Annotated in this window: 48 protein-coding genes and 1 pseudogene (1 of these 49 running past the window's edge); 10 read left to right on the top strand and 39 right to left on the bottom strand. The window is 70.5% G+C overall.

Annotated features, from left to right (window positions below):
• The 3 genes in view from ACFVYL_RS28425 to ACFVYL_RS28415 are tightly spaced (at most 7 nt apart) and all read right to left on the bottom strand, a layout consistent with a single transcriptional unit that may run on beyond the window.
• Positions 1-298, bottom strand: partial view of a 3-oxoacyl-ACP reductase gene (locus tag ACFVYL_RS28425; RefSeq protein ID WP_389720833.1) — the 5' end (the start) only. Its footprint begins 491 nt before the window's first position; the window shows 298 of its 789 coding nt (coding positions 1-298); its start codon is at positions 296-298; its stop codon lies off the left edge, out of view.
• Between the two features lie 3 nt (positions 299-301).
• Positions 302-1,684 (bottom strand): aldehyde dehydrogenase family protein, encoded by a 1,383-nt coding sequence (locus ACFVYL_RS28420; RefSeq protein ID WP_389720830.1) that lies wholly within the window; start codon positions 1,682-1,684, stop codon positions 302-304.
• A 7-nt stretch (positions 1,685-1,691) separates the two neighbouring features.
• The gene (locus ACFVYL_RS28415; RefSeq protein WP_389720828.1) at positions 1,692-3,062 is read right to left on the bottom strand and encodes a glutamine synthetase family protein; all 1,371 of its coding nucleotides are present in this window, start codon (positions 3,060-3,062) and stop codon (positions 1,692-1,694) included.
• Positions 3,063-3,137: 75 nt separating this feature from the next.
• On the opposite strand from ACFVYL_RS28415, the gene ACFVYL_RS28410 reads away from it, so the two are divergent.
• From ACFVYL_RS28410 to ACFVYL_RS28400, 3 genes are all read left to right on the top strand, one after another.
• Positions 3,138-3,896 (top strand): FadR/GntR family transcriptional regulator, encoded by a 759-nt coding sequence (locus ACFVYL_RS28410; protein WP_389720826.1) that lies wholly within the window; start codon positions 3,138-3,140, stop codon positions 3,894-3,896.
• A gap of 198 nt (positions 3,897-4,094) precedes the next feature.
• Entirely contained in the window at positions 4,095-5,540 is a 1,446-nt protein-coding gene (eat, locus tag ACFVYL_RS28405; protein ID WP_389720824.1) for an ethanolamine permease, read from the top strand.
• Positions 5,541-5,545: 5 nt separating this feature from the next.
• On the top strand, positions 5,546-6,262 hold the full coding sequence (locus tag ACFVYL_RS28400; RefSeq protein WP_389720822.1) for a gamma-glutamyl-gamma-aminobutyrate hydrolase family protein: 717 nt from the start codon (positions 5,546-5,548) through the stop codon (positions 6,260-6,262).
• On the opposite strand, the gene ACFVYL_RS28395 is transcribed toward ACFVYL_RS28400, so the two are convergent.
• The 3 genes from ACFVYL_RS28395 to ACFVYL_RS28385 form a co-directional block, all read right to left on the bottom strand.
• Positions 6,219-7,199, bottom strand: a complete 981-nt coding sequence (locus ACFVYL_RS28395) for a phosphotransferase family protein (RefSeq protein ID WP_389720819.1) — start codon at positions 7,197-7,199, stop codon at positions 6,219-6,221. The genes ACFVYL_RS28400 and ACFVYL_RS28395 overlap by 44 nt on opposite strands.
• A gap of 84 nt (positions 7,200-7,283) precedes the next feature.
• Entirely contained in the window at positions 7,284-7,760 is a 477-nt protein-coding gene (locus tag ACFVYL_RS28390; protein WP_389720817.1) for a DNA-binding protein, read from the bottom strand.
• Between the two features lie 76 nt (positions 7,761-7,836).
• Entirely contained in the window at positions 7,837-8,820 is a 984-nt protein-coding gene (locus tag ACFVYL_RS28385; RefSeq protein ID WP_389720815.1) for a LysR family transcriptional regulator, read from the bottom strand.
• Positions 8,821-8,891: 71 nt separating this feature from the next.
• Here ACFVYL_RS28385 and ACFVYL_RS28380 point away from each other — a divergent pair, with 71 nt between their 5' ends.
• Positions 8,892-10,067: a TDT family transporter gene (locus tag ACFVYL_RS28380; protein WP_389720812.1), complete on the top strand. Its 1,176-nt coding sequence runs from the start codon at positions 8,892-8,894 to the stop codon at positions 10,065-10,067.
• 31 nt (positions 10,068-10,098) lie between these two features.
• A complete protein-coding gene (locus tag ACFVYL_RS28375) occupies positions 10,099-10,497 on the top strand; it encodes a GNAT family N-acetyltransferase (RefSeq protein ID WP_389720810.1) in 399 nt (132 codons plus the stop codon).
• Between the two features lie 58 nt (positions 10,498-10,555).
• On the opposite strand, the gene ACFVYL_RS28370 is transcribed toward ACFVYL_RS28375, so the two are convergent.
• The 5 genes from ACFVYL_RS28370 to ACFVYL_RS28350 all read right to left on the bottom strand — a co-directional run bounded on the left by ACFVYL_RS28370 (position 10,556) and on the right by ACFVYL_RS28350 (position 16,870).
• Positions 10,556-11,302, bottom strand: coding sequence for a helical backbone metal receptor (locus ACFVYL_RS28370; RefSeq protein ID WP_389720808.1), 747 nt, complete (start codon positions 11,300-11,302; stop codon positions 10,556-10,558).
• Between the two features lies 1 nt (position 11,303).
• Entirely contained in the window at positions 11,304-11,879 is a 576-nt protein-coding gene (locus ACFVYL_RS28365) for a helix-turn-helix domain-containing protein (RefSeq protein WP_389720806.1), read from the bottom strand.
• A gap of 105 nt (positions 11,880-11,984) precedes the next feature.
• A complete protein-coding gene (locus ACFVYL_RS28360) occupies positions 11,985-12,974 on the bottom strand; it encodes a hypothetical protein (RefSeq protein WP_389720803.1) in 990 nt (329 codons plus the stop codon).
• Between the two features lie 172 nt (positions 12,975-13,146).
• On the bottom strand, positions 13,147-15,756 hold the full coding sequence (locus tag ACFVYL_RS28355) for an ABC transporter permease/substrate binding protein (protein ID WP_389720800.1): 2,610 nt from the start codon (positions 15,754-15,756) through the stop codon (positions 13,147-13,149).
• Positions 15,749-16,870, bottom strand: coding sequence for a glycine betaine/L-proline ABC transporter ATP-binding protein (locus ACFVYL_RS28350; protein WP_389720798.1), 1,122 nt, complete (start codon positions 16,868-16,870; stop codon positions 15,749-15,751). Before ACFVYL_RS28350 ends, ACFVYL_RS28355 begins: the two co-directional genes overlap by 8 nt.
• 318 nt (positions 16,871-17,188) lie before the next feature.
• Between ACFVYL_RS28350 and ACFVYL_RS28345 the strand changes: the two genes are divergently transcribed.
• The gene (locus ACFVYL_RS28345; RefSeq protein ID WP_389720796.1) at positions 17,189-18,094 is read left to right on the top strand and encodes a 5'-3' exonuclease H3TH domain-containing protein; all 906 of its coding nucleotides are present in this window, start codon (positions 17,189-17,191) and stop codon (positions 18,092-18,094) included.
• Positions 18,095-18,146: 52 nt separating this feature from the next.
• Positions 18,147-18,983 carry a siderophore-interacting protein gene (locus tag ACFVYL_RS28340; RefSeq protein WP_389720794.1) on the top strand — a complete coding sequence of 279 codons (837 nt, stop codon included), beginning with the start codon at positions 18,147-18,149 and terminating at the stop codon, positions 18,981-18,983.
• Positions 18,984-19,026: 43 nt separating this feature from the next.
• Here the strand turns inward: ACFVYL_RS28340 and ACFVYL_RS28335 are convergent, their stop codons facing one another.
• The 4 genes from ACFVYL_RS28335 to ACFVYL_RS28320 form a co-directional block, all read right to left on the bottom strand.
• Complete coding sequence (locus ACFVYL_RS28335; RefSeq protein ID WP_389720792.1) at positions 19,027-19,500, bottom strand: hypothetical protein; 474 nt, start codon at positions 19,498-19,500, stop codon at positions 19,027-19,029.
• Positions 19,501-19,556: 56 nt separating this feature from the next.
• Complete coding sequence (locus ACFVYL_RS28330) at positions 19,557-26,168, bottom strand: RHS repeat-associated core domain-containing protein (protein WP_389720790.1); 6,612 nt, start codon at positions 26,166-26,168, stop codon at positions 19,557-19,559.
• 264 nt (positions 26,169-26,432) lie between these two features.
• Positions 26,433-30,044: a LamG-like jellyroll fold domain-containing protein gene (locus ACFVYL_RS28325; RefSeq protein WP_389720788.1), complete on the bottom strand. Its 3,612-nt coding sequence runs from the start codon at positions 30,042-30,044 to the stop codon at positions 26,433-26,435.
• A gap of 298 nt (positions 30,045-30,342) precedes the next feature.
• A complete protein-coding gene (locus ACFVYL_RS28320) occupies positions 30,343-30,954 on the bottom strand; it encodes a GNAT family N-acetyltransferase (protein WP_389720785.1) in 612 nt (203 codons plus the stop codon).
• A gap of 176 nt (positions 30,955-31,130) precedes the next feature.
• Here ACFVYL_RS28320 and ACFVYL_RS28315 point away from each other — a divergent pair, with 176 nt between their 5' ends.
• Entirely contained in the window at positions 31,131-32,075 is a 945-nt protein-coding gene (locus tag ACFVYL_RS28315) for an RluA family pseudouridine synthase (protein ID WP_389720783.1), read from the top strand.
• 3 nt (positions 32,076-32,078) lie between these two features.
• Here the strand turns inward: ACFVYL_RS28315 and ACFVYL_RS28310 are convergent, their stop codons facing one another.
• The 17 genes from ACFVYL_RS28310 to ACFVYL_RS28230 form a co-directional block, all read right to left on the bottom strand.
• Complete coding sequence (locus ACFVYL_RS28310; protein ID WP_389720780.1) at positions 32,079-33,560, bottom strand: cytochrome P450; 1,482 nt, start codon at positions 33,558-33,560, stop codon at positions 32,079-32,081.
• A 61-nt stretch (positions 33,561-33,621) separates the two neighbouring features.
• Positions 33,622-34,236: an ATP/GTP-binding protein gene (locus ACFVYL_RS28305; protein ID WP_389720779.1), complete on the bottom strand. Its 615-nt coding sequence runs from the start codon at positions 34,234-34,236 to the stop codon at positions 33,622-33,624.
• The gene (locus ACFVYL_RS28300) at positions 34,217-34,630 is read right to left on the bottom strand and encodes a DUF742 domain-containing protein (protein ID WP_389720777.1); all 414 of its coding nucleotides are present in this window, start codon (positions 34,628-34,630) and stop codon (positions 34,217-34,219) included. Before ACFVYL_RS28300 ends, ACFVYL_RS28305 begins: the two co-directional genes overlap by 20 nt.
• On the bottom strand, positions 34,627-35,034 hold the full coding sequence (locus tag ACFVYL_RS28295) for a roadblock/LC7 domain-containing protein (RefSeq protein ID WP_055556816.1): 408 nt from the start codon (positions 35,032-35,034) through the stop codon (positions 34,627-34,629). Before ACFVYL_RS28295 ends, ACFVYL_RS28300 begins: the two co-directional genes overlap by 4 nt.
• Positions 35,031-36,740 carry an ATP-binding protein gene (locus tag ACFVYL_RS28290; RefSeq protein ID WP_389720775.1) on the bottom strand — a complete coding sequence of 570 codons (1,710 nt, stop codon included), beginning with the start codon at positions 36,738-36,740 and terminating at the stop codon, positions 35,031-35,033. The genes ACFVYL_RS28295 and ACFVYL_RS28290 overlap by 4 nt, the downstream gene beginning before the upstream one ends.
• 363 nt (positions 36,741-37,103) lie before the next feature.
• Positions 37,104-39,914: a DEAD/DEAH box helicase gene (locus tag ACFVYL_RS28285; RefSeq protein ID WP_389720772.1), complete on the bottom strand. Its 2,811-nt coding sequence runs from the start codon at positions 39,912-39,914 to the stop codon at positions 37,104-37,106.
• A gap of 119 nt (positions 39,915-40,033) precedes the next feature.
• Positions 40,034-40,924 (bottom strand): diacylglycerol kinase, encoded by an 891-nt coding sequence (locus ACFVYL_RS28280; protein ID WP_389720770.1) that lies wholly within the window; start codon positions 40,922-40,924, stop codon positions 40,034-40,036.
• 17 nt (positions 40,925-40,941) lie between these two features.
• Entirely contained in the window at positions 40,942-41,835 is an 894-nt protein-coding gene (gene tatC, locus ACFVYL_RS28275; RefSeq protein WP_389720968.1) for a twin-arginine translocase subunit TatC, read from the bottom strand.
• A gap of 92 nt (positions 41,836-41,927) precedes the next feature.
• Positions 41,928-42,212, bottom strand: a complete 285-nt coding sequence (gene tatA, locus ACFVYL_RS28270; RefSeq protein ID WP_389720768.1) for a Sec-independent protein translocase subunit TatA — start codon at positions 42,210-42,212, stop codon at positions 41,928-41,930.
• Positions 42,213-42,423: 211 nt separating this feature from the next.
• Positions 42,424-42,621, bottom strand: coding sequence for a hypothetical protein (locus ACFVYL_RS28265; RefSeq protein WP_389720766.1), 198 nt, complete (start codon positions 42,619-42,621; stop codon positions 42,424-42,426).
• 9 nt (positions 42,622-42,630) lie between these two features.
• On the bottom strand, positions 42,631-42,891 hold the full coding sequence (locus ACFVYL_RS28260; protein ID WP_389720966.1) for a hypothetical protein: 261 nt from the start codon (positions 42,889-42,891) through the stop codon (positions 42,631-42,633).
• 11 nt (positions 42,892-42,902) lie between these two features.
• Positions 42,903-43,880 (bottom strand): helix-turn-helix transcriptional regulator, encoded by a 978-nt coding sequence (locus ACFVYL_RS28255; RefSeq protein WP_389720764.1) that lies wholly within the window; start codon positions 43,878-43,880, stop codon positions 42,903-42,905.
• A gap of 17 nt (positions 43,881-43,897) precedes the next feature.
• Positions 43,898-44,899, bottom strand: a complete 1,002-nt coding sequence (locus ACFVYL_RS28250; protein WP_389720761.1) for a helix-turn-helix transcriptional regulator — start codon at positions 44,897-44,899, stop codon at positions 43,898-43,900.
• A gap of 159 nt (positions 44,900-45,058) precedes the next feature.
• Positions 45,059-45,433: an FKBP-type peptidyl-prolyl cis-trans isomerase gene (locus ACFVYL_RS28245; protein WP_389720758.1), complete on the bottom strand. Its 375-nt coding sequence runs from the start codon at positions 45,431-45,433 to the stop codon at positions 45,059-45,061.
• 59 nt (positions 45,434-45,492) lie between these two features.
• Entirely contained in the window at positions 45,493-46,488 is a 996-nt protein-coding gene (locus tag ACFVYL_RS28240; protein ID WP_389720755.1) for an FKBP-type peptidyl-prolyl cis-trans isomerase, read from the bottom strand.
• Between the two features lie 148 nt (positions 46,489-46,636).
• Positions 46,637-47,998 (bottom strand): Pup--protein ligase, encoded by a 1,362-nt coding sequence (gene pafA / locus ACFVYL_RS28235; RefSeq protein ID WP_389720753.1) that lies wholly within the window; start codon positions 47,996-47,998, stop codon positions 46,637-46,639.
• 9 nt (positions 47,999-48,007) lie between these two features.
• Positions 48,008-49,267: an MFS transporter gene (locus ACFVYL_RS28230; RefSeq protein WP_389720751.1), complete on the bottom strand. Its 1,260-nt coding sequence runs from the start codon at positions 49,265-49,267 to the stop codon at positions 48,008-48,010.
• Positions 49,268-49,393: 126 nt separating this feature from the next.
• Here ACFVYL_RS28230 and ACFVYL_RS28225 point away from each other — a divergent pair, with 126 nt between their 5' ends.
• Positions 49,394-50,419, top strand: coding sequence for a LacI family DNA-binding transcriptional regulator (locus tag ACFVYL_RS28225; protein WP_389720749.1), 1,026 nt, complete (start codon positions 49,394-49,396; stop codon positions 50,417-50,419).
• A gap of 78 nt (positions 50,420-50,497) precedes the next feature.
• On the opposite strand, the gene prcA is transcribed toward ACFVYL_RS28225, so the two are convergent.
• The 6 genes and pseudogenes from prcA to arc form a co-directional block, all read right to left on the bottom strand.
• On the bottom strand, positions 50,498-51,277 hold the full coding sequence (prcA, locus tag ACFVYL_RS28220; protein ID WP_389720746.1) for a proteasome subunit alpha: 780 nt from the start codon (positions 51,275-51,277) through the stop codon (positions 50,498-50,500).
• A 53-nt stretch (positions 51,278-51,330) separates the two neighbouring features.
• Positions 51,331-52,176 (bottom strand): proteasome subunit beta, encoded by an 846-nt coding sequence (gene prcB / locus ACFVYL_RS28215; protein WP_389720743.1) that lies wholly within the window; start codon positions 52,174-52,176, stop codon positions 51,331-51,333.
• Positions 52,128-52,355, bottom strand: a pseudogene (locus tag ACFVYL_RS28210) (endonuclease VII domain-containing protein); the annotation flags it as partial. The gene prcB and the pseudogene ACFVYL_RS28210, both read right to left, overlap by 49 nt.
• A 43-nt stretch (positions 52,356-52,398) precedes the next feature.
• Entirely contained in the window at positions 52,399-52,617 is a 219-nt protein-coding gene (locus ACFVYL_RS28205) for a ubiquitin-like protein Pup (RefSeq protein ID WP_150165888.1), read from the bottom strand.
• 124 nt (positions 52,618-52,741) lie between these two features.
• Positions 52,742-54,253: a depupylase/deamidase Dop gene (gene dop, locus ACFVYL_RS28200; protein ID WP_389720741.1), complete on the bottom strand. Its 1,512-nt coding sequence runs from the start codon at positions 54,251-54,253 to the stop codon at positions 52,742-52,744.
• A gap of 213 nt (positions 54,254-54,466) precedes the next feature.
• Positions 54,467-56,233 (bottom strand): proteasome ATPase, encoded by a 1,767-nt coding sequence (gene arc / locus ACFVYL_RS28195; RefSeq protein WP_389720739.1) that lies wholly within the window; start codon positions 56,231-56,233, stop codon positions 54,467-54,469.
• A 254-nt stretch (positions 56,234-56,487) separates the two neighbouring features.
• Here arc and ACFVYL_RS28190 point away from each other — a divergent pair, with 254 nt between their 5' ends.
• Positions 56,488-56,799 carry a ferredoxin gene (locus ACFVYL_RS28190; RefSeq protein WP_355810294.1) on the top strand — a complete coding sequence of 104 codons (312 nt, stop codon included), beginning with the start codon at positions 56,488-56,490 and terminating at the stop codon, positions 56,797-56,799.
• Between the two features lie 19 nt (positions 56,800-56,818).
• Here the strand turns inward: ACFVYL_RS28190 and ACFVYL_RS28185 are convergent, their stop codons facing one another.
• On the bottom strand, positions 56,819-57,406 hold the full coding sequence (locus tag ACFVYL_RS28185; protein WP_389720737.1) for a hypothetical protein: 588 nt from the start codon (positions 57,404-57,406) through the stop codon (positions 56,819-56,821).
• Between the last annotated feature and the right edge of the window lie 265 nt (positions 57,407-57,671).

Raw genomic sequence — 57,671 nt, 5'->3', positions numbered from 1 at the left:
CGGGCGGCGAGATGCCCGCGTTGTTGAAGGCGACGTCGACGGAGCCGTAGGTGTCGTACGCGGTCTTGAAGAGCGCCTCGACCTGCTCGGCGTCGGTGACGTCGACCTTGACGAAGGTCCCGCCGACCGCGTCGGCCGCGGCCTTGCCCGCACTCTCGTCGATGTCTCCGCAGACGACGTGGGCGCCCTCGGAGGCGAGTCGGCGCGCCGTGGCGAGGCCGATGCCGCTGCCTGCGCCGGTGATGACGGCGGTGCGGCCGACGAGGCGGCGGCAGATGTTCTCGGACGTGTCCGGCATGGGTCAGGCCTCCGTGCTGATGAAGACGTTCTTGGTTTCCGTGAATGCGGCGAGCGCGTCCGGGCCGAGTTCGCGGCCGAGTCCGGACTGCTTGTAGCCCCCGAAGGGGGTCCAATAGCGCACGCTGGAATGCGAGTTGACGGACAGGTTGCCCGCGGCCACCGCCCCGGAGACGCGCAGGGCGCGCCCCACGTCCCGCGTCCAGATGGACCCGGAGAGGCCGTACTCGGTCGCGTTGGCGAGGCGGATCGCGTCGGCCTCGTCGTCGAAGGGCAGGACGACGGCGACCGGCCCGAAGACCTCCTCGCTCGCCACCGGCGACGTCGGGGCGGCATCGGTGAGGAGTGTCGGCGGGAACCAGAAGCCGGGGCCCTCGGGGGCGGTGCCGTGGATTCCGGCCCCTGCCGGTACGTACGAACGCACCCGCTCCAGCTGGGACCGGGAGATCAGCGGGCCCATCTGGGTCTTCTCGTCGGACGGGTCGCCGACGACGACGGACTCGATCGCGGGCCGGACGATCTCCAGGAAGCGGTCGTAGACGGAGCGCTGCACCAGGATGCGGGTGCGGGCGCAGCAGTCCTGGCCGGAGTTGTCGAGGTAGGACATGGGGGTGGCGAGGGCGGCGGCCTCCACGTCGGCGTCCGCGAAGACGATGTTCGGGCTCTTGCCGCCCAGTTCGAGGGTCACGCGCTTCACGCGGTCGGCGCATTTGGCCATGATCTGTTTGCCGACGCGGGTGGAGCCGGTGAACACGATCTTGGCGACGCCCGGATGTTCGACGAGCCTGTCGCCCGCGACGTCGCCCCTGCCCGGAAGCACCTGGAAGAGGCCCTCGGGAAGGCCTGCCTCCAGGGCGAGTTCGGCGAGGCGGAGCGCGGTGAGCGGGGTCGCCTCGGCGGGCTTGAGGATCACCGCGTTGCCGGCCGCGAGGGCGGGGGCGGTGCCCCAGGCGGCGATCGGCATCGGGAAGTTCCAGGGGGCGATGACGCCGACGACACCGAGGGGTTCGAGGATCGTGACGTTCAGGCCGCCGGGCACCGGGATCTGCCGGCCGCTGAGCCGCTCCACTCCCCCGGCGGCGAAGTCGAGGAGGTCGCGGACGTTGCCGGCCTCCCAGCGCGCGTTGCCGATGACGTGCCCGGCTTCGCGCACCTCCAACCGGGCGAGTTCCTCCAGGTGTTCGTCGACGACCGCCGCGAAGCGGCGCAGCAGGCGGGCGCGGTCGGCGGGGGCGGCCGCGGCCCATTTGGCCTGTACGGCGGCCGCACGTACGACGGCGGCGTCCACGTCCTGCGCGGTGGCGGCGGCGACGGTCGCGATGACCTCTTCGGTCGCCGGATTCAGTACGTCGAGGTTCTGTGCGTCGAGGTTCTGTGCGTCGGGCAAGGGTGCCTCACATGCGTTCGAAGGAGCGGCGGAGCTCCCAGTCGGTCACCGCGGAGTCGAAGGCGTCCAGTTCGACCCGCGCCATGTTGCGGTAGTGGGCGACCACCTCGTCGCCGAAGGCGGCCTTGGCGATGGGGCTGTTCTCCCAGAGCTCGGCGGCCTCCCGCAGCGTGGTGGGGACGTGCGCGTAGTCGCCGCTGTAGGCGTTGCCGGTGCACTCGTCGGGGAGTTCGAGCTTCTGCTCCATCCCGTAGAGCCCGGCGGCGACGAGTCCCGCGACGGCGAGGTGCGGGTTGACGTCGCCCCCGGGGAGCCGGTTCTCGAAGCGGAGCGAGCGGCCGTGGCCGACGACGCGGAGTGCGCAGGTGCGGTTGTCGTAGCCCCAGGCGGCGGCGGTCGGCGCGAAGGAGCCGGGCCGGAACCGCTTGTAGGAGTTGATATTGGGCGCGTACAGCAGGGAGAAGTCGCGCAGCGCCGCGAGCTGGCCGGCCAGGAAGTGCCGCATGACGGGTGACATGCCGCCCGGGTCGGCCGCGGAGCCCGCCATGACGTTGGTGCCGTCGGCGTCCTGGAGCGAGAGGTGGATGTGGCAGGAGTTGCCCTCGCGCTCGTTGAACTTGGCCATGAAGGTGAGCGAGACGCCTTCCTGGGACGCGATCTCCTTGGCGCCGGTCTTGTAGATGGCGTGCTGGTCGCAGGTGACCAGGGCCTCGTCGTACTTGAACACGATCTCGTGCTGGCCCGGGTTGCACTCGCCCTTGGCCGACTCGACGACGAGTCCGGCGGCCGCCATGTCGTTGCGGATACGGCGCAGCAGCGGCTCGACGCGGCCGGTGCCGAGGACCGAGTAGTCGATGTTGTACTGGTTGGCCGGGGTGAGGTCCTTGTACCCGGCGTCCCAGGCCTGCTCGTAGGTGTCCTTGAAGACGATGAATTCGAGCTCCGTGCCGACGTGCGCGGTGAAGCCGAGCTCGGCGAGGCGGTCCAGCTGGCGGCGCAGTATCTGGCGGGGGGCCGCGACCACCGGCGAGGAGTCGTTCCAGGCGAGGTCCGCGATGAGCATCGCGGTGCCCTCGTTCCAGGGGACCCGGCGCAGGGTGGAGAGGTCGGGGTGCATGGCGAAGTCACCGTAGCCGCGGTCCCAGGAGGACATCGCGTAGCCGTCCACGGTGTTCATCTCCGTGTCGACGGCGAGGAGGTAGTTGCAGCCCTCCGTGCCGTGTTCCAGGACCTCGTCGAGGAAGAAGCGGGCGGCGAACCGCTTGCCCTGGAGCCGCCCCTGCATGTCGGGAAAGGCCAGGACGACAGTGTCGATCTCGCCGCTCGCCACGAGGGCGGTGAGCTCCTCGACGGCGAGCGGGGGTGTGCGGTCTGCCACGGGAAAAGCCTCCTTGGGTCAGCCGGGAGCCATAAGGTATTGCGGAGAACCTTTGCTTGGGAAGGGGGTACGGGCATGTCGCACACGGAAGAGGGCACCACCGGGGGTGTCCCGTCCGAAACGGAGGACGACCGGCTGACGCCGGTCCTGCGTCCTGTGCGGGCGGGCAACGGCTTCGAGGAGGCCCTGGAGCAGATCCTCCAGGTGGTCCGCCTCGGCCTGGTGCCCGGCGGCGAACGCCTGCCGTCGGAGCGGGAGTTGGCCGACCGCCTCGGCATCAGCCGGGTCACGCTGCGCGAGGTCCTGAAGGTGCTGCAGGACCAGGGTCTGGTCGAGTCGCGGCGCGGGCGGTACGGCGGTACCTTCGTGCGCCCGCGCCCCGAGGCGCCCGGCGAGGACGAGCTGCGCCGCCGCATCAAGGACGTCGACGTCGAGGACGCGCTGCGCTTCCGCGAGGTCCTCGAGGTCGGCGCGGCCGGGCTCTGCGCGGCCCACGGCCTGACCGGCGAGCAGGCGGACCGGCTGCGCTCGGCGCTCGACCGGACCCACGACGCGCCCCTCGCGGAGTACCGCAGACTGGACACGCTCCTTCACCTCACGCTCGCCGAGCTGTGCGGGTCGCCGTCGCTCACCGCGCAGTACGCGGCGGTCCGCGCGACCGTCAACGACCTCCTCGACTGCATCCCGCTCCTGGTGCGGAACCTGGAGCACTCGCAGCGCCAGCACACCGCGCTCGTCGAGGCGGTGCTCGACGGGGACGCGGACGGCGCGCGGGAGATGATGCGCGAGCACTGCGCGGGAACGGCGGCCCTGCTGCGGGGCTTTCTGACGTGAGGCCGCGGGCCTCGCCGGGTAGGAAGCGGGCCTCGCCGGGTAAGAACTCGGGGCTTCGCCGCGTGAGGCGCTGTTAACCGCCGGGTAACGCAGGGGGCTTGATTTCTCCCACCCGGCACGGCAAAGGTATGGATCCGTTCCATTGCGTGTCCTGCAGCAGTCGAGCAGATCCATGTGCCGCCACATAGGAGCCGTGCCATGACCGTGGAGTCCACCAAGCCGAGCCCCGCCGAACCGGCGGACGACTATCTGGAGCGCAGAACGCTCCGCAGGGGCAGCGCGGGCTGGCTGCTGCTCACCGGGCTCGGCGTCGCCTATGTCGTCTCCGGCGACTACTCCGGCTGGAACTTCGGTCTCGCGGAGGGCGGCTTCGGCGGCCTCGCCATCGCCATGGCGCTGATGGGCGTGATGTACGCGTGCATGGTCTTCTCGCTGGCCGAGCTCTCCTCCGTACTGCCCACCGCGGGCGGCGGCTACGGCTTCGCGCGCCGGGCGCTCGGGCCCTGGGGCGGCTTCCTGACCGGCACGGCGATCCTCATCGAGTACATCCTCGCGCCCGCCGCGATCTCCATCTTCATCGGCGACTACGTGGAATCGCTCGGCCTGTTCGGCCTCACCTCGGGCTGGCCGGTCTACCTGGCCTGCTTCGTCGTCTTCATCGGCATCCACCTCTGGGGCGTCGGCGAGGCGCTGCGCTTCAGCTTCGTGGTGACCGGCATCGCGGTGGCGGCCCTGCTGGTCTTCGCGGTCGGCGCGTTCACGGACTTCGACGCGTCGAAGCTGAACGACATCCCGGTGGACACCGGCGCCTTCGGCGCCAACTCCTGGCTGCCGATGGGCGTGTTGGGCATCTGGGCCGCGTTCCCCTTCGGCATGTGGTTCTTCCTCGGCGTCGAGGGCGTGCCGCTGGCCGCCGAGGAGACCAAGGACCCGGCGCGCACGCTGCCCCGCGCCATCCGCTGGTCGATGGCCATCCTCGCCGCCCTCGCGCTCCTCACCTTCTTCGCGTCGGCCGGCGCGCGCGGCGCGAACGCGCTCCAGGATGCGGGCAACCCCCTGGTCGAGGCCCTCCAGCCGGACGGCGAGGCGACGGGGCTCAGCCGCGTCATCAACTACGCGGGCCTCGCGGGCCTGGTGGCCTCCTTCTTCTCGCTCATCTACGCGGGCTCGCGCCAGCTCTTCGCGCTCTCCCGGGCCGGTTACCTCCCCCGCTTCCTCTCGCTCACCAGCAGCCGCAAGGCCCCCTACCTGGGCCTTCTCGTCCCCGGCGCGATCGGCTTCGGCCTGGCCGCGGCGACCGGCGACGGTGCCCGCATGCTGAACGTCGCGGTCTTCGGCGCGACCATCTCGTACGCCCTGATGTCGCTCTCACACATCGTCCTTCGCCGCCGCGAGCCGAACCTGGAGCGGCCCTACCGCACGCCCGGCGGCATCCTCACCTCGTCCGTGGCGCTGGTCCTCGCTTGCGCCGCGCTGGTCGCGACGTTCCTGGTGGACGTGACGGCGGCGCTGATCGCGCTCGCGGTGTACGTGGTCGCCATCGGCTACTTCGGCCTGTACAGCCGGAGGCATCTGGTGGCGCGCGCGCCGGAGGAGGAGTTCGCGGCGCTGGCGGCCGCCGAGGCAGAGTTGGAACGCGAGTGAACACCATGGCGAGGGAGAACGCGGTGAGCGGCAGGCCACTGATCGGCGTCAGCACCTATCTGGAGTCCCGTACGAGCTGGGGCGTGTGGGAGCTGCCCGCGGCGCTCCTGCCCGCGGGCTATCCCCGGCTCGTCCAGGCGGCGGGCGGCCTCGTCTCGATGCTGCCGCCGGACGATCCCGGGTACGCGCGCTCCGTCGTCGACCGGCTCGACGGCGTGGTCGTCGCGGGCGGCCCCGACGTCGAGCCCGCGCGGTACGGCGCGGAGCCGGAGGAGCACACCGGGCCGCCCGCGCGTGAGCGGGACGCCTGGGAACTCGCCCTGATCGAGGCCGCGTTGGCATCCGGCACGCCGCTGCTCGGCATCTGCCGCGGCATGCAGCTGATGAACGTGGCGCTCGGCGGGACGCTGGTCCAGCACATGGAGGGACACCGGGAGCAGGTGGGCGTGTTCGGCACGCACGCGGTGAAGCCGGTTCCCGGGACGCTCTACGAGTCGATCGTGCCGGACGCGAGCACGGACGTGCCGGCCTACCACCACCAGGCGGTGGACCGCCTCGGCCGGGACCTGGTGCCCTCGGCCTACGCGGCGGACGGCACCGTCGAGGCCGTCGAACTGCCCGGCCCCGCCTGGGCGCTCGGCGTGCAGTGGCATCCCGAGATGGGCGAGGACACGCGGGTCATGGCAGCGCTGGTCCGCGCCGCGTCACGAGCCGCGTCCTGAGCCACGCCACGGCGGCCGCACCCTGCGCCGCCTGAAAGGCGCGCAGGGTCGGCAGCCCGGCCGGTGCGGGCTGCAGCGACTGCCGCACGAAGTACCCGGCGAGACCGGCCAGCGTCGCGGTCACGCCCCGCGGGTCGGCCTCCGCGCCCACCCGCTGGGTGGTGAATACCTCCTCCGGGTCGGGGCCGCCTTGGGCTCGCACGCACGGGAGCATGAGGAGCAGGTCGAACCAGGGTGCGGCGCGCAGGGCGTGCGGCCAGTCGACGAAGACGACCCGGTCGCCGTCGGGCGTGAGCAGCATGTTGTCGGCGCGCAGGTCTCCGTGGGCGAGGGTGTCGCCCGATGCGAACTCGCTCCATGGCGCGGCGAGTTCGGCGAGCGCGGGCAGGTTGCGGCGGATCCACGGATCGAGCCGCTCGTCCGCCCCCGCGCCCTGCTCGATCAGCCGCTCCCACCCCCGGAAGATGCCCGCGACCGCCTCGGCAGCGGTGGGGGCGGCCACCGGCGCGGGCGTGAGATCCCGCGAGAGGGCGTCCACCGCTTGCAGCACTCGCGCGAACTCATCGCCGCGCCACGGCACTTGCGGCTGACGCCCCTGGATGTCCTCGAAGGCGAGGGCCACCCAGGCCCCGTCGTCGTAGCAGGCCAGGAACCGGGGCACGGGCACGGCGGCGGGCAGGGCGGCGGAGTTGCGGGCCTCGGCGCGGTGCAGGCGGGGGCTGCCCGGGTTGGCCTCGGCGCTGACGGCCTTGACGAACGCCCGACGGCCGTCGGCGAGGCGCACCCGGGCGGCCACACCGGGCGAGAACCCCCCGCGCTGCGTCACCGCCTCGGCCACGGCCGCGCCGAGCTCACCCTCCAGACCTGCGCGGACGTGCGCGGGAAGCTCCCACCACGAGGTGCGGACGCCGGTCGCCGGGGGCGCGGTCACGTTCATGCGCCCATGGTGGGCGCGGGCCCGTGGGCGACGCCAGACATTTTTCTTCGCCCGGATATCGGCCGCGCCTCGGCCGACGATGCGCTACTCCCCCTCACCCGCCGTCCGCGCCACCAGCCGCTCGTACCGCTGCCGGGCCGCCTGCGGCGTGCCGAGGCCGAGGCCGAAGGCGATCTCCGGCCAGGTCATGCCGCGCCCCCGCGCCATCTGGAGGAGGCCGGTCTCCAGCTCGTCCATCTCCCCGCGGGCCATCGGCAGCAGGGTGAGCGCCGCGGTGATGTCGGCCTGGTCCACCTCGGGTTCCCCCTCGACGGCCTTGGCGGCTCCGCTGAGCAGGAACGCGACCAGCCTGACGGCCTCGTGCGGACCGAGGACGGTGGGGTGGACCTGCCTGCGGCGCTGCTCGTCGTCGGCGGCGTGCCGCTCGGCGACGCGCATCAGCGAGGCGTAGACCCGGTGGGACCGCGCCTCGTCGGGGTGGGGCGGGGTGAAGGGGTCCGCGGCCGGGACGGCAGCGCGACGGGGGGTTGATGCGGGAGTCGGTGCGGGAGTCGATGCCATGCGCCCAGCGTGGGGCACCGCACCGATCACTGTCAACACTTCGTTGTGAACACTTTGTTTGCCTGCCGCCCGGCAGCTACGTGCGCCGCGTCAGCGCCAGCAGATCCCGGCCCGGCCCCGCCGGACGATGCCCCGTCGGCCAGACCGCCCGCAGCTCCCTGCGCAGCCGTACGTCCGCCAGCGGGATCTCCACAAGGCGCCGGGCCGCCAGTTCCTCGCCCACCGCGAGCTCGCTGAGGACCGAGGGCCCCGCCCCGCTGACCGCCGACGCCTTCACCGCCGTCGTGGACGACAGCTCGATCAGCGGCCGGGCGAGCCCGCCGAGCGCCGCTTCGAGGACCTGCCGGGTGCCCGAACCCTCCTCGCGCAGGATCAGCGGCGTCGCCGCCAGCTCGGTGGCCGCGAGCGGCTTCCTGCGCCGCGCCCACGGGTGCCCGGGCGCCGCCACGACGACGAGGCGGTCGTACGCGACGACCACCTCGTCGAGCCCGCCCGGCACGGTGAGCCCCTCGACGAAGCCGAGGTCCGCCTCCCCGGCCAGCAACCGGGCGGCGACGGCGGCGGAGTTACCGGCAAGGAGCGACACCGCCGTGTCCGGCCGCTGGGTCCGCAGGGCGATCAGCCAGCCCGGCAGCAGATACTCGGCGATCGTCATGCTCGCCGCGACCCGCAGCCGCGAGTCCCGCCGGTCGCGCAGCGCCTGCGCCCCCGCGTCGAAGGCCTCGGCCGCCTCCACGATCCGGCCCGCCCAGTCGGTGACCAGGGCGCCCGCGTCCGTGAGGCGCGAGCCGCGCGGCGACCGGTCGACGAGTGCGACGCCGAGCTGTCGCTCCATGGCGCGCACCCGGCTGCTCGCCGCGGGCTGCGTGATGCCCAGCTCCCGGGCGGCCCGCCCGAGACTGCCGAGCCGGGCCACCGCGAGCAGCAGCTGCAGCGCGCCGAGGTCGGGCACCCGGTGAGCGAGCGAGGCCTCAGTGACGCTGGGGTAAGCGGACGACCCGGACGGCCCGGAAGATCCGGGGGACACAGAAGACGCAGCAGAAGCAGAGGACGAACTCATAAAGTCAGCTTATGCCCCCATAGAAGCGTGCTCCCTGGTGACGGACCCCCTCCCTGTACGACCGTGGACCCATGGTCACCACCGCTCAGCCCACCGCCTCCACGGGCGCCCCCCGCGCGGCCGCCGGCACCCGCCTCGGCGCGGTCCGCCACCTCGGCCCGAACTGGTACGCCTGCGTCATGGGCACCGCCATCGTCGCCAACGCCGGCGCGACCCTGCCGTACGGATTCCCGGGACTGCGCACGGGCTGCACCGTCGTGTGGGCGCTGTCCTTCGTACTGCTCGCCGTCCTGCTCACCGCCCGCGCCGCGCACTGGATCCACCACCGCGACCAGGCCCGCGCGCACCTCCTGGACCCGACGATGGCGCCGTTCTACGGATGTCTGTCGATGGCGCTGCTCGCGGTCGGCGGCGGCACCCTCATCGTCGGCGGGGACTGGATCGGCACGGGCGCCGCCGTCGCGCTCGACGCCGTGCTGTTCGCCGTCGGCACGGCCATCGGGCTCGTGGCCGCCGTGGCCATCCCCTACCTGATGGTGGTCCGCCACCGCATCGCCGCCGACCAGGCCTCGCCCGTGTGGCTGCTGCCCGTGGTGGCCCCCATGGTGTCGGCGGCCGTCGGCCCGCTGCTCATCCCCCATCTGCCCCCGGGCCAGGCCCAGCAGACGATGCTGTACGGCTGCTTCGCGATGTTCGGCCTGAGCCTGCTCGCCACCCTGGTGATGCTGCCGGCGATCTTCGCCCGCCTGGTGACCGCGGGCCCCCTGCCTCTGGCGCTCACCCCCACCCTCTTCCTGGTCCTCGGCCCGCTCGGCCAGTCGACGACCGCCACCAACAAGTTCGCCGACTTCGCCCCGGGTGTCGTGCACGCCCCGCTCGAGCGGGGCTTCCTCGTCCTCGCCGTGCTCTTCGGCGTCCCCGTCATGGGCTTCGCCCTGATGTGGCTGGGGCTCGCCGCGGCCATGGTGGTGCGCGCCCGGCGCCGCGGCATGGGCTTCGCGATGACCTGGTGGGCGTTCACCTTCCCCGTCGGCACCTGTGTGACGGGCGCCGAGGGCCTGGGCAAGCACACCGGGCTCGCGGTGTTCGACTGGCTCGCGACCGCCCTCTTCCTCCTCCTCGTGACCGCCTGGACGGTGGCCCTCGCGCACACCCTGCGCGGGATCGTCGACGGAAGGCTCCTCGCGGCCCCGGCCCCGGCACCGGCACCGGCACCGGCACCGGCACCGACGCTGAATACCCCGTAGAGCCCGGCGCCGCACCCTCTACGCTGCGGCCATGACGATCACCTACGAGTGGCGCGGCGACTTCGACGACAGGGCCGTCGACGCCCTGCACGCGGAGGCGTTCAAGCACGCCCCGCTGACCGTCGGATGGCACGCCCAGGTGCACCGGCACAGCCTCGGCTGGGTCTGCGCCCGCTCCGCGGGCCAGTTGGTCGGTTTCGTCAACGTCGCCTGGGACGGCGGGGTGCACGCCTTCGTCCTGGACACGATGGTCGCCCGGGACCTGCGCGGAGCCGGGGTCGGCGCCGGGCTCGTGGCCGCCGCGGTCCGCGGGGCCCGCGCGGCGGCCTGCGAGTGGCTGCACGTCGACTTCGACGAGCACCTGCGCCCCTTCTACTTCGACGCCTGCGGCTTCCGGCCGACGGACGCCGGGCTCGTCGCCCTGCGCTGAGAGCCTGTGTCATATCCCCGGCCGGGCGGGCGTCCGGGGATATGACACAGGCTCTGAGCTACGGCCGCGGCCGGGCCCCGCGCAGCGCCGCGCCGAGCACGGCCGGGGCCTCGGCGAGCGACGGGCCGTACCAGGTGAGGTGGCGGCCGCTGACCAGAGCGGCCGGCAGGTGCGCGGGGAACGCCTCGGGGCCGTCGTCGCGCGTGAAGCGGTACGGCTCGTCCGGCAGCACCACCAGGTCGAGCTCCGCCGCGCACAGCTCCTCGACCGGCACCCGCGGATACCGCTCGGCGTGCGCCGCGTACACGTTGTCGACCCCCAGGCGGGCGAGGAGGTCGCCCGCGAACGTGGAGCGGCCGAGGACCATCCAGGGCCGCCGCCAGACCGGGACCGCCGCCCGCAGCCGGTCCTTCGGCGCGGGCAGCTCCCGCCACGCCGCCTCGGCCCGGGTCAGCCACCCGGGCCGTCCCGCACCGCACGCCGCGAGGACCCGCGTCAGCTCCCGGAAGGCCTGCGGCAGCGTCCGCACCTCGGTCACCAGGACCTCGACGCCGGCCGCGCGCAGCGCCGCAAGATCGGGGGCGCGGTTCTCCTCCTCGTTGGCGATGACCAGGTCGGGGGCGAGGGCGACGATGCGGGGCACGTCGGGGTTCTTCGTGCCGCCCACCCGGGTCACGTCGAGGTCCGCCGGGTGGCTGCACCAGTCGGTCGCCCCGACCAGCGCGCCCGGCACGGTGACGGCGACCGCCTCGGTCAGCGAGGGCACCAGCGAGACGACCCGCAGCGGGCCTCGGGTGAGCGGCACGTCAGCGCCCCCTGTCGTCCACGGCTTCGATGTGGTCCCCCACGGCGACCACCAAAACCCTGGTGTCGGGCACGGTGGCCCGCCAGCGGTGCCGGACCCCGCCCGTGAGGAAGAGGGTGTCGCCGCGTCCGAGGCGGTAGGCCCGGCCCTCCGCCTCCATCTCCACGGCGCCCTCGACGACGTACATCAACTCGTCGTTGCGGTGCTGGAATTCGCGGCCCTCGTCGTGGTCCCCGATGAACTCCAGGGCGTGCAGCTGGTGGTGGCCGCGGGCCAGTTCCCGTACGCGCGCGTCGGGGGTGCAGCCGTTCAGGTCGGTGTCGTCGTCGGCGCGCACCACCTCGACGGTGCGGGCCGGGTCGGCGGCGGCGAGGAGCTCCACGTCGGTGGTGCACAGGGCGTCGGCGACGCGCTGCAGGGAGCGCATGCTCGGCCGGGCGCGTTCGTTCTCGATCTGGCTGAGGAACGGCACGGAGAGACCGCTGCGCTCGGCGACGACGGCCAGGGTGAGTTCCAGCTGCCGGCGGCGCCGCCGCACGGCCGAGCCCACCCGGAGGGTCTCCTTGTGCTCGTCCATCGCCTCGGCTCCCTTCAGCGCATCGGCCCGCTCTCCACCCTGAGGGGTTCTCTGCACCCTACGCATGTTCGCCAAACGGTTTTGCCCCGTTGCCCCGACCGCCCGCTACAGCTTGTGCCAGTAGAGCAGTTGTCCGGACTCCCCGGGGGCAGAACCCTCCGTCGGCACGAACAGGCTGACGAGCAGGGCGGGTTGGCCCCTCGGGTCGGTGAGCAGGGTCGCGGAGGGGTTGGCGAAGGCGCGGCTGCCGCCGTGGGTGCGGATGCCGAGGCGGTCCGCGCGGCCACTCGAGGGGTCGTACGCGTAGGTGCCCCAGCTGCCGAAGTCGCCCCGCCGCCCCTGCCCCTCGACGAGCACCACGCGCTGCCCGCCGAGCGTGACCGGTGACCGGTCCCCTATGTTGCCGCCGTTGCCCCGGCCCTGCACCGCGCGGTCCAGACGGTGGTCGGGCTCGGCGTGCCAGTGCCGGAAGCCGGTGAGGGTGGCGCGCAGCTGCCGGTCGGTGTCGCAGCCCGCCCGGTAGTGCCCGGTGAGGTGGATCGTGGCGCCGCGCACGGCGGTGACGCTCGGGGTGCCCTCGGCGCAGTGCGAGAGGGTCAGGGGTGCGTCGAAGGCGCGGCGGGCGTGCCCGTCTAGCAGCGCTTTCAGGTTCGCGTACGCCCGTACGGCGATGTGGTTGCGGGGGTCCTTCTCGTAGGCGAGGACGTAACCGCCGCGGCCGTCGTGCGCGAGCGAGGCCTGGTGGGTGCCGGGCCCGAAGTCGTGGCGGCGGTGCCAGTGGCGCAGATCGGTGGAGGTGGCGACGGCGGCGTGGAAGCGGCCGTCGGCCAGGAGCGTGTGGTAGACGGCGAGGTACGTGCCGTCCTGGGCCTGTGCGATCTGCGCGGCGTCCATGGTGCGGCCGGTGTGGTCCCGCGCGTCGTAGCGGTGGCCGTCGGCGGCGGTCACGTCCTCGGCGAGCGCGGCCAGGCGCGCCGTGCCCGCAGAGGCGGGGACGGCGTCCGCCCGCGCGAGCTGCGCGACGAGCAGGGCGGCGGCCAGGGCCATCGCGAGGGCCGCGACGAGGAGCGTGGTCCTGGGCTGCCTTGCGGTCACGGGTGGCGGTCTCACGTTCAGGTGTTCGAGTCGGATGTTCGAGGAGAGGTGAAGAGGGGCGAGGAGGGGCCAGGTCGAGGTTAGGGACTCGCGGACCCCGCGGGAACGCCGGAAGGGGTGGGCTTCGCCACAAGGCGAGGCCCACCCCTTCCGGCACTGCTGTCCGGTGGAGTTACTTCGCGGAGGTCATCTTCTCCTCGAAGCCCGGGTTCTTCTTCAGCCAGGTGTCCACGGCCTTGGGCTCGTTGTTCTTGCCCGCCTTGTTGATCTCGTTCTCCAGGCCGGCCAGTTCCTTCTCGCTCATGTGGAAGTTCTTGAGCCACTTCGTGAGCTGCGGGTACTGGTTCGGGAAGTCCTTGCTGGAGAGCGAGCGGATCGTGTTGCCCTTGCCGAAGCCGCCCTTGGGGTCCTTCAGCTTGGTGAGGCCGTACTCGCTGTAGGCCCAGTGCGGCGACCAGAGCAGCACCGCGACCGGCTCCTTCTTGGCGTACGCGGCCTTCAGCTCGGAGAGCATCGCGGGGGTCGAGCCCGCGGCGATCTCGTACTCGTCCTCAAGGCCGTAGCCCGGCAGGACCTTGTCCTTGAGCGCCTGCATCACGCCGGTGCCCGGCTCGATGCCGATGATCTTGCCCTTGAACTTGTCGCCCTTGCCCTTGAGGTCCTCGAGCGACTTCACGTCCTTGACGTAGTCGGGGACGGCGACCTCGAGGGATGTCGGGCTGTACCAGGAACCGAGGTCCTTGAGGCTGGCCTTGTTCTTGTCCCAGTACGTCTTCTGCGCCGTGGGCAGCCACGCGTCGAGGTTGAGGTCGATGTCACCCTGCGCGAGACCGGTATAGGCCGGGCCGACGTCCGCCGGCGTCAGGTCCATCTTGTAGCCGCGCTTCTCCAGGACGCGCTTCCACAGGTTGGTGACGGCGACGTTCTCGTCCCAGGCGAAGTACGCGGCCTTCAGCGGACGCTTCTTCTCCTCGCCGCCGGAGTTCTTGGGCAGCGGGGCCAGCTTGTCGACGACCTCGGGGTTCTTCTTCAGCCAGGCGCGGACGGCGTCCTGCTGCTTGCCCTTGCCGGCCTTGTTGATCTCCGCTTCAAGGCTGGTGAGCTGCTTCTCGTCCATCTTGAAGTTCTTGAGCCACTTGCCGACCTCGGGGTTCTCCTTCGAGAAGCCCTTGCGCGCCAGCGTGTGCACGCCGTCGCCCTTGCCCCAGGCGCCCTTCGGGTCCTTGAGCTTCTTCAGGTCGAAGTCGTTGTACGCCCAGTGCGGGGACCAGAGCGGAACGACGATCGGCTCCTTCTTGGCGTACGCGGCCTTCAGCTCCGACAGCATCGCCGTGGTGGAGCCGTCGACGACCTTGTACTCCTTGTCGAGGCCGTACGCCCCCAGGACCTTGCTCTTCAGGAGCTGCATCTCGCCGGCGCTCGGCTCGATGCCGACGATCTTGCCGCCGAACTTGCCGCCCTTGCCCTTGAGGTCCGCCAGCGAGTTGACGTCCTTCATGTACGAGGGGACGGTCAGCTCCAGCGAGGTCGGGCCGTACCAGGCACCGATGTCCTCCAGCTTGTCGCCGTACTTCTTCCAGTACGTGGCGTGCGTCGTCGGCAGCCAGGCGTCGGTCTGGAAGTCGACGTCGCCCTGGGCGACCGACGTGTACAGCGGGCCCGCGTCGAGCAGGCTGGCGTTCACCTTGAAGCCGCGCTGCTCCAGGATCTCCTTCCAGAGGAAGGTGGAGGCGATGCCCTCGTCCCAGTTGATGTAGCCGATGTTGATCTGCTTGCCCTGGCCGACGTTCTCGCTGTCGGCCACCGGCTCGGACTTGGTGCCGCCGAAGATGCCCATGCCGCCCGCGACGAGCGCGAGGACGACGACGCCGACCATCGCGACGACGGGCCGGGGGCGGTAGTTCCACACGTTCAGGCCCCGCGCGGCCCGCAGCTTGGCGAGCGCGCGGCGGCCGAGCGGCGAGACCTGGCTGCCCAGGCCGCTGGTGACGCGGTCCAGGTAGATGGCGAGGATGACGATGGAGACGCCCGCCTCCGCGCCGAGACCGACGTCGAGCTGGCCGATGGCCGCGTTGACGTCGGCGCCGAGGCCGGGGGTGCCGACCATGCCGGTCAGGGCCGCCATGGAGAGGCCGAGCATGATGACCTGGTTGACACCGGCCATGATCGTCGGCAGTGCGAGGGGCAGCTGGACGCGGAAGAGGGTGTTGCGGGGCGTGGTGCCGAACGCGTCGGCCGCCTCGACCAGTTCCTTGTCGACCTGCCGGATGCCGAGCTCGGTCATGCGCACGCCGGGAGCGAGCGCGAAGACGATCGTGGCGACGATGCCCGCGGGGGCGCCCATCCGGAAGAACAGCAGCGCCGGGATGAGGTAGATCATCGCGGGCAGCGTCTGCATGAAGTCCAGGACGGGCCGGACTATGCCGCTGACCGTCTTGGAGCGCGCCGCCCAGATGCCCACGGGCACGGCGATCACGAGCGCCACGAAGGTCGACACGAGCACCAGGGACAACGTCATCATCGCGTTGTCCCACAGCTCCAGGGAGACGATGAACGCGAAGCCCGCGAAGGCGAGGACACCGCCGAGCAGGCCGCGCAGCCAGAACGCGATGACGGCGAGAATGCCCGCCATCAGCAGCGGCTCGGGCCCGGAGAGGACGTCGTAGACGCCGTCCCACATGTTCTGGAAGAGGGTCTTGATGAACGAGAACAGCCAGTCCATGTGAGTCCTGGACCATTCGACCGCGTCATTGACCCAGTCGCCGAAGGGAATCCTAGGCACCGCTGCTCACCTTGCCCACGTTCTTGCCGCCCTTGTCCAGCGTGGGTACGGAGGCGGGGGTCGCGTCCTGCGGCTCCGCCGCCGGCTCCGAGTGCATCGACTCGCCGAGCACGGCGAGCAGCCTGGCCCGCGGCACGACACCGACGAGCTCGCCGTCGGCGTCGGTCACGGCGACCGGCACCTCACTCGTCGAGCAGGGGGTGAACAGCTCGATGATGGGCGTGTCCTCGGTGACCGTGGCGGGGGCGTCGGCCTTCACGAAGTCCTCGCCCGGCTCGGCCATGATCGCGCCCGCGGTGAGCACCCTGGACCGGTCGACGTCCTGCGTGAACGCGGCGACGTACTCGTTGGCCGGGGTGACCAGGATGTCCTGCGAGGTGCCGATCTGGACGATGCGGCCGTCGCGCATGACGGCGATCTGGTCGCCCAGCCGCATGGCCTCGTTGAGATCGTGGGTGATGAAGACGATGGTCTTCTTCAGCCGCTTCTGGAGCACCAGGAGCTGGTCCTGCATGTCGCGGCGGATCAGCGGGTCGAGCGCGCTGAACGACTCGTCCATGAGGAGCAGGTCGGCGTCGGTGGCCAGCGCGCGGGCCAGCCCCACGCGCTGCTGCATGCCGCCGGACAGCTCGTCGGGCCAGGACTTCTCCCAGCCCTTGAGCCCCGCGAGCTCCAGCGCCTCGGTGGCGCGCTTCTCACGCTCGGCGCGCGGCACGCCCTGCACCTCGAGGCCGTAACCGGCGTTCTCGAGGACACTGCGGTGCGGGAAGAGCGCGAAGTGCTGGAAGACCATGCTGATCTTCTTCGAGCGCACCTGCCGCATCTCGCGGGCGCTCAGCTCGGTCAGGTCCTGACCGTCGAAGCGCACATGACCGGCCGTCGGCTCCGACAGCCCGTTGAGCATGCGCAGCAACGTGGACTTGCCGGATCCGGAGAGACCCATGACGACGAAGATCTGGCCCGGCTCGACCTCGAAGGAGGCATCGATCACGGCAGCGGTGGTGCCGTCGGCGCGCAGTTCCTCTCGGTCGGCTCCGTGGCGGAGTTTCTCCACCGCGTCATCGGGTCGTCTGCCGAACACTTTGTACAAGTGCTCGGCCTGCAGCCTGGACACATACACCTCTCGGGTTGAACCAAGACGGCCCGCCTCCCCCGCCGGCGGGCCGTGGAGCGGCGCGGGGTCTGCCCGCTTACCGGTTCAAAAAGTTGAATCCTCGACCGGGTTCGCTCCGGGTGCGCCCCTGCCCGCACTTACCCGAACCAAACCAAGGAGTGTCCCAGGTCACATCCGTTGCGTGCTCGTCCCGGCCTCATCACCATGCGCAACGCGCGTCCGCGGCGGGCCCCGTGGCCGCGGCGCCGTGCGCAGCACGTTCGCGCTGTCGGTGCCGTGCGGCATGATGCCGATGTGACTCAGCGAACACGACGGCTCATGCTTCTCGACACGGCCTCCCTCTACTTCCGGGCCTACTTCGGAGTGCCGGAATCCATGAAGGCCCCGGACGGCACGCCGGTCAACGCCGTGCGCGGGCTGCTCGACTTCATCACCCGCCTCGTCCTGGACCACCGCCCTGACGATCTGGTCGCGTGCATGGACGCCGACTGGCGCCCGCACTGGCGCGTCGAGCTCATCCCCTCCTACAAGGCGCACCGCGTCGCCGAGGAGACAAGGACGGGCCCGGACGCCGAGGAGATCCCGGACACGCTGTCGCCGCAGGTGCCGATCATCGAGGCCGTCCTCGACGCGCTCGGCATCGCACGCGTGGGCGTCGAGGCGTACGAGGCCGACGACGTGATCGGCACCTTCGCCGCCCGCGCCACGGGCCCGGTGGACATCGTCACCGGCGACCGCGACCTCTACCAGCTGGTCGACGACGAGCGCGGCATCCGCGTCCTCTATTCCCTGAAGGGCGTCGGCACGCTCCAGATGACGGACGAGGCGTGGCTGCGCGAGAAGTACGGCGTGGACGGGCCGGGCTACGTGGACCTGGCGCTGCTGCGCGGCGACCCGAGCGACGGCCTGCCCGGCGTGCCCGGCATCGGCGAGAAGACGGCCGCCAAGCTGCTCGACGCCTTCGGCGACCTGGCCGGGATCATGGCCGCCGTCGACGACCCGAAGTCGAAGCTCACCCCCTCGCAGCGCAAGCGGCTCGACGAGTCCCGTGCGTACGTGGCGGTCGCGCCGAAGGTCGTACGGGTGGCGGGCGACGTGCCCCTGCCCGACGTCGACGTCGCGCTGCCCCGCGAACCCCGCGATCCGGCCACCCTCGACGAGCTGGCGGCCCAGTGGGGCCTGGGCGGCTCGCTGCAGCGGCTGCTCGCCGTCCTGCACCCCTGAGGTGTTAACTTAGGCAAGCCTAAGCAATCGTGGATCAGGGGAGGCCGTCGCCATGGCAGAACGTCCGGCACGCAAAGCACCGAAGGCCCATGTCGCGCAGGTCGTGCGCACGGAGCGGCTGACCCCGCACATGCAGCGCGTGGTACTCGGCGGCGAGGGCCTCGCCGAGTTCACCACCGCCGGGTGCACCGATCACTATGTGAAGCTGCTCTTCGACGCCGAGGGCGTCACCTACCCCGAGCCCTTCGACCTCCAGCGCATCCGCGAGGAGTTCCCGCGCGAGCAGTGGCCGGTGACCCGGACGTACACGGTGCGCTGGTGGGACGCCGAGACCCGTGAGCTGGCCCTCGACTTCGTGATCCACGGCGACGAGGGTCTCGCGGGGCCGTGGGCGCGGGCCGTCGAGCCGGGCGCCACGGTGCGCTTCCAGGGCCCGGGCGGCGCGTACGCCCCGGGCGCGGACGCCGACTGGCACCTGCTCGCCGGCGACGAGAGCGCCCTGCCGGCCATCGCCGCGGCGGCCGAGGCACTCCCCCCGGGCGCCGTCGCGCACATCTTCGTCGAGGTCGAGGGCCCCGAGGAGGAGCAGAAGATCACGACGGACGCGGAGGTCGTCTGGCTGCACCGCGGCGACCGCCCGGTCGGCGAACTCCTGGTCGAGGCCGTGCGCTCCCTGGAGTTCCCCCCGGGCACCCTCCAGGCCTTCGTGCACGGCGAGGCGGGCTTCGTGAAGGAGCTGCGCCGCTACCTGCGCGTGGAGCGCGAGATCCCGCGCGAGCAGCTCTCCATCTCCGGCTACTGGCGCCTCGGCCACAACGAGGACGGCTGGCAGGCATCCAAGCGGGAGTGGAACGCGCAGGTGGAGGCGGAGCAGGAGAAGGCGGCCTGACGCCACGGGCCCTGACGCCCGGCCGGGCGCCGCGCGCCGCGCGTCAGGGCTTGCGGGAGAACCGCACGTCGAGGTCGCACGGGTCGTCCGGGTCGTCGGAGGCGCAGAGGGTGTCGCCGCCGTCGACGGCGACGAGGTCGATCGAGCAGCCCCCCTGCGGTACACCGTGGAACGAAAGGCCGATCCAGGCCCCGGAGCTCGCCTTCTTCGAGACCTCGGTCAACGCGTCGCTCTTGTCGACGTAGAAACCCCATGTTCCGGACACATCCCCCGCAGGGCACCCGTCATCGACGAATGCGTCCGCTTTCAGGCTGGACGCTTTAAATGTCCGATCCGCGGAGATAGTGAAACTCCCGCCGCCCGGCTCGACCCATTTCCCTGCGATGTCATCCACGCGGACCGTCGCTGTTTTTTCAACACCGCAGGACGACACCAGGAAAATGGCCGCCACGGCCAGCGGCAGGCCGAATCTCAATTTACTCACTCCCGCATAGTAGCAGCAGGGCTGCAGGGTCATCCGATGACCCTGCAGCCCCGCTCAACCGCTATTCTCTCGCACCCTCTAATTGGGTGCTATTCCAGCCATTCCGAGTAGCTCGGATCCCCACTGAGCGGCCACTTCTCTTCCCAGGAGAAGTCCTGTCTTACTGCAGCCCCGAAAGTTTTCTTGTACAGGGGGTTCAAGTTCCTCGGGATGACGTGGGTGGCAGAGTGCCAGTCCGAGAGGTTCTCCGCGGTGAACCGGAGCGTCACCGTTCCCTTTTTCTTGTCGACAGCCTTGATGCGCCCTGTGCCCTTGTAGCTGCCCAGGAAGGCATCGGCTGAATTTGACGTCCCGATGGCGCCATTGGTCAACGTCCCCGCAATGTCGCTGACGGCTCCGCGGATGGAGTTGAACCTGAAGAAAGAGCTACCCGGCTCAGGGCCCCTGTCTCTGTATTTGAATTCTTCGCCGTTCGCGTCAGCTCCACTCGCCCGCATCCCCTTCTCCCGAGCCTGCCCCACCAGCTCCGCGCGCTTTTCGGCAATGGTGTCGTCGCGGGCCAGGATGGCGGTGAAAGCGTCGCCCCCGTGGAAGTACTGCCGCGGCTTGAGCGGGTAGCCGCCTCCCCAGATCCAGCCGAAGAAGAGCTGCCGGGAAGAGGTCCAGCCGTTCTGGGCCTTGGGGTCGCTGACGATTCCCCAGTCGGGCAGGGACGCGAGGATCTCGTCCAGTGACTTGCCCCCTCGGTTCATGAACGGGTAGTCCCACGACTTGGTGATGAGGTTGTAGGTCGCCCCGGGCTTCCACCCGTTGTTGGCGCTCCCGAGCGCACCCCAGTTGTTGGTGGGCGCCGTGCCACCGGTGTACCCCGTACTGCCCCCACCGCCGCCGCTGCCGCCGCCCATCATTCCGAGGACGTTCTGCACGAAGTTGCCCACCGCGACGAGACCGCCGACGACCATGCCGAAGAGGCCACCGAAGTCCAGGCCCGTGGGGTCGCTGAACGTCGCCGGGTTGTTGTTGGCGTAGGCGTAGCCGTTGAGGGACTGGGCCTTCTCCGGGTCGATGACCGGGTCCACGCTCAGGAACCGGCCGATGAGGGGGTCGTACTCCCGGGCGCCGACGTGCGTGAGGCCCGTTTCCTGGTCGGCCGTCTTCCCCAGGAAGCCCTTGTCGTCGGGCCACTCGGCGGGCTTGGTGCCGCGCGGCGCACCGAACGGTGTCGTGTACCGCTTGGTGAACGCCAGGGTCGTCGCGTCGATCACGAGGCCCGACGTGCCGTGGTGGTCGGCGACGAGGAAGTGCAGCTTGCTGCCGGACGTCCCGGCGGTCGCGGTGCGGACCGCGACCGTCTGGTCGGCGGCCGTGTAGTAGCGGGTGCCCGCGAGGGACTTGGGCTTGCCGCCGCTGGCCGGCTTCATGCGCACCTCGATCACGCCGAGGTACAGCACCGTCTCGCCGTCGGCGGACGTCGCGCGGCGGATCAGCAGGTCTCCGCCGGCGTCGTACAGGTACTCGGTCCCCTTCGCCTCCTTGCCGCCGGCGGCGGGCTCGGTGGTGGACCGCAGGTTGCCCTCCGCGTCCCAGGTGAGCGTCTGCTCCGCCTGCGTGCCGGGGCGGGTCTTGGTGTTGCCGTCGGAGTAGTAGGAGTAGGCCTTCGTCTTGCCGGCCGACTCCGTATGCGTGAGCGCGTGCGGCTGCCCGGCCTCGGTTCCGTAGCGGTAGTCGGTGACCGTGTTGCCGGAGGAGGCGTGGTCGGTCTGCTGGGTCCGCAGTCCGGCCTCGTCGTACTGGTAGCTGGTCCAGTACGGTGCGGCCCCGCCGAGGTTGCCGACCGTGCGGCCGGTGGCGGCGCAGTCCGCGGTCTTCGGCGTCCAGGACTCGGTCAGGCGGCGCTGGCCGTCGTAGTCGAAGCACTGGTAGTCGGCCTGGCCGGTGCCGCCCAGGGTCGTCGCGTCGAAGACCGACGTGACGTTGCCCGCGTCGTCCTGGTGGTACTTGAGGTCCTGGAGCATGTAGCCGTGCACGTCATCGGTGACGTACGACCGGGTCAGGCGGCGCGTGCCGGCCTCGTACTCGTTGGTGAGGTACGCCTTCTTCGCGTCGGCGGCGGTGCCCAGCGTCAGCTGGCTCTTGTCACCGATCGGCGAGTAGGCGGCGTCCTGGAGATAGCCGGTGGCTCCCTTGGCGGTGCGGACCCGGCCCAGGCCGTCGTAGCCGTACGACACCGTCTCGGCGGCAAGACCGGCGACGGCCGGGGCGGCGGTCTGCTTGACCGTGCCGTCGAGGTTGTAGCCGGTGGAGAAGGACAGCGTCTTGGGCACGCCGGCCGTCACGAGCGGGTCGTCGTCCGGCAGGACGACCTGGTTACCGGTGACCTTGTAGAGGCTGTCGTACGAGGTGACCTTCTGGGTGTACGCCTTGCCGGCCAGGCCGCCGTCGTAGCGGACCGCGGTGTCCTGCTGCCCCTTGGCGAGGCTGTCGAAGGTCCAGGCGGCGAGCTTGTTGGCGTCGGTCTGGGAGTTCTGCCACACGCCGGTCTTGCGGTTCAGTTCGTCGTACCCGACGAGCAGGGACTTTCCGGTGTCATCGGTGGTCCGCACCGCCAGGTCCAGATCGTTGTACTCCGTCGAGTTGCCGCCCTTGTCCGGATCGTCCGAGTGGACCTGACGGCCGAAGAGGTCATAGGTGTAGGTCCACATGGCGTCCTTGCCCGGCCCGGTGACCGACTTCTGCTGGCCCCGCGGCGTGTAGCCGAACGTCGTGGTGGTGTAGTCCGTGCCGGTCGCCTTGGGACCGGAGTACTCGCGCCGCTCCACTGCCTGGCCGAGGGCGTTGGTCACGACCGCGGTCGCCTGGCCGCCGGCGGGCGCCCCGGTGATCACGGTGTCGCCCTGGTAGACGGTCTCGGCCGACCAGCGCGCGACTCCTCCGCTCTTCGTCGTGGTCTTGATCGCGCGGGCCGCGCCGTCGAAGACGGTGTCCGTCTGGGTGGGCGCCTGGCCTCCGTCGATTTGGGCGAGCACCCCGGACGGCGGGTTCTTGGCGTCCCAGATGTCGGACTCGGCGGTGACCGCCAGACCTCGGGCGTCGTAGAGGGTTTCCGCGATGACGCGGCCCCCGGACGCGGAGGGCGCCTGCACCTGACGGGTCCTCAACTGCGAGTCGAAGATCTCGTAGGTGGTGGTGTAGCCGGAGCCGTCGGCCTTGAGGGTGCCGCTCGACACCCAGGGAAGGGCGGCGGCGGTGATGCTGTAGCCGTACACGTAATTGGGCGTCTTGCCGAGCGACTTGGAGCGGTTGGGCAGCCAGACCTTGAGGACGCGCCCGAGGCTGTCGTACTCGCTCTCGGTGATCCTGCCGTTGGGATCGGTGACCTTCAGGTCGGTGCCGAGTCCGAAGTCCTTGGCCGTGGTGGTCTTGAAGCCCTTGGCGTTCGTGACGGTGGTCCCGGTGAGCGGACCCGTCGTGGCCGGGGTGTAGCCCGTGGTGGTGACGATGTCGTCGTGGGTGTCCCGCTCCACGGTGGGGCGGCCGAGCGCGTCGTACTTGACGGTGCCGGACTGCTGCCAGATGGGGGCGTGGTCGCTGCCGTAGCCCTTGGCGCGGCCCTTCCACTGCGCTTCGCCCTTGGTGGGCTTCTGCGCGGCGGACCAGGTGGTCGTGTCGTAGGCCGTGGCCTCGTCCGAGATCACGTCACCGGAGCGCTTGGAGTCGGTCGGCAGGTCCAGCTCCGCGTCCGTGACGGAGCAGGACCTGGCGACGGAACGCGTGCGTGAGACGGCCGCGTTGATGCCCGTCTCGCCGCCCCGCGCGTACCAGGTGCGCGTGCACTTCTCGTCGCCCTTGACCGCGTCGTCACCCGTGTCCTCGACCGTCTCGGGCATGCCGTAGTCGTCGAAGGTCGTCTTCGTGGTGCGGACCCGGTCCATGGGGGTCAGCTTGCTCGTGACGTTGGTGCGCGCGTGGGACGCCGCGGTGCGGACGAAGTAGGCCTCCGTGTCGGCGTACGACTTGTGCTGCGTGGCGGTCCGCTGCGACCAGGGGTCGTTGACCGTACCGGAGACCTCGGCGGCGCCGTTGTAGGCCACCGTCTCCCTGGTGAAGCCCGCGTACTGGTCGGAGTCGGTGATCGTCGCGGCCTTGATGCCGGTGACGTCGGCGCTCTTGCGCTTGTCGGCGTCAGGGGTCTTTCCGTCGGACCCGAGGACCCGGTCGCCGTTCATGCCGCGCAGGAAGACCGATACCTCCTTGGACTGGGTGCCGCCGGGCGAACCGGTGAGGTGCGTGACCTTCTCGTAGCCGCGCCAGATCGACCACGTGCGCTCCTTGGCCGGAGTCATCGGGTCGTCGTTGTAGTGCCAGGCACCTCCGCCGGAGTACGTGTAGGTGTGCTGAACGGCCTCGGACCCTCCGCGCGGGTCGGTCGTCTGGACGCCGCTGACGGGGTACTTCTGGAACCAGTCGAGGATCGGTGTGATCTCGCCGTTCGGGGACCAGTACACCGGGTAGCACCGCTTGGTGTTCTCGTCCGCCTTGGGCATGGTCTGCCCGGCCGCGCAGTCGGCGGCGAGGTAGTCGACGATGGTCTGCGCGCCCGTCTCCGACGTGATCGTCTTCAGGCGCGGCCGGTTGAACGGCAGGATGTCGTCAGAAGGACCGTCGACCCGGTTGGGCCGGTACACGTGGTCGAACTTGACCGGGTCCAGGGAGAGGTCGGCCCCCCGCTTACCGGTGTGCTCGATCTCGTCCAGCCAGAGCGTCTGGTCGGTGGAGTCGCCGGTGTCACCGGGGTCGAGGTAGTGCTGCTTGAGGGACCAGGCGTCCACCGGCGCATAGCCGGGCGTGGCCGCGGCCGCGTCCCACGCGGAGGTGGCGACGCCCGTCAGCCGCTTACGGGTGAAAAACGTGGGGCTGAGGTTGTACGTGCACTTGTCGCCGTCCTTGCAGATGCTGTCGAACGGCACGTCGGGCCAGTTGTCCCTGGTGTCCTTCGTCAGCGAGTCGCAGCCGGTGCCCGATGCGATGCACCGCTCGGCATGGGTGAACACGACCTTGTCGGAGGCGGCGGGCGTCGCGGAGAAGAGGGCGCCGGCGCGCTGGCCGTAGCGGATCTCCTTGAGGTATCCGCCCCGGATGTAGTCAGTACCGGTGGTGTCGTCGCCGAGCTTGTCGTAGTTGTTGTGCTCGGCCTCGTACCAGTAGCTCATCGCGTTGCCGTGAGTGTCCTCCACGTAGTCGAGGTTCCACCGCCACGCCTGCTTCTTGTCGCGGCCGGAGAACGTGCTGCCGTCCTCGTAACCGGGTTCGCCGGAGTCGTCGCCGAAGACCGGCACCGTCCACGTGGACTCGGTGCGGTCGGCGGCCGCCGCGCCGTCGAGCTTGTTCAGGCCGAAGACGTACTTCGTGCCGTCGCCGGTGACGACGGTCCAGTGCTCGCCGTTGTCGTCACCGTTGTCCGCGCCCGTGGAGTGCGTGACGACGGAGGCGTCGTCGTTCTTGAGATGCCACTTGCCGTTGGTGTCGTCCTTGACCAGCTCGGTGGCCTTGCCGTTGAGCACCAGCGAGGCGTTGTCGTACTTCCAGCACAGGTCGTACTTCTTGTCCTGGCCGTCGTCGTTGCACGAGCCGTACTTGCGCTCGACGAAGGACTCGGTGAGGTCGAAGCCCTCACCCACCTGCGTGCCCTGGTTGTTGGTGGTGGCCGTACGGCCGTCGACGCTGGAGGAGTTGTAGGAGATGTCCAGGGTGGGCTTGGGGCCCGCGGCGGGCGCCGGCGGCTTCAGCGGGTACGACCAGGTGAAGGTTCCCGCGCTGCCGCCCGCCTCCCAGGTGGACGAGGCGGTCAACGGGGTCGCCTTGAAGTCACCGCCACCCGACTGCGTACCGGCGGAGACCGCCAGGAGCAGCGTGCGGCCGGTACCGGAACTACCGGAACGCGCGCTCGTGGCCGCGCCCTTGGCCACCGGGGCCGCGGCCGGGAAGTCCAGCTGGGTCGCGAGGCGCTGGTCGCCGCGCTCGTTCACGGACGGCAGGGGCTGCGCCTTGTGGCACTTGGCCGCCTCGGGCGAGCGCAGGGCGCAGTCGGAGATGCGCGCGACCTGCAGCCGTCCTGCCCAGTCACCGCCGTAGGCCGAGGCGAACTTCGCGTAGCGGATGCCGAGTTCGGCCCTGCCGCCGGTGGCGGGGCCGGTCACCTTCAGGGCGACGCCCTTGATCCCGAGCTTCGCCGTCTCCTGCCGGCCGAGGACGTTCACCTCGACCCGGTCCGCGACCCGGCCGTGCTTCTTGCCCTTGCCCTGCTTCGGCGGCGCGAGGGTCACCGGCAGTGCTCCCGGCGCTGCCTCGGCCTTGCCCGCGCCGGGCAGCTTCAGGGTCGCAGAGCCGTGCTTCGGCCAGGCGACGGTCCGCCGCACGTCGGCCTGGGCGCGCTTCACGGCGTCCCGGTCCGCCTGCGCGGCCTTCGCCATCTGCGCAGCCGTCTTCTTGTCCGCCTTCGCCTCGAAGGGCGACACGTCGGCGGCCTTGACCGTCTTCAGGTCGGGACGGCCCAGCGGATCGGGCTTCGCCCCGAAGGCGCTGGTGCTCAGCAGCCCCGGAAGCAGCGAGAATCCGGCGATGACCGCCACTCGGCGTAGCCTGCGCTCGCGCGCGGCTCTGGTGCGGCCCGGCACATGCCGGACCCACGCTATGCGTCTCATTGATGCCCCTACTGGTCACGGCGGTCGCCGTCCCCACCCATGGCCGGAGTTCCGGCCTCTGCAGAATGTGCGGCCCGCGCCAGGACGGCGGCGTCCGGGCAGGGGCCATCGCGTGGCGGCCACGGCGGCATGGATCTGCTCCATGCCGCCGTCGGGTGCCACTGGCCGAATACGTGAATGCGTGAATATGTGAATGCGGGCATGCGGGCGCCGGGCCCGTCAGGGCGGAGCCGGGGGCCCGCGGGTGCGGGCCCCCGGCGTCCGTCACTCGTCGCCCGGTGCGCCCAGCGCCTTGGAGCGGACCTGGTCGGCGGTCATCGCCCCGGTCCACACCCGGACCTCGTCCAGGGAGGCGGGCAGGTAGTGCCCGTTGACCCCACCGGCCCGGCCGCGCCCGGCCGCGAGCTCACCGCCGCCCTGCTCGATCGCGGGGAAGGCGGCACCGCCCTCCTGCGCCTGCTCGGTCTCGCTCAGGTACAGATGGGTGTTGCCGAAGCCGCCCTCGACTTCCTCGGTGGCGTCGTACACGCCGGTGACCTGCACCCACGTGTCCATCTCGGCGGACGTCTCGGACGGCACGGAGGCGGTCGAGAGCACCTTGCCCGCGGAGTCGGTGGCCGTACGCCCGAAGTGCCAGAGATAGCCGTCGGCCGAGACCTTCTCCACCCACAGCGCCCACGAGGACTCCTTGCCGTCCGGGGTGGACTGGCCGAAGACCTGGGCGCGGGAGCCGGTCTTCATGGCCGCGAACTTCGCGCCGTCCAGCTTGACGTCGGCGGTCACCGTGAAGGAACCGGTCTCGTCCACCACCGGGCCGGTGGTGGCCATGTAGCCGGATGTGCCGTCGAGTTCGAGCTCGTTGTCGTCGGGGTCCGCGACCGCGCCGGTGGCCGAGATGTCCATCGAACCGAGTGCGTACGAGGTGAACTCGGCGACCTTCCCGTTCTCCGCGGTGGCGGAGTCCCAGTAACCGACGAGTTCGGTCGCGGGCACGCTGTCGGTCTCCAGGCGCGCGTCCTGGCGCAGCTGGTCACCGGTCAGCGCGCGCTGCCAGACGTTGACTTCGTCGAGGCGGCCCATGAAGTTCTCGCCCCAGGCAGCGCCGACCTTGGACCGGCCGAACTGCAGGCCCTCGGTCGAGACCCAGGGCGTGTAGGCGCTGGAGGCCGCGTACAGCTTGACCGGCTGGCCCTGCGGACGGCCGTTGACGAACAGCTGGATCGTGTCGTTCGCCTTGTCGGTGTCGCCCTTGCTGTCGAACACGCCGGCGACGTGGGTCCACACCTCCCTCGTCGGTTCCGCGGTGTCCGCGATCGAGCGGATGTAGACGGGGTCCGTCTTCGTGTCCGTGGCGGTGCGGTTGAACACCCACTTGTTGTACGTGGACGAGTAGTAGAGCGTGAAGGCCGAACCATTGGCTCCCGGCGCCGAGGCCACCACCCTGTTCGCGGAGGTGTCGGTGAGCAGGACCCACGAGGACAGGGTGAACGAGTCGCCGGTGTTCACCGCGGGCGCGGCGGTGGCGGCATAGCCGGTCCGCCCGGCCTCCGTGCTCACGTCGTCGTTGAGGCGCAGCGAGTAGTCGGCAGTGCCACGGCGGCCGAGAACGGACCAGCCGGCGGCCGTGCCGTCCGTCCGGGGGCGCAGCGTCGCGTCGTGCCGCGTTCCTTCGGAGGCGGCGTCCTTGGCCACGGTGGCCGTGGAGCCCGGTGCGCCGTCGTCGAAGTGCCAGGTGCCGACGGGTCCCGCGGCCGGGGCGACCTTGAAGGCGAACTCGCTCGGGGTGCCCCAGCGTTCCCGTACGTCCTTGGCCTGCACGGTCAGCACTTGGAGCCCGGACAACGACGGCGTGGGTCTGACCGTGACCGTCGAACCGGTCGTCTCGGTGGCGCCCCTCTGGGTCAGCAGCCGCCACCGGTAGCCGGTGATGTCCTTGTCGACGGTGTTCGGCTTGAGCTGGAAGGACCCGGCCACTCCGGGGCCGCCCTTGCCCTCGCAGAGGTCGGCGAGGCATTCGGTGTAGAGACCGGTCGAGGTGATCTGGGGGGCCTTGGGCGCCGTCGAGTCGATCTTGAAGTAGCACCAGGACGAGTAGGCCGACCACAGGTCGCCCTTCCTGGTGCCGTACGTCCAGTGGGACTGCGTGCGCGCCCTCATGCGGTACAGGCCGCCGTCGGCCCGCTCGTCCATCCGGACCTTCGCCAGCGTGTCGTCCGGCACCCAGCCGGGCTTCGGCCGGTAGTCGGACCACACCTGGTGCCAGTCGGCGTCATCGCCGCGCTGTACGACGAACTCGGCCTGCAGCTCGCCCTTCTCCTCGCCCGACTTCGGCTTGACCTGGGTCTGCACCTTGGCCTGCGCCATCGGGTCGAGCCGGGTGACGATCGTGGGGGTGCGCGAGGACTTGGCGCAGTACCCCGTGGTGCCGTTGCCCGGGATGACCCCCACCGAGGAGGGGGTGCCCGGCTTCGGCACGTAGATCACCTGGAGCTCGGCGTTGTCGTCGAACCGCTTCCAGGCCGCCGGGTCGCCCTCGTCGTGCGCCCGGAGCATCAGCGTCAGCGCGCTGAACTTGCCGGACGCCAGATTGCGCACCGAGGAGGTGAGGTTCTCGTCCGGCTCGTCCGGGTTGTCGTTGAACTCGACCCACTGGTCGGGCTGTTCGGGGCTGCACTGGTCCCCGCGGCCCGCGGACACGTACCGGTCGCCCATCTGGTCCCGCGGCGTGGGGCCCGGCCACCTCTTGCCCTTGGAGATGTTGTCGGTGCGCTCCAGGTCGACCCACTTGGCGTCACAGGTGAACGACCAGGTCTCCTTGGCGCGGAAGGTGGCGTCGACGACCTGCTTGCCGGACAGCTTCGAGGGCCCGAACTCGAAGTACATCCGGTTCGTGTGGTCCTTGTCGCAGTAGTACGGGCCCATGCGGCTGCAGTTGCCGACTCCGTAGTCGCCGTTGAACTGCCAGAAGACATCGCCGTCGCTGGAGAGGACCGTGCGCTCCGAGGCGCCGAGCCCGAGGGGAGGGTCGATGCGCACCGGATAGACCGTCTTCTCGCCGCGCAGCAGCTTCTGGTCCGGTTTGACGCTGATGGCGTCGTCCTCGACCTCGACCGGCAGCTCGGCGCTGCGGTCGCCGGGGTTCGGCTGCGTGGAGCTCCGCCCGCCCCGGGCGCCGGGTTCGCCGGCCGGGGTGGACGCCGGCTTCGACGACCGGGCGTGCCGCGCCGTGTCGCCCGCCGCGTCCCACATGACACCGGCCGGGCCCCGCAGGACGTCGTTGCCGTCCTCGTCGACCGCGCGGAGGCCGCCGTCGGCGCCGGGGACGACCTGCAGCCCCTTGCCCTCGACGGCAAGGCGGACGGTGGCCAGCCGAGGACTGGCGGCCGCCTCAGGCGTCTTGACGACGAGGATCTCCCTGAACCCCTCCGACGTCGCCGTCAGTTCGAGGTCGACGTCCTTGAGCACGTTCGGATACGTCGCCGTGGCTCCCGTCAGCTCGGGCGTCGGCAGCTTGCCGGGCCAGCCGAGCTCAAGGGCGCCGCGCGGGGTTCCGATGCGGATCATCCCGCTGCCGCTGCCCCCGCCGGAGAAGGAGAGGTCGACCGCGGTCGCCCCGGGGGCGACGGTGCCGTCGGAACGGCGTACCAGCGTGGTGTCGATGTCCCGCCAGTCGCCGTCGGCCGCCTTCACCCGTTGCGGGGTGGTGGCCTGGGTCAGCGTGTAGGTGCCGTCGGGGTTGGCGACGGTCGTGGTGTAGGCGCCGCGCTCCGACACCACCTCGACCGGCTTACCCGTGGCCGCGGCACGCTCCGACGCCGACTGCTCGGTGTCCGCCTTCCCGCCGTCCGCGGACGCGGCCGGTCCGGACAGTCCCACCGCCGTCACCAGAGATGCCAGAACGGCACACGCCGTCGCCCAGCTCACCGCGCGAGCGCCGCTCGATCTCGGCCGTCGCGTAACGCGACGCCCCCTTGCTGCAACCACAACCCCACCCCAGGTTCACAGGTCCTCCACAGAAGCGAGCGAAGCTAAGCACCTACTCTCCGTGAGCGTCAATAAGGGGTATGTAAAGATGGGCATACCGACCCCTGCCTGACCTGCAGAAATAAGGATTGGTCTGGACAACATGGGACGCACTGCGTACACACGGCCACGCCCACCCACATCAGCGCCTTCACACCACCGCGGCCGGACCCACGAGCGGACCCTCGCCCTTGATGCGGGCGTGCAGGTGCATGTCGTGCCAGCCGTCCTCGTGCAGCAGCGCACTCCGCTTGGTGCCCTCCGCCCGGAAACCGGCCTTCAGGGCGACGCGGCAGGACGCCTCGTTCGCCGTCGAGTGGGTCAACTCAAGGCGGTGCAGGCCGACTTCGTCGAACGCCCACTCCGAGAGCGCCACGACGGCGCGCGTGGCGACGCCCAGGCCGCGCGACGACGGCATCGTCCAGTACGCGATCTCGGCCTGGCCGTCACCGAGCACCATGCAGCGCAGGGCGACCCGGCCGACCACCGCGTCGGTGCCCGCGTCGGCGATCGCCCAGTACGCGTCGCGCTCCTCGCCCCACGCCTCGCGCCAGCCCTCGATCCAGCCGCGGACCTCGTCCTCGGAGTCGGCCACCCGTGCGTGCCAGCGCTGGATCACCGGGTCCTGGAAGGCTTCGTACACGGCGGGTGCGTCGGCGGCGGTCCAGGGGCGCAGGACCAGATGGCCGGGGGCGGTCAGCGTCGGCTGCGTACGGCGGGCGAGCGCGCCGGCCGCGACGATGTCAGAGATCTTGAAGGGCATGGGCGCATCGTGCCAGCGGGGGCACGGCCGGCGGCAGTGCTTTTCCGGGGCGCACACGAGTCCGCGGACCCGGCCCCCGCGCGCCCCGCACATCTGCCCGCCCCGCGCCGCCCGCGAACACTCCGCCATCGCCCCGCGCCCCCGTGACCTGCGCCGCCCCTTACGCTGACCCCCTGATGAGACGCAAGCCCCGCATTCCGCCCGCCCCGCTCCCCCAGCGCGACGGCGTCGACCCCGTCCGGGTCAGGCTGCCGCCCGACGGGGCGTGGCCGACCGTGCGCGACCACTTGGTGGAGCGGCTCGCGGCCGGGCCGGGAACCATCGACGCGATGTTGCGCGCGGGCAGGATCGTCGGCGAGGACGGGGGGCCGGTGGCGCCGGACACGGTCTACGTCCCCGGCGCCTTCGTGTGGTTCCACCGCGACCTCCCGGCGGAGGTCACCGTGCCGTTCGCCCTCGACGTGGTCCACCGCGACGAACACATCGTCGTCGTGGACAAGCCGCACTTCCTCGCGACCATGCCGCGCGGCAGCCACGTGACACAGACCGCCCTCGCCCGGCTGCGCACGGAGCTCGGCATCCCGGCGCTGAGCGCCGCGCACCGCCTGGACCGGCTGACCGCCGGACTGCTCCTGTTCACCGTGCGGCCCGCGGAACGCGGCGCGTACCAGACCCTGTTCCGCGACCGCCTGGTACGCAAGGAGTACGAGGCGGTGGCCCCGTACGACCCGGACGTCCCGCTCCCGCGGACCGTGCGCAGCCACATCGAGAAGGACCGCGGGGTCATCGCGGCATACGAGGTCGAGGGCGCCGAGCCGAACAGCGAGAGCCGGATCGAACTCGTCGAGCACCGCGCCGGTCTCGGGCGCTACCGGCTCACCCCGCGCACCGGCCGCACCCACCAGCTCCGCGTCCACATGAACGCGCTGGGGCTGCCGATTCTCGGGGACCCGGTCTACCCGGTGGTGACCGGACCCGTGGCGCCGGACGACTTCCGGCGGCCCCTTCAACTCCTGGCGCGCGTCCTGGAGTTCACGGATCCGGTCACGGGCGTCGCCCACCGCTTCGTCAGCGGCAGGACGCTGACGGCCTGGACGGCGTACGACACCTGGGCACGGTAGCGGTCAGTAGCCGCGCCACCAGACGAGGAAGCGCTGCCAGACCCCCTTGGGCCGGACGACGGCCGCGGGCGCCGCGGCCGCGGGGGCGGCCGACGGCTGCGGGGCCGGGGCCGCGGGCTCCGGCCGGCGCGGCGGCGGGGACGACACCTGCCAGTCCCTGCGCGGCGTCGGCACCTGCGCCGAGGGCCGCGCCATGACGTCCTGCGGCGAGCGCGGCGCGAACTTGACGGGCAGCGCCACCAGATGCCGCGACAGGATCGACGACGTCCAGCGCAACTCCCGCTCGTCCACGGAGAGTTCCACGTCCGGCAGGCGCATCAGGAGCGCGTCGACCCCGGTGTCCGCGATGGCGCGGCCGATGTCCTGGCCGGGACACTCGTGCGGCCCGCCGCTGAACGCCAGGTGCGAGCGGTTGCCCTGCATGTTGGCGGTGAGGTCGGGGCGCACCACCGGGTCGACATTGCCCGGCGCGATGCCCAGGATCAGACCGTCGCCCGCCCTGATCCGCTGACCGCCGAGCTGGGTGTCCTGCTTGGCGAAGTAGCCGACCATCGCGCTGAACGGCGGTTCGTCCCACAGGGACTGCTCGACCGCCTCGGGCACCGTCATCTGGCCGCCGCTGAGCTGCGCGCGGAAGCGCGGGTCGGTGAGGACCACGCGCAGGACGTTGGCGATCAGGTTGGCGGTGGCCTCGTACGCGGCGATGAGGACGAGGCGCAGGTGCGCGCCCACCTCGTCGTCGGTGAGCTGCGCCGGGTGCGCGATGAGGCTGCTGGTGAAGTCCTCCTCGGGGTTGGCACGCCGCCGCGCCACGAGGCCCATCAGGACCTCCATGACGTACGCGTTGCTGGCGATGGCGGTCTCGGTGCCCTTGATCATGTCGCGGGCGGACTGCACCATCCGCTCGTTGTACTCCTCCGGCATGCCGAGGACGTGGCACATCACCATCATCGGCAGGTGCTCGGCGAACTGGCTGACGAGATCGGCGCGGCCCTCCTGACAGATGTCGTTGAGGAGGTGGTTCGTATAGCGGTTGATGTAGCGGCGGATGCCGCGGTGGTCGATGCCCGACATGGCGCCGGTGACCGCGCCGCGCAGCCGCTGGTGCTCGTCGCCCTCGGCGAAGCTGCACATCGGCTGCCAGGTGAAGACGGGTGCGAGCGGGTGGTCCAGGCCCGCGCTGCCGTCCTGCACGGCCCGCCAGCGGCGCGAGTCGCGGGTGTACTGCGAGGGGGTGCGGGCCATGTGCAGGTTCTCGCTGTGGCCGAGCACCGCCCACATCGGCACGTCGTTGTGGATCAGTACGGGCGCGACCGCGCCGTGCTCGGCGCGCAGCTTCTCGTACAGGCCCGCCAGATCGGTGTCCGCCTCGGGGCCGTAGAGGCGGCGCAGGCCGCCGGGCCCGAGGCCGTGGGCGGGGCAGCCGGGAGGCGCGGCGGCGGGTCCTTCGGTGCCGGGCCAGGAAGGGGAGGGAGGAGTCGTCACGGTCGTCGCTCCGGGATTCGCTGAGGGTTCCGGGTTGCTGGATACGGGGGTACGGACGCGGTCAGACGCGCGTCACCGTCAGGGAGTGGAGGTAGCGCATCAGGGTCATGAGGACATCCCGGCTGGACTCCCTGCGGCGGGCGTCGCACGCCATGATCGGCACTGCGGGTTCCAGGTCGAGGGCCCTGCGCAGGGTCTCGACGGGATGGTGGGGCGCGTCCGGGAAGTCGTTGACGGCGACGACGAACGGCACGCCGCGCTCCTCCAGGCGGCCGATCACGTCGAAGCTGACTTCCAGGCGGCGGGTGTCGATGAGGACGACCGCGCCGAGCGCGCCCTCGAAGAGGCCGTTCCACAGGAACCAGAAGCGCTCCTGGCCGGGGGTGCCGAACAGGTAGAGGACGAGCTCCTCGGAGATGCTGATCCGCCCGAAGTCCATCGCCACGGTGGTGGCCGTCTTGGACTCCGAGCCGTAGTTGTCGTCGACCCCGATACCCGCCTGGGTCATCGTCTCTTCGGTGGTCAGCGGGCGGATCTCGCTGACCGAGCCGACCATCGTCGTCTTGCCGACACCGAACCCGCCCACGATCACGACCTTCACGGCGGCCGACGCCGTGTGCGGCAGGACGTCCTCGCTGCGCGGGCCGGTGATCGTGTCAGAGCTTTTGAAGTCCATGCATCACCGCTTCGAGGAGGGATCGGTCGGGGAGCGCGGAGCGGACGATGGGGGCGCGCGCCTGGACGAGCTCGGCCGTGAGTAACTCCGTCAGGACGACCGTCACGACGCTGAACGGCAACGCCATGTAGGCGGAGAGCTCGGCGACGGAGAGCGGCGTCGTGCACAGCCGCAGGACCGCCGAGTGCTCCGGCTGGGCCGTGGGAGACGCCTCGCCCTGCGCGACGACCAGGGTGACGAGGTCGAGCGGTGCCCGCTCGGAGCCCTCGCCCGTGAGGATGTACAGCCGCTCCGGGTTCTCGGGGCTGCGGCGCTCCCGCTGGGGGGGCGTGCCGCGCTGGGGCGGGACGTCGCCCTCTTGTGAACCACGGGGGGAGTCTTGCGGAGGAGTCATACGGCCTGCCCGTCGCGCCGGGGCGGGCTCGTCAGATGCGCCCCGATGCGTACGACGAGGTCGCGCATGCGGGTGCCGATGAGGCCCGCGTCGACGGTCTCGTCGGCGAGCACGGCGAGATAGGCGCCCGCGCCCGCGGCCATCAGGTAGAAGTAGCCGCCGTTGATCTCGATGATGACCATCTTCATGCCGCCGTCGCTGTGCGGGATCTCGGTGGCGACGGCGGCGGCCAGGCTCTGCAGTCCCGCGCAGGCCGCGGCGATGCGGTCGGCCGCGTCCGGGTCGCCGCCGTAGCGCGCGATGCGCAGGCCGTCGGCGGAGAGCACCACGATCTGCCGGGTCTGTGGTACCCCGTCGGCGAGCTCCTTCAGCATCCAGTCGAAGTTGGCGCGTTGCTGGATCACTGCCAGTCCCTCTCGTCGGCGCTGCCGTGGTTGTTGCGGGTGGGGCCCTGCGGGGGGTTCGGCTCCTCGGGGGCGGACCCCTCCGCGGCGGATGCGGCGGATGCGGTGGATCCAGCGGATCCGGTACCGGTGGATGCGGTGGATCCGGGCGGTGGCACCGGATCGGTTCCCGCCGGGTCCTCGCCCTTGACGCCCTTCATGAACGCCTCGATCCACAGGCCCGGTTCGGGCTCCTCCCGCTTCGGGGCGGGCACCGGGGGCGGCGCGGTCGCGGCGGCGTGGGCCTCGGCGATCCGCTGGGCCTCGGCCTCCTGGGCGTACCGCTCGCTGAGGGAGATCTTGACGCGGCTGCGGCGCTGCGGCAGGCCGCCCGGCGTCCACTCGGTGACCTCCGGGACGTCGTCCTCCATGGTCGCGGTGAGCGGGGAGCGCAGCGGCGGGCCCGCGGTGACGACGCGCGGCTTCTTGCGGCGGATGTTGCGGGCGGGTTCCTCGATGAGGCGGCCGCCGTTGTCCACGCGCGGCACGGCGGAGGCGCCGATGCCGTGGGCGAGGCCGGGCGCGGGCTCGGTGGTGATCATCTCGCGCGGCACGATGAGGACCGCGCGGACCCCGCCGTAGGCGGACTGCCGCAGGGAGACCTGCAGGTTGTACATCTGCGAGAGGCGGCCGACGACGGCCATGCCGAGCCGGGGCGTCTCACCGAGGTCGTTGAGGTCGATGCCTGCCTGGGCCTGCTCCAGCATGCGCTCGGCGCGGGCCCGCGCCTCCTCGCTGAGGCTGACGCCGCCGTCCTCGATCTCGACGGCGATGCCGGTCTGCACCTCGACGGCGGTGACGTGCACCTTGGTCTGCGGGGGCGAGTACCGGGTGGCGTTGTCGAGGAGTTCGGCGCAGGCGTGGATGAGCGGCTCGACGGAGGTGCCGTGGATCGCGACCTTGGCGATCGAGTGCAGTTCGACGCGCGGGTAGTCCAGGATCCGGGACATCGCGCCGCGCAACACGCTGAACAGCGGGACGGGCTTGGGCCACTGGCGGCCGGGGCGGGCGCCGCCGAGCACCGCGATGGAGTCGGCGAGCCGGCCGATCAGGGCGGTGCCGTGGTCGATGCGCAGCAGGTCGTCGAAGACCTCGGGGTTGCGCCCGTGGAACTCCTCCATGTCGCGCAGTTCCGCGGCCTGTTGGTGGACGATCGACTGGACGCGCCGGGCGATGTTGACGAAGGCGCGCTGCGCGGACTCGCGCATCGCTTCCTCGCGGTCCAGGGTTTCGAGGACGGAGCGGAGCAACTCGCGTTGTGAGGCCGGGAGTTCGTGGTACGCCTCGTCCTTGTCCACGACGTTGCGGATCACTTCGACGGGCGCTTCGCCCCGGCGCAGCCGCCAGAGCGCCGCGGGCAGGATCTCCCGGCCCAGGCGCACGGTCTCGTCGTCGTGGGAGGCGATGCGCCGCTCGAGAAGGGCGAGGCGCTGTGCGTGCTGCGCGCGCTGCCCCCGGATGGTCCGGCCGCGGCGCACCGCTTCGGCGCCGACCGCGACGACCATGAGGGTCGCGACGGCGCCGCACCAGCCGACGGCGGTCCTGGCCGGTTCCGTCACGGAGGCGACGGCGGCTCCGGTCGCCGCCGCCATCAGCATGGCAGGCAGCAACAACACACGCGCGTAAGGGACTTCTCGGCCACCGGGAGGCGATTGAACACTCACCATGTATGCCCTCTGAACACTCGTCTTGGGGGGAATGACGTCTTTGGGGGTGCTGGTACATGTGCGGGGGGAGGTGACAAAACCGAACGATCGAAAGTTTTGGGAACAAGCGCGCGAATCTGTCGCAACTCGTTCAACTCGCCGCGCTTCGGGCGAGCTTAGTCCGCCGAAATCACCGCCGTGTCATATTCGGCAACCCCCTGCAGAGCCCTGGCCGACGGGCATACACTCTCCCCTTTTGCACGCGCGGCGATCATTCGAACACATGGAGTGACGCCTCGAACGCCCGGAAAAACGCCGAACGGGCGCGCCCCACGACCCAGTTGGCCGGGGAACGCGCCCGTGCGCGCGACAGAGGTCCTGCTCTCAGCCCACCGAGCTGTACGCGACGACTCCCCGGAGCAGCTGGTCGACCGCCTTGCGGGCGTTCTTCGCGACCGTGCTGCCCTCGCGCGGGGCCGCCGCGGCGATCTGCCCGAGCACGTCGATGACCTGCTTGCACCAGCGCACGAAGTCACCGGCGGGCATGTCCGCCTCGCGCAACACCTCGTCCAGGCCCTTGTCGTTGGCCCACATGTACGCCGCCCAGGCGAAGCCCAGGTCGGGTTCGCGCTGCCCGACACCCTCCGTCTGACTGATCTTGAAATCTTCCTCCAGGCCGTCGAGGCGGCCCCAGATCCGCACCATCTCGACGAGCGCCGCCTTCGCCGCCCCGGACGGCAGCTTGGGCGCGAGGGCGTCGTCCCCGACCCGCGCCTCGTAGACCAACGCCGAGACGCACGCGGCCAGTTCGGCCGGGCTCAGCCCTTCCCACACCCCGGCCCGCAGGCACTCGCTGGCCAGCAGGTCCAGCTCCCCGTACAGCCGGGCGAGCCGCTTGCCGTGCTCGGTGACCTCGTCGGCGCGCAGGTAGTCGAGCTCGGTGAGCAGGGCGACGATGCGGTCGAACGTACGGGCGATGGTGTTCGTACGCCCCTCGATGCGGCGCTCCAGCTGCGAGGTGTCGCGCTTGAGGCGGTGGTACCGCTCGGCCCAGCGCGCGTGGTCCTCCCGCTCGTCGCAGCCGTGGCAGGGGTGCGCGCGCAGCTCCGCGCGCAGCCGTGCGATCTCCTGGTCGTCGGCGGCCGCCGCCCGCCCCTTGCGCTGCCGGTCGGGCACGATGTGCCCGGCCTTGGTGCGCAGCGCGGACGCCAGATCACGGCGCGACTGCGGCGAGCGGGCGTTGAACGACTTCGGGATGCGCATCCGCTCCACCGCCTCGACGGGCACCGGGAAGTCCATCGACGCCAGCCGCTTGACCTGCCGCTCGGCGGTGAGGACGAGCGGCCGGGGCCCGTCCACCTGGTCGAAGCCGCGGTGGCCGTTGGCCCGCCCGGGCGGCAGCCCCGGGTCGAGGACGAGCGCCAGGCCCGCGAACTTCCCCGTCGGGACGTGGATGATGTCGCCCGGCTTCAGCTTCTCCAGGGCCGCAGCGGCCGCGACCCTGCGCTGGGCCGCGCCCTGCTTGGCCAGCTCGGTCTCGCGGTCCTTGAGATCACGGCGCAGCCGCGCGTACTCCTCGAAGTCGCCGAGGTGGCAGGTCATGGAGTCCTTGTAGCCCTCCAGGCCCTCCTCGTTCTTCTGCACCTGCCGGGAGATCCCGACGACCGACTTGTCGGCCTGGAACTGCGCGAAGGACGTCTCAAGGAGCTCGCGCGAGCGGTGCCGGCCGAACTGCTCGACCAGGTTCACCGCCATGTTGTACGACGGCTTGAAGCTGGAGCGCAGCGGATACGTACGCGTACCGGCCAGACCGGCCAGGTGCTCGGGGCTCATGGCGCGCTGCCAGAGGACCACCGCATGGCCCTCCACATCGATGCCCCGGCGCCCGGCACGGCCGGTCAACTGCGTGTACTCCCCCGGGGTGATGTCGGCGTGCTGCTCGCCGTTCCACTTGACGAGCTTCTCCAGCACCACACTGCGCGCGGGCATGTTGATGCCCAGGGCGAGGGTCTCGGTGGCGAAGACGGCCTTGACGAGGCCGCGCACGAAGAGCTCCTCGACAACCTCCTTGAAGGTGGGCAGCATGCCCGCGTGGTGCGCCGCGATGCCGCGCTCCAGGCCCTCGAGCCATTCGTAGTAACCGAGGACGTGGAGGTCCTCGTCCGGGATCGACGCCGTGCGCTCCTCGACGATCTCACGGACCGTCATCCGGGCCGCGTCGTCGTTCAGCCGCAGGCCCGCGTACAGACACTGCTGCACGGCGGCCTCGCAGGCCGCGCGGCTGAAGATGAACGTGATGGCCGGGAGCAGCCCTTCGGAGTCCAGGCGCTCGATGACCTCGGGGCGGCCCGGCGTCCAGATCCTCGACCGCTGGCGGCGCTCCCGCTCGCGGTCGGCCTCGCGGAGCATCTTGCCCTTGCGGCGGTCGCGCGGGTTGTACGAACGGCTGGCCTCCAGCCGCGCCATGCGCATGAGGTCCGGGTTGACCGCCTTCTTGTGGCCCTCGCCCTCCTCGAAGAGGTCGTACATCCGGCGCCCGGCGAGCACGTGCTGGAAGAGCGGCACGGGCCGGTGCTCGGAGACGATCACCTCGGTGTCGCCGCGGACGGTGTCGAGCCAGTCGCCGAACTCCTCCGCGTTCGACACGGTGGCCGAGAGGGAGACCAGCGTGACCGACTCCTGCAGATGGATGATCACTTCCTCCCAGACGGCGCCGCGGAAGCGGTCGGAGAGGTAGTGCACCTCGTCCATGACCACATAGCCGAGGTTCAGCAGCGACTGGGAGCCCGAATACAGCATGTTCCGCAGGACCTCGGTGGTCATGACGACCACCGGGGCATCGCTGTTGACGCTGTTGTCGCCGGTGAGCAGGCCGACCTTGTCCGCGCCGTACCGCTTGGCGAGGTCGGCGTACTTCTGGTTGGAGAGCGCCTTGATGGGCGTGGTGTAGAAACACTTCTTGCCCCGGCCCAGGGCCAGGTGCACGGCGAACTCGCCGACGATCGTCTTGCCCGAGCCCGTGGGGGCGGCCACGAGCACGCCCTTGCCTGCCTCAAGGGCCTGACAGGCCTCGATCTGGAAGGGGTCGAGGCCGAATTCGTACATCTCGCGGAAGGACGCGAGTGCGGTGGCCTGCTCGACAGCGCGCTTGCGCGCCGCCGCGTACCGCTCGGCCGGTGAGAGGTCCTCTGTCATCGTGCTTTCGAGACTACCGGCCACCGCTGACAACGGACGATCATTATGGGACCGGGAGCGGAACGCGACAGCTCACCGGGAGAACGCCACAGCTCACCGGGGGCGCACGGCAGCGCCCTTCAGGCCGTCAGTACGCGCACCGCCCCCGGCACGCACTGTGCGGTCAGCGGCAGCGCGCCCAGCGGCTCACCGTCGGCGTAGCCGGTGACGCCGGGCGCGGCCAGCTCGACCCGCGCGGCGCGGTGCACGGTGACCTTCGGGTGGTCGAGGTGCGTGCCCTTGTAGACCCGCGGAAAGACCTTGAGCAGCGTCGTGCGGCTGCAGTCCCCCACCACGGTGACGTCGAACAGCCCGTCGCTCATGTCGGCCCCCGCGCAGATCCGCATCCCGCCGCCGTACGAGGTTCCGTTGCCGACCGCGACGAGCGTGGCCTCGACCTCGTGGACGTCACCGCCGTCCAGCGTGATGCGGTACGGGACCGGTGTGAACGCCGCGAGCTCCGCGACCATCGCGAGGTCGTACTTGAAGCGCCCCGTGGGCCACCGCATCCGGTTGCCCCGGTCGTTGACCCGCGAGTCGAAGCCCGAGGCGAGCACGGTCCCGAACCACGTCCCGCCGACCCTCCCCAGATCGACGTCGCGCGTGCGCTCCCCCTTGAGCGCCTCGGCCACCACCTCTCCGGCGGCGGCAGGCTCGCGCACCGGCAGGCCCAGGGCCCGCGCGAAGTCGTTGCCGGTCCCCACCGCGATCACGCCGAGCGGGGTGCGGGTCCCCGCGACGGCCTGCAGCGCGAGGCTGGCCATGCCGTCGCCGCCGACGGCTATCAGCGCCCCGGTACCCGCGCCGACGGCCTGGCGGGCCCGGCGCAGCGCGTCCGAGGCGTCCTCGCCGATGACGGTGCGCACGGAGAAGCCACGGGCCCGCAACGCGGAAGCGGCCGGCTGCGCTGCGTGAGCGCCCCGGCCGCGGCCCGCGGTGGGATTGACGAAGAGGGTGATCTCGCTGGTCACGGCCGGACCCTACAAGGTCAGGTGACGTCGTCGAAACCGTTCACTCGATGATCGGTCCGTCCGGTGCCCGCCTGCTCGGGCAGCGCCCGGGGCGGCCGCACCGACTCGACGTCGTCGACGGCGCCGGGCGTGAGGTCGATGTCGGACGCCTCGTCGTCGTCGAGCTCGGCGTCGGGGTCGTTGCGACGGCGGCGCTTGTCGTTCAGGAGGGAGAAGCCGACGGCCATGAAGTACAGGACGACGATCGGGCCCGCGAGGGCGATCATGCCGACGGGGTCGGTGGTCGGAGTCGCCACCGCGCCGAAGATGAAGACGCCCATGACCACGCCGCGCCACCAGGTCACCATGCGGCGGCCGGTCACCATGCCGGTCATGTTGAGCATCACCAGGAGCAGGGGGAGCTCGAAGGAGGCGCCGAAGACGAGGACCATCCGGACGGTGAAGTCGAGGATCGTGTCCATCGGCAGCAGGTTCTCGGCCCCGTCCGGCGTGATGCCGAGCAGGACGCGCATGCTGACCGGGAGGATCGTGTAGGCCAGCCAGGCGCCCGCGAAGAAGAGCGGCACGGCGGCACCGACGAACCAGTAGGTGTACTTCCGCTCGTGCTTGTGCAGACCGGGCGCGACGAACGCCCACAGCTGGTACAGCCAGACCGGGCTGGACACGATGATGCCGACCATGAGGCTGACCTTCACCGTGGTCGTGAAGGGCGACAGCAGGTCGTTGAACGTCACCTTCGCGCAGTGACCGCCGGTCACCTCCATGCCGGGCTTGCAGCGCGGCACGGGATCAGCCAGGAACTCCATCAGCTCCTGGCTGTAGAACGCCGCCACGATCGACACGATCGTGATCGCGAGGAGCCCCTTGGCGAGCCGGTTGCGGAGCTCGCGAAGGTGCTCCGCGAGAGACATCCGCCCCTCGGGGTCCTTCTCCTTCTTGCGGGCAGACTTGAGCAACCCACGTCCTCATCTCGTGCGGCAGGCCGGCCGTCGCCGGCCTTGGATCAGCGCTGCGTCGTACGGTCGGTCGGCTCGGTGACCGGGCGCGAGCTGGTCACATCGCCGGGGGCAGCCTGGATCGTGCGCTTCTGGAGGGCCGGGTCGCTCGGCGGGTCGGCCGGAGCGGCGGCGTCGTCCTTGCTGTCGGACTTCATGGCCTTGGCCTCGCTCTTGAGGATGCGGGCCGACTTGCCGAGGGAGCGTGCCATGTCCGGCAGCTTCTTGGCTCCGAACAGCAGGACGATAACGACGAGGATGAGAATGATCTCGGGGGCTCCGAGCCTACCCATAGCTGTATACCTTCTTCACCGAGGCGTCAGGAGTCTGGTTCGCTCGGCAGACCGGACATTCATCCGATCTCCCCACGCGTGCAGCGATCGTAACCCCCCGGGGTAAACGCGCGGCAATCCCCGCGCATACTCCGAGTACGGCCCCCGCCTCGATCCCGGGCCGCATTCGCAGCGTACCCGTCCACCTCCGGGAGTTGACAGGTCGAGGACGCTAAAGAGCCTCTCGTCCCGCACGGGCCACGGTGGCCGCGGCCCTCTCCAGGTCCTCCGCCGCCCTATTGATCTTCCGTGTGGTGTCGGTCACTTGATGTGCGAGGCGCTGCGCCTCCACAAAGACCTTGATCGCCAGTACGCCGAGGACGGCGAGGCCCAAGAAGCCCGCCGCGATCGCGAGCATCGCCCAGAACATGCGCCGAGCCTAGACGGTCGAGTGCAGGCGCAGCGTCCGCACCCCACCGCCGGTGAGGAGCTCGACGATGCGCTCGCCCGCGGGCTTGCGGACCGCGGCGCCGCACTCGGGACAGGTGAAGGAGTAGAACGTGGTGCGCGCGCTGGCGCCGATCGCCAGGCGCAGCGCGCCCGCCGAGAGCTCGAAACGGGCCCGGCAGTCGGGGCAGGCCGCCGTGAAGAAGACCGGCGCGGTCCGCTGCTGCGCCGGCACTCCCGGCAATCCGGACATGGTCGGTGTGCTCAACGCCCTTGCTCCTGACTGTCGTAGTCCCTCTCGTACGCCTCGAGGGCCTCGCGAGCCGCCTGCCGCGCGCTGTCCGCGAGCTGGGCCGGGGAGACGATCCGGCCGTCCCTGCCGAGCCGCAGCGCGAGGCGGCGCAGCGAGGCGGGCTCAGGGGTGCGCAGCGTGATCCGCAGACCGCCGTCGGGCAGCTCCTCGGCGCTGTCGTGGGGGTAGTACTCCGCGACCCAGCGACCGCCGGGACCGGTCTCGACGACGACCTCGGGGTCCTCGGCGGCGGGCTGCACGAGGCCTTCGGAGAGGTCGCGCAGTTCGACCTCGGGCGGCGCGGACGGCTCGTCGAGGATCTTGATCTCGGCGACCCGGTCGAGGCGGAAGGTGCGCCGCGCCTCGGAGCGGCGGCACCACGCCTCCACATAGGTGTGGCCGACGCTCACCAGACGGATGGGGTCGATCTCGCGCTCGGTGACCTCGTCGCGCGCGGGCGAGTAGTAGCGGATCCAGAGGCGGCGCCGTTCGGAGATGGCCCGGTCGACGTCGGCGAAGACGCCGCCCTCCGACTCGAAGGTCACCGACAGGCGGGAGCTGGCGCCCGCCGCCTCGCCGGCCGCGGTCTCCAGCTTCGCGGTGGCGCGCAGCAGGGCGAGCCGGTCGCTCTCGCGCAGGCCCGGCAGTGTGGCCACGGCGCGGGCGGCGACGAGCAGCGCGGTCGCCTCGTCGGCGGCCAGGCGCAGCGGGGACGCCACGTCGTCGGGGTTGTGCCACCAGATGCGGTCGCCGTCGGTGTCGATGTCCAGGAGGTCGCCGCCGCGGAAGCTGGTCCCGCACATCGGCAGCACGTCGAGGTCGGAGATCAGCTCGTCGGGAGTGATACCGAAGGCGCGGGCGACGTCCTCCACGTGGGCGCCGGGGCGCTCGCGCAGATAGGTCACCAGCGACAGCATCCGCCGAGTCTGGTCGATGGCGTTCGAGGCCATGCTCTGTCCGCTCCCCCTCAGCCCTTGGCCACGGCGCGCAGCCGGTCCACGACGTCGGCCCGCAGCTCGGCGGGCTCGAGGACCACCACGTCGGGCCCGAACTCCACCAGCCAGGCATCGAGCCCGTGGCCGTACGGAATCTCCAACTCGTCCCACCCGTCGCCGAGTTCCCGCAGCGCGACGGCCTTGGCCCGCAGCGGGTAGCCGGCGCCCGTGCGCAGCCGGATCAGGGCGGTGCGGTCGGCGATCTCCCCCGCCCAGCCCGCGACGGTCTCGCGGACCGTGACGACGTCCGGGACGTCGGCGGTGTACTTCCCCGCGCGGGCGCGCACCTTGCCGGTGATCCGGGAGAGCCTGAAGACGCGCTCGGCGCCCCGGTCGCGGTCCCAGCCCGCGAGGTACCAGTGGCCGCGCCAGCACTCAAGGGCCCAGGGCTCGACGTGGCGCTGCTCGGGGCGGGCGGCGGTCGCCTTGCGGTAGTCGAAGACGATGGGGCGGCGGTCGCGGCAGGCGAGCATCAGCGGCTCGAAGGCCGCCTCGTGCGCGGGGATCCGCGGCTCCAGGGCGCTGTGGGCGCCGTACGGGTCGGCGTCCTCGGGCAGCCCCGCGGCGCGCAGCTTCTGCAGGGCTCCGCTGGCGGCGCCCGCGAGGCGGGCCTGCTGCCAGACCTTGGCGGCCAGGCCGAGGGCCGCGGCCTCCTCGGCGTCTATCGTGATGGGCGGCAGGCGGTTGCTGTCGCGGCGGGCCAGATAGCCGACCTCGCCTTCGAGGTTCTCCACGGTCTCGATGACCAGGCCGAGCTCGCGCAGATCGTCCTTGTCGCGCTCGAACATCCGGTTGAAGGAGTCGTCGGCGCCCGCGGCCCGGCCTCCCGGCCCCGCTGCCGCCCTGCCCCCCGGCCCGAAGGCCTCGACGTAAGCCTCGATGGAATCGCGCAGCTCACGCTTGCTGAGCGGCCGCCGGGTCCCGAGCAGGCACAGCGCCAGATTCATCAGCCGCTCGGCCTTGGCAATGGCCATCGACGCCCTTTCTCGGCCATACAACACACAATGCTTCCGACCGATGACCGTACCGCCCCGGGGTGTCGTGGCAAAGCCGAGGGCCCGTGCCGGACACGACCGAGGGCCCATGCCGCACCGGCATGAGCCCTCGGTGGACGCGTCAGGTCGCGGACGTCCTCAGACGGAGACCAGGTCGCAGACGAAGATCAGCGTCTCGCCCGGCGCGATGCGGCCGCCACCGGCGCCGCGGTCGCCGTACGCGAGGTGGGCCGGGATGGTCAGCTCGCGCCGGCCACCGACCTTCATGCCCTGCACGCCCTGGTCCCAGCCGGAGATGACCTGGCCGGCGCCCAGCTGGAACTCCAGCGGGTTGCCGCGGTTCCAGCTGGCGTCGAACTCCTCGCCGGAGCTGAAGGCGACGCCCACGTAGTGGACCTTGACGAAGTCGCCCGCCTTGGCGACCGCTCCGTCACCCTCCCAGATGTCCTTGATCTGCAGTTCGGCCGGCGGCTCGCCGACCGGGAAGTCGACCTCGGGCTTGTCGATGCTCACGAAAATGCTCCTGCTTTGATACGAAAGGTCAGCTCGGACAGTCTTACATCCCCGAGGGACTACATCTTCGCAAGGATGTCCACGGTGAAGACCAGCGTGGAGTCCTTCTTGATGGGGCTGCCCTGCGGGGGCTGGTCGCCGTACCCCAGCTCCGGCGGGATGACGATGAGGACGCGGCTGCCGACCTTCTTGCCGGTCAGACCCTGCGCCCAGCCCTTGACGACCTGCGCGAGCTGGAACGAGGCGAGCTGCTTGCGCTTGTACGAGGAGTCGAACTCCTTGCCGTCCCAGAGCACACCCTCGTACTGGCACAGGAGGCTGTCGGTCTGCTTCACCTCGTCACCGTCGCCCTCGAGGATGTACGACGCGACGAGCTTCGTGGGCGCCTTCGACTTGGGGATGTCGATGGAGGGGGCCTTGCCGTCGGTGTTCGTACCGACCTTGGGCAGGTCCTTGTTGGACTGCGCCACCTCCTTGCCCTTCGCCGAGCTCTTGGCGGTGAACGTGCCCACCAGGTCGACGACGAAGACGAGGGTGTCCGAGCCCTTGATGCCCGCCTGCTTGTTGCCCTCCTTGCCGTACCCCATCTTCGGGGGGATGGCGAGCTCCACGCGGCTGTCCAGCTTCTTGCCGACCAGGGCCTGGTCCCAGCCCGGGATGACCTGACCGACGCCGATCGGGAAGACCGTGGGGTTGCCGCGGTCGTAGGAGTTGTCGAAGACCTTGCCCGTCGCCCAGATCTGACCGAGGTAATTGGCCTGCAGGTAGTCGCCCTTGACGACCTCCTTGCCCTTGCCCTCGATCAGGGTCTTGACCGCGAGGTCGGAGGACGGCTTGCCCGAGCCCTTGGCGACGGTCGGCTTCTCACCGAACTTCGTGCCCTTCGTGATCTCGGGCAGCGGACCGTCCACGATCTTCGCCGTCGGCGGCGCCGACGCGGAGTTGGTCGGGCTGTCACTGGGCTTGGACTTGGCCTTGTCGGCCTTGTCGTCACCACAGCCTGCCAGCGTCAGCAGGCCGGCCGGGACGGCAAGGAGGAGAGAGCGTCGGCGCACGGTGGGGGCCTCGTATCGGTCGATCTTGTGGGTTGGCGTGCGCGCAACTCTACGGCGTGAGAAGGGCGCCGCACGAGGAACGTGCGGCGCCCGCGTTGCGTTCCCGCAACGTCACTCGATTCACTCGGATCACATGCTGGCGATCGGATCACATGCCGGCGATGAGCTTCTCCACCCGGTCGTCCACGGACCGGAAGGGGTCCTTGCACAACACCGTGCGCTGTGCCTGGTCGTTGAGCTTGAGGTGGACCCAGTCGACCGTGAAGTCACGGCGCTGCTCCTGGGCCCGCCGGATGAAGTCGCCGCGCAGCCGCGCCCGGGTGGTCTGCGGCGGCACCGACTTGCCCTCGAAGATCTTCAAGTCGTTGCAGATGCGGGCGGCTTGCCCCTTCTTCTCCAGGAGGTAGTAGAGCCCTCGCCGACGGTGGATGTCGTGGTACGCGAGGTCTATCTGCGCGACCCGCGGGTGCGACATGGTCATGTTGTGCTTGGCCCGGTACCGCTCGATGAGCTTGTACTTCATGACCCAGTCGATCTCGGTGCCGATCCGGTCGAGGTCCTCCGACTCGATCGCGTCGAGGGTGCGGCCCCACAGCTCCAGGACCTGCTCGACGGTGCCGGTACGGATGCCGCGGCGGTCGACGAAGTCCACCGCCTTCTCGTAGTACTCGCGCTGCACTTCGAGCGCCGACGCCTCACGGCCACTGGCGAGGCGCACCTTGCGGCGGCCCGTGATGTCGTGGCTGACCTCGCGGATGGCCCTGATCGGGTTCTCCAGGGTGAGGTCGCGCATCACGGTGCCCGCCTCGATCATGCGCAGCACGAGGTCGGTGGCGCCGACCTTGAGGAGCATGGTCGTCTCGGACATGTTCGAGTCGCCCACGATGACGTGGAGCCTGCGGTACCGCTCGGCGTCCGCATGCGGTTCGTCGCGGGTGTTGATGATCGGCCGGGAGCGGGTCGTCGCGGAGGAGACCCCCTCCCAGATGTGCTCCGCGCGCTGGCTGACGCAGTACACGGCGCCGCGCGGAGTCTGCAGCACCTTGCCCGCGCCGCACAGCAGCTGGCGGGTGACGAGGAACGGAATGAGAATGTCCGCGAGTCGGGAGAACTCTCCATGACGGGCCACCAGGTAGTTCTCATGGCAGCCGTAGGAGTTTCCCGCCGAGTCGGTGTTGTTCTTGAAGAGATAGACGTCGCCCGCGATTCCCTCCTCGTGCAGGCGGCGTTCGGCGTCGACGAGCAGGCCTTCCAGAATGCGCTCGCCTGCTTTGTCGTGGGTGACCAGCTCGGTCACGTTGTCACATTCGGGTGTCGCATATTCCGGATGTGATCCCACGTCAAGATAGAGGCGGGCCCCGTTCCGCAGAAAGACGTTGCTGCTGCGGCCCCATGACACGACACGGCGGAAGAGGTAGCGCGCCACCTCGTCAGGGGACAGCCGGCGCTGCCCCCTGAACGTGCATGTGACGCCGTACTCGTTCTCCAGCCCGAAAATGCGGCGGTCCATGACTGAACATTACGCCTGATGCCCGGCACTGAAACCGGGTTCGACGGCACCGTTTCGATCATTTTCTGATGAACCCGCAACGACCCCTGAATCGTCGACCGCAACCAGTACCCGCGCCGTGGCCAGCAAAACCAGCAGCGCTCCCGCGCCCGCGAACCCGGGAACCGCGAATCCCCACACCGTGCCGCCCCACTCCACGACCGGCCCCGCGGCCGCGGTCCCGAGCGAGGCGCCCACCGTGAACGTGGTCACCAGCCACGAGAACGCCTCCGTGACCGTGCCGCGCGGAGCGTGCCGGTCCACGATGATGAACGCGCACGCGAGCGCGGGCGCCAGGAACACACCGGCGAGCGCGCTGAGCCCCGTCATCGCGAGCGCGCCGGGCGTCAGCGTCAACGGCACGTAGCAGAGGGCGAGCAGCCCCACGAGCACGGTCAGCCGCCGCTCCGGCACACCGTTCCACTGCCGCGCCCCGTACACGGAGCCGCCGACGAGCGCGCCGAGACCGAGCGCCGCCATCAGCCAGCCGTACACCGCGTCACCCCCGTGGCCGTCCGCGTACGACACCCCTGCGACGGTGATCGAGCCGAGCGCCATGCCGATGAAGAGGAACGCGCCGAGCAGCGCGAGGAGTCCGGGCGAGCGCAGGGCCCCGAGCCAGTGCGCCGCCCGGGGCGCCGAGCGCCACGCGCGCGAGGGCTGGGACACCACTACGGAGAGCGCCCCCAGCACCCCGACGGCGTTGACGACGAGCAGCGCGGCCTGCTCCGACCAGAGGGCGACGCAGCCCGTGACGAGCAACGGCCCGACGGTGAACATGACTTCCTGGGCGATGGCGTCCATCGCGTACGCCGTGTGCACCTGCTCCTCCTTGCCCAGCACGCTCGGCCACAGCGCGCGCAGGCCGCCCTCCAGGGGTGGCGTGAAGAGGCCGGCGAGACCGACCGCGGCATAGGCGGACGGGAGCCGGTCGGGGCCGGTGAAGGCGAAGGCGGCCATGCCCACGGCGGACAGGAGCGCGGCGGGCAGCTGGACGCGCGGCTGGCCGTGCAGGTCGACGAGGCGCCCGAGGAGCGGCTGCCCGACGGCGTTCGCGACGCCGTAGACCGCGGCGAGCCCGCCCGCCAGGCTGTACGTCCCGCCCTCGGCCCGGATGAACAGCACGATGGCGATGGCCGCCGTGGCGTTCGGGAGCCTGCCCACCAGCGTCCCCGCAAGCAGCCGCATCGCGTATCTGGTCCGCAGGATCTCCGCGTATCCGCCCGCCATGTCCCCGCCCCTCACCGGGCGACACCGCCCGAGGTTTTACGTATAACGTCGAGCGTCATACGTACCATGAGCGCTGTCCGCGGGTCCACCGTGTCTCCCACCGCGGACACGATCAGGGAGGTATCAGTGGCCGGGCCACACCAGGACGACGTGGGCCCCCGCCCCACGAGCCGCGACGTCGCACGCGCCGCCGGGGTCTCCCAGGCCACCGTCTCCCTCGTCCTCGGCGACAAGTGGCGCGGCCGCGTCGCCGAACCGACCGCCGAACGCGTACGCACGGCCGCCCGCGACCTCGGCTACCGCCCCAACCTGGCCGCCCGCAACCTGCGCCTGGGCAGGACCAGGACAGCCCTGCTCGTCGTCCCCGAACTCACCAACGAGTTCTTCGCCCACGTCTACACCGGAGTCGCCCGCATCGCCGCCCGGCACGGCTTCGGCGTCGTCCTCTACCCCTCCCCCGACGGCATCGGCCCCGCCCGCGACCCCTTCGCCTCGGCGCGCGCCTCACTGGACGGCGTACTCGCCTCCTCCATGGCCTCCGACGCCCTCGCCACCATCCGCGGCGACGATCTGCCCCTCGTGATGCTCGACAGCGACCCGGCCGGCAGCCTCGGTGCCGCCACCGTCAATCTCGACCTCGCCGACGGCATGCGCCAGGTGACCGAACACCTCCTGGCCCTCGGCCACCGCGACTTCCTGCACCTCGCGGCGGCCGTCGACTCCTGGACCTTCGACGTACGCGCCGAAGCCCTCGCCCGGACCCTGCGCGGCACGGACACCGCCGTGCGCCGCGTCGCCGCACCCCTCGACGTCGAAGGCGCCCGAGCCGTCGCCGAAGCCGCCCTGTCCACCCCGGGCCCCCGCCCCACCGCCATCGTCTGCGACGACGACTTCCTCTCCGCGGGCGCCTGCAAGGCGGCCCGACGGCTCGGCCTGCGCATCCCCGAGGACGTCTCGGTCACGGGCTTCGACGACCTGACCCTGGCGACCGCCGTCGAACCGGAACTGACCACCGTCCGCCTGCCCGCCGAGCGCTTCGGAGAACGCGGCATGGAGTCCCTGATCGCCGTCCTGGCGGGCCGCGCACCGGACGCCACACCACTGCCCGTCCAGCTGACCGTCCGCGGCTCCACAGGCCCCGCCGCCCACTGACCCCGGGCCCACGGAAAGCGCCCCGCACCCCGGCCGTCAGGCCGGGACACGGGGCGCTCACCGCACCGGAACGGACTCCTACTCGACGTCGCCACCCGACGTCGGCGCGGGCCCGGCATCCGCGTCCGGCTCCGTGTCCGTGGCCGCGTCCGTCGCACCGCCCTCGTCGAGCAGACGCGACAGCTGACGCCCCACGATCCGCTTGAACTTCCGCTTCTGCGGCCGTGTCCGGTCGAGGACCGCCACCTCGAGGCGCTCCGCGGGGATCTCCCGCTCGCTGCCGTTCGTGTCGCGGGACAGCGCCTGCACCGCGAGCTTGAGCGCCTCGGCCAGCGTCATCGCGTCCTGATGGCGCTGATCGAGATACGTACTGATCTGCTCCGCGTTGCCTCCGACCGCGACCGAGCCGTGCTCATCCACGATCGATCCGTCGTGCGGCAGGCGATAGATCTGATCACCGTCCGGCGTGGGGCCGACCTCGGCCACGACCAGCTCGACCTCGTACGGCTTCTCGGCATTGCTGGAGAAGATCGTGCCGAGCGTCTGCGCGTAGACGTTGGCGAGCCCACGGGCCGTCACGTCGTCGCGGTCATACGTATATCCACGCAGGTCGGCATAGCGGACCCCGCCGATCCGCAGATTCTCGTACTCGTTGTACTTGCCGGCGGCCGCGAAGCCGATCCGGTCATAGATCTCGCTGAACTTGTGCAGCGCACGGGACGGGTTCTCGCCGACGAACACAATGCCGTCGGCATACTGCATCACGACAAGGCTGCGCCCCCGGGCGATGCCCTTGCGGGCGTATTCCGCCCGGTCGGCCATGGCCTGCTGGGGTGAGACATAGAACGGCGTCGACACCGGATCCGTCCCTTTCTGTCAAAAAACTTCAGTCAGTGGCGAATTCGGAGCGATCAGAGCAATGCGGCCCGCGGGCCGTCCGGCTGCTCAAGGCGCTTCTCCAGGATCGCGCGCGCGATCGCGGAGGACTCCTCCTCCGTCAGTCGCCGGAAGCCCTCGTCGGAGATGACGGTGACGATGGGGAAGATCCGCCGGGCCATGTCCGGACCACCGGTGGCCGAGTCGTCGTCGGCCGCGTCGTACAACGCCTGGATGACCAGGGTCGTCGCCTGCTCCTCCGTCAGACCGTCGTGGTAGAGCTTCTTCATCGCACCGCGCGCGAAGACCGAACCCGAACCGGTCGCCGCGAATCCGTGCTCCTCCGAACGCCCGCCCGTGACGTCGTACGAGAAGATGCGGCCCTTCTCGCGGTCCACGTCGTACCCCGCGAAGAGGGGGACCACGGCGAGGCCCTGCATGGCCATGCCGAGGTTGCCCCGGATCATCGTGGACAGGCGGTTCGCCTTGCCCTCCAGGGAGAGCGTGGCGCCCTCCACCTTCTCGAAGTGCTCCAGCTCCAGCTGGAAGAGCTTGACCATCTCCACGGCCAGACCGGCCGTACCCGCGATGCCCACCGCCGAGTACTCGTCGGCCGGGAACACCTTCTCGATGTCGCGCTGCGCGATCACATTGCCCATCGTCGCCCGCCGGTCGCCGGCGAGGACGACGCCGCCGGGGAACGTCACGGCCACGATGGTCGTGCCGTGCGGCGCCTCGATGACGCCCTGCGTGGGCGGCAGTTGGCGGTTGCCGGGCAGAATCTCAGGCTGATGCTCGGACAGGAAGTCCATGAAGGACGACGAACCGGGCGTCAGGAAGGCAGCTGGTAGACGCCCTGTGCCACGAGTATTGGCTTCCACGAGGTTCCTTCCAGGTAGGCGGCAGCCCGACGAACAGCGTCGGGATCGTCTCCCAACTTGCCGATGGCCGAATTGCAGTTGAAGCACAGTACGCCACGGACTTTACCCGTCTCGTGGCAGTGATCCACATGGATCGCGGGGGCGCTGAGGCGGCCCGCACGCCCCTCAACGGCTCGGCACTCAGCACCCCTTGCGAACCTTTGATTCGAAGGCGAAATGGGCTTACTGCCCACCCTTCTGCACGAAGGAGCGCACGAAGTCCTCGGCATTCTCCTCGAGAACATCGTCGATCTCGTCGAGGACGGAGTCCACGTCGTCGCTCAGCTTCTCCTGGCGCTCCTTGAGGTCCTCGGAAGCCTGCGCATCCTGCGTCTGCTCCTCGGTCTCCTCGGTGGGACGCGTCGCCTTCTGCTGTCCGCCGCCGGTGTCCTTGGTCGCCATCTACCTCACCCCGCTCGCTCGGTTAGACGTTCTTGATCAGACCCTACGCCCCGGGTCCGACATCGGCCCCGCAGTTGGTTCAACGTGCGGGACCCACCTACGTGATTCCCCTGGCGATGACCTTTCAGCCGCCGGAGAGCACCCGAACCAGATCCTCTGCCGTGCGACAGCGGTCCAGAAGTTCCTTCACGTGGTTCCTCGTGCCGCGCAGGGGCTCCAGCGTGGGCACCCGTTGCAGAGAGTCACGGCCCGGGAGGTCGAAGATGACCGAGTCCCAGGACGCCGCGGCCACGTCGTCCGCGTACTGCTCGAGGCAGCGGCCGCGGAAGTAGGCGCGCGTGTCCTCGGGCGGCTTGGTGGTGGCCAGCTCGACGTCCGCCTCGTCGAGGAGCCGCTTCATCTTGCCCCGGGCCACCAGCCGGTTGTAAAGGCCCTTCTCGGCCCGTACGTCGGCGTACTGGAGGTCGACCAGGTGGAGCCGGGCGGCGTCCCAGTCGAGGCTGTCGCGGCGGCGGTAGCCCTCCATGAGCTCCCGCTTGGCGACCCAGTCGAGCTCTCCGGAGAGGCTCATCGGGTCGCCCTCCAGGCGGCCGAGCACGTCCTCCCAGCGGGCCAGTACATCCTTGGTCTGCTCGTCGGCGTCGGAGCCGTACCGCTCCTCCACGTACTTGCGGGCCAGCTCGAAGTACTCCATCTGGAGCTGTACCGCGGTGAGCGAGCGGCCGCTACGGAGCGTGACGAGGTGCTTGAGTGTCGGGTCGTGCGAGACCTGGTGGAGCGTGCGCACCGGCTGGTCCACGGCGAGGTCGACCGCGATGAAGCCGTCCTCGATCATCGCGAGGACGAGCGAGGTGGTGCCGAGCTTCAGATAGGTGGAGATCTCCGAGAGGTTCGCGTCGCCGATGATGACGTGCAGCCTGCGGTACTTCTCGGCGTCGGAGTGCGGCTCGTCGCGGGTGTTGATGATGGGCCGCTTGAGCGTGGTCTCCAGGCCGACCTCGACCTCGAAGTAGTCGGCGCGCTGGCTGAGCTGGAAGCCGTGTTCGTGGCCGTCCTGGCCGATGCCGACGCGTCCGGCGCCGGTGACGACCTGGCGGGAGACGAAGAACGGGGTGAGGTGCCGCACGATGTCGGAGAAGGGGGTTTCCCGCTTCATGAGGTAGTTCTCGTGCGTGCCGTACGAGGCGCCCTTGTTGTCGGTGTTGTTCTTGTAGAGGTGGATCGGCTGGGCGCCGGGGAGCTGGGCCGCGCGGTCGGCGGCCTCGGCCATGATGCGTTCGCCGGCCTTGTCCCAGAGGACGGCGTCCCGGGGGTTGGTGATCTCCGGGGAGCTGTATTCGGGGTGTGCGTGGTCGACGTACAGGCGTGCGCCGTTGGTCAGGATGACGTTGGCGAGGCCGATGTCCTCGTCGGTCAGCTGGCTGGAGTCGGCAGCCTCGCGGGCGAGGTCGAAACCCCGCGCGTCCCGCAGCGGGTTCTCCTCCTCGAAGTCCCAGCGGGCGCGGCGCGCCCGGTGCATCGCCGCGGCATAGGCGTTGACGATCTGGGACGAGGTGAGCATGGCATTGGCGTTGGGATGGCCGGGGACGGAGATGCCGTACTCCGTCTCGATGCCCATTACTCGCCGTACGGTCATGCGGCCCTCCTTGCCCGGCGGCGCTCCCCTTCGGGAACGGCGCTCAAGTACCGCTGGTTCTCCGGTGCGTGTGCGGTGCCCGTCCCCGCACTGCGCGACTCGGCGGTACCGAAGAGCCTAGAACGCCTTTGCGCTGGTGGGGAGATCATTGCTGTCATTGAAAAACAGACGGCTGCGGGTACCCGTGAAGGACACCCGCAGCCGCCCTGTGTTCTACAGGTATTGACCGGTGTTGGCCACCGTGTCGATGGAGCGTCCGGTGTCCGCGCCCTGCTTTCCGGTGACAAGGGTGCGGATGTACACGATCCGTTCGCCCTTCTTTCCGGAGATCCTGGCCCAGTCGTCCGGGTTGGTGGTGTTGGGCAGGTCCTCGTTCTCCTTGAACTCGTCGATGCAAGCCTGGAGGAGGTGAGCGACCCGGATGCCCTTCTGGTTCGCTTCGAGGAAGGCCTTGATGGCCATCTTCTTGGCGCGGCCCACGATGTTCTCGATCATGGCGCCGGAATTGAAGTCCTTGAAGTACAGGACTTCCTTGTCCCCGTTCGCGTACGTCACCTCGAGGAAGCGGTTCTCCTCGGACTCCGCGTACATCTGCTCGACGACGGACTGGATCATGCCGTCCACGGTGCTGCGCCGGTCGGCGCTGTGTTCGGCGAGGTCGTCCGCGTGCAGCGGAAGCCGCTCGGTGAGGTACTTGGCGAAGATGTCCTTCGCCGCCTGGGCGTCCGGGCGCTCGATCTTGATCTTGACGTCGAGTCGTCCCGGCCGCAGGATCGCGGGGTCGATCATGTCCTCGCGGTTGGAGGCGCCGATGACGATGACGTTCTCCAGGCCTTCCACGCCGTCGATCTCGGCGAGCAGCTGGGGGACGATGGTGTTCTCCACGTCCGAGCTGACACCGGATCCACGGGTGCGGAAGAGGGACTCCATCTCGTCGAAGAAGACGATGACGGGGGTGCCCTCGCTCGCCTTCTCGCGGGCACGCTGGAAGACCAGGCGGATGTGCCGCTCGGTCTCGCCGACGTACTTGTTGAGGAGTTCGGGTCCCTTGATGTTGAGGAAGTAGCTCTTCCCCGCGGCCTGTCCGGTCACTTCGGCGACCTTCTTGGCGAGGGAGTTGGCGACGGCTTTCGCGATGAGCGTCTTGCCGCAGCCGGGGGGCCCGTACAGCAGGACGCCCTTGGGCGGCCGCAGTTCGTGCTCCCTGAAGAGGTCCGGGTAAAGGTAGGGCAGTTCGACCGCGTCACGGATCAGTTCGATCTGGTTGCCCAGGCCACCGATCTGTTCGTAGCCGATGTCCGGGACCTCTTCGAGGACGAGCTCTTCGACCTCGCTCTTGGGAACCACTTCGTATACATAGCCGGAGCGTGGTTCGAGCAGGAGTGCGTCGCCGGGCCTGATGGTGACGTCGAGGAGGGGTTCGGCGAGCCGTACCACTCTCTCTTCGTCGGTGTGTCCGACCACCAGGGCGCGCTCGCCGTCCTCAAGGATCTCCTTGAGGGTGACGATGTCTCCGACGCTCTCGTACTCCATGGCCTCGACCACGTTGAGCGCTTCGTTGAGCATCACTTCCTGGCCGCGCCTGAGCTCTTCGAGCTCCACGCTCGGGCTGACGTTCACCCGGAGCTTGCGGCCCCCGGTGAAGATGTCCGCCGTGCCGTCCTCGTTCGCCACGAGGAAGACTCCGAAGCCGGCCGGTGGCTGTGCGAGCCGGTCGACCTCCTCTTTGAGGGCCACGATCTGGTCGCGGGCCTCGCGGAGCGTGTTGGCGAGCCGCTCGTTCTGTGCGGACACGCCGGCCAGGTTGGTCTGCAGCTCGACGATCCGCTCTTCGAGAATCCTCGTATGACGCGGAGAGTCGGCGAGCTTGCGTCGCAGGACGGCGATTTCCTGCTCGAGATAGGCAACCTGACCGGCGGGGTCTTCAGACCCTCGCCCCGGCCGGATGCCGCGGTTGATGTCGTCGTCGTGGGCTGCCACGGTCCTCACCTCCTCCAAGGGGAGCTGGACGCTTCCAGACCCTACCTGGGTGGGTGTCGATTGAAACCCCTAGATCACAAAGACGATGGGGGTGTGTCCGATCTTCACCCTTGCGCTCTCCCTCTCGCCAGGTGAATACCCACCCAACAACATCGGAAAGCGGGCGGTTGTATCGTCGAAGTGTTCAACACCCGTCAGGGCTGGCCCGACTTGCTCCAATGTCGGGACACCCGGCGCAGCGACCGGCAGGAGAGATGACCGTGCGGCACGAGGCCGAGACCGGCAGTGAGGGCCACGATCTGGAGGTCTGGATCGACCAGGACCTCTGTACCGGGGACGGCATCTGTGCGCAGTACGCGCCCGAGGTCTTCGAGCTGGACATCGATGGTCTGGCTTATGTGAAGAGCGGCGACGACGAGCTGCTGCAGGCTCCTGGGGCGACAACGCCCGTGCCGTTGCCGCTCCTCACGGACGTGGTGGACTCGGCGAAGGAGTGTCCGGGCGACTGCATTCACGTGCGTCGGGTTTCGGACAGGGTCGAGGTGTACGGTCCCGACGCGGCGTGATGCCGCGCCGGGAGGCGCCTCACACGCCGCGCGCCCCCGCGGGGGCCGACCTCTCGAACGTGCCGTCCTTCCACTGCCACTTGGCCTTGTCCCGCCGGTCGGGGCAGCAGCGCGGCACGTCGGGTGAGGAGTAGCCGAGCAGGGTCGCGGTGACCGCGCCGTCACGCACGGCGAAGTCGCTCACGTTCTGCCGATCCTGCGGGTCGACGAGGGTGGCGACCACGCGGGGCTTGCCGGTCCCTGCCCGGGTGATCACGTAGATCCCGTCGGGCGGGGTGCCCGATCCGGCCTCGCAGTGCACGACGGCCACGGTCTCGGGCCTGCCGTCGCCGTCCAGGTCCCCGGTGGCCTTCTTCTTCACCACGGATTTCACGGGGCCGCAGTCGAGGGGGAAGTCGACGGCGGCGGGGTCGGGCGCGGGAGCCGGTGCCGGTGCGGCCGCGGCGGCTCTGGAGTGCGGCCCCGCGCCCGTCTGGGCGGCGGTCGCCGCGTCGGGCTGGAGGAAGGCGGAGGCCGCGACGACGGCGGCAAGCGCGGCCGCGGTGGCCAGCCAGTGGATGGGGCGGGCGGTGGTGTGTGCCAGTTCCGGGACGGCGGGGTGCTGCACTAGGAAGTGTCTCCTGTGAGGGCGTGCCGGTGGGGAGGTGGCCAGCATCGTGCCATACGTCACAGTGAGGTGGAACACCGGGGTCCGGTGGGTCTCTTGATTCTTCCGGTACGCAGCTGGTGACCTCTCAACGAAACGGCGCCGCCGCCGAGTTCCCTGGTCGGTCAGGGAACACGGGGGGCGGCGCAGCTGGTTGGGCGGGGGACGCCCCGGGGGGCACGGCGCGGGGGCGCCGGGGGCGGTGGGGGCGGGGTTGTCCACGCCC

Origin of the sequence: Streptomyces sp. NPDC058308 (assembly GCF_042880275.1) — a bacterium.
Classification (GTDB): Bacteria; Actinomycetota; Actinomycetes; order Streptomycetales; family Streptomycetaceae; genus Streptomyces.
This window is presented reverse-complemented; position numbering and strand designations above follow the sequence as displayed.

What these genes read in the sequence shown, in the direction of transcription:
- ACFVYL_RS28300 (WP_389720777.1), bottom strand. Translation starts at nt 34,630, where the DNA reads ATGACTCCTCCGCAAGACTCCCCCCGTGGTTCACAAGAGGGCGACGTC.
- ACFVYL_RS28365 (WP_389720806.1), bottom strand. Translation starts at nt 11,879, where the DNA reads ATGGACGAGCACAAGGAGACCCTCCGGGTGGGCTCGGCCGTGCGGCGG.
- eat (WP_389720824.1), top strand. Translation starts at nt 4,095, where the DNA reads ATGACCGTGGAGTCCACCAAGCCGAGCCCCGCCGAACCGGCGGACGAC.
- ACFVYL_RS28410 (WP_389720826.1), top strand. Translation starts at nt 3,138, where the DNA reads ATGTCGCACACGGAAGAGGGCACCACCGGGGGTGTCCCGTCCGAAACG.
- ACFVYL_RS28335 (WP_389720792.1), bottom strand. Translation starts at nt 19,500, where the DNA reads ATGACCCTGCAGCCCTGCTGCTACTATGCGGGAGTGAGTAAATTGAGA.
- ACFVYL_RS28265 (WP_389720766.1), bottom strand. Translation starts at nt 42,621, where the DNA reads ATGTTCTGGGCGATGCTCGCGATCGCGGCGGGCTTCTTGGGCCTCGCC.
- tatC (WP_389720968.1), bottom strand. Translation starts at nt 41,835, where the DNA reads ATGTCTCTCGCGGAGCACCTTCGCGAGCTCCGCAACCGGCTCGCCAAG.
- ACFVYL_RS28380 (WP_389720812.1), top strand. Translation starts at nt 8,892, where the DNA reads ATGGTCACCACCGCTCAGCCCACCGCCTCCACGGGCGCCCCCCGCGCG.
- ACFVYL_RS28230 (WP_389720751.1), bottom strand. Translation starts at nt 49,267, where the DNA reads ATGGCGGGCGGATACGCGGAGATCCTGCGGACCAGATACGCGATGCGG.
- ACFVYL_RS28395 (WP_389720819.1), bottom strand. Translation starts at nt 7,199, where the DNA reads ATGAACGTGACCGCGCCCCCGGCGACCGGCGTCCGCACCTCGTGGTGG.
- ACFVYL_RS28345 (WP_389720796.1), top strand. Translation starts at nt 17,189, where the DNA reads ATGCTTCTCGACACGGCCTCCCTCTACTTCCGGGCCTACTTCGGAGTG.
- ACFVYL_RS28250 (WP_389720761.1), bottom strand. Translation starts at nt 44,899, where the DNA reads ATGGCCATTGCCAAGGCCGAGCGGCTGATGAATCTGGCGCTGTGCCTG.
- ACFVYL_RS28260 (WP_389720966.1), bottom strand. Translation starts at nt 42,891, where the DNA reads ATGTCCGGATTGCCGGGAGTGCCGGCGCAGCAGCGGACCGCGCCGGTC.
- ACFVYL_RS28290 (WP_389720775.1), bottom strand. Translation starts at nt 36,740, where the DNA reads ATGGTGAGTGTTCAATCGCCTCCCGGTGGCCGAGAAGTCCCTTACGCG.
- ACFVYL_RS28390 (WP_389720817.1), bottom strand. Translation starts at nt 7,760, where the DNA reads ATGGCATCGACTCCCGCACCGACTCCCGCATCAACCCCCCGTCGCGCT.
- dop (WP_389720741.1), bottom strand. Translation starts at nt 54,253, where the DNA reads ATGACCGTACGGCGAGTAATGGGCATCGAGACGGAGTACGGCATCTCC.
- tatA (WP_389720768.1), bottom strand. Translation starts at nt 42,212, where the DNA reads ATGGGTAGGCTCGGAGCCCCCGAGATCATTCTCATCCTCGTCGTTATC.
- ACFVYL_RS28190 (WP_355810294.1), top strand. Translation starts at nt 56,488, where the DNA reads ATGACCGTGCGGCACGAGGCCGAGACCGGCAGTGAGGGCCACGATCTG.
- ACFVYL_RS28340 (WP_389720794.1), top strand. Translation starts at nt 18,147, where the DNA reads ATGGCAGAACGTCCGGCACGCAAAGCACCGAAGGCCCATGTCGCGCAG.
- ACFVYL_RS28305 (WP_389720779.1), bottom strand. Translation starts at nt 34,236, where the DNA reads ATGGACTTCAAAAGCTCTGACACGATCACCGGCCCGCGCAGCGAGGAC.
- ACFVYL_RS28385 (WP_389720815.1), bottom strand. Translation starts at nt 8,820, where the DNA reads ATGAGTTCGTCCTCTGCTTCTGCTGCGTCTTCTGTGTCCCCCGGATCT.
- ACFVYL_RS28205 (WP_150165888.1), bottom strand. Translation starts at nt 52,617, where the DNA reads ATGGCGACCAAGGACACCGGCGGCGGACAGCAGAAGGCGACGCGTCCC.
- ACFVYL_RS28400 (WP_389720822.1), top strand. Translation starts at nt 5,546, where the DNA reads ATGGCGAGGGAGAACGCGGTGAGCGGCAGGCCACTGATCGGCGTCAGC.
- ACFVYL_RS28320 (WP_389720785.1), bottom strand. Translation starts at nt 30,954, where the DNA reads ATGCCCTTCAAGATCTCTGACATCGTCGCGGCCGGCGCGCTCGCCCGC.
- ACFVYL_RS28330 (WP_389720790.1), bottom strand. Translation starts at nt 26,168, where the DNA reads ATGAGACGCATAGCGTGGGTCCGGCATGTGCCGGGCCGCACCAGAGCC.
- ACFVYL_RS28375 (WP_389720810.1), top strand. Translation starts at nt 10,099, where the DNA reads ATGACGATCACCTACGAGTGGCGCGGCGACTTCGACGACAGGGCCGTC.
- ACFVYL_RS28315 (WP_389720783.1), top strand. Translation starts at nt 31,131, where the DNA reads ATGAGACGCAAGCCCCGCATTCCGCCCGCCCCGCTCCCCCAGCGCGAC.
- ACFVYL_RS28285 (WP_389720772.1), bottom strand. Translation starts at nt 39,914, where the DNA reads ATGACAGAGGACCTCTCACCGGCCGAGCGGTACGCGGCGGCGCGCAAG.
- ACFVYL_RS28255 (WP_389720764.1), bottom strand. Translation starts at nt 43,880, where the DNA reads ATGGCCTCGAACGCCATCGACCAGACTCGGCGGATGCTGTCGCTGGTG.
- pafA (WP_389720753.1), bottom strand. Translation starts at nt 47,998, where the DNA reads ATGGACCGCCGCATTTTCGGGCTGGAGAACGAGTACGGCGTCACATGC.